Source organism: Rhodoferax sp. GW821-FHT09E07, from assembly GCF_059416145.1.
This window is the reverse complement of sequence record NZ_JBWKOP010000002.1, coordinates 397467-455137: the sequence shown is the minus strand read 5'-3', so window position 1 is coordinate 455137 and position 57671 is coordinate 397467. Positions and strand designations below refer to the sequence as shown.

At 58.7% G+C, this 57671-nt stretch carries 48 protein-coding genes, 1 tRNA gene and 1 riboswitch (2 of these 50 cut by a window edge); of the genes, 29 read left to right on the top strand and 20 right to left on the bottom strand.

All coding sequences use genetic code 11. The annotated features are described in order from the left end of the window. Positions 1-657, bottom strand: partial view of a quinone-dependent dihydroorotate dehydrogenase gene (locus AC07OE_RS05295; RefSeq protein ID WP_495069513.1) — the 5' portion only. It extends 432 nt beyond the left edge of the window; only the first 657 of its 1089 coding nucleotides appear in the window; it begins with the start codon at positions 655-657; its stop codon lies beyond the left edge, outside the window. A gap of 45 nt (positions 658-702) precedes the next feature. On the opposite strand from AC07OE_RS05295, the gene rpiA reads away from it, so the two are divergent. Together rpiA and AC07OE_RS05285 are read left to right on the top strand one after the other, a co-directional pair. Continuing rightward, complete coding sequence (gene rpiA, locus AC07OE_RS05290) at positions 703-1389, top strand: ribose-5-phosphate isomerase RpiA (protein WP_495069512.1); 687 nt, start codon at positions 703-705, stop codon at positions 1387-1389. Between the two features lie 34 nt (positions 1390-1423). Further along, entirely contained in the window at positions 1424-2083 is a 660-nt protein-coding gene (locus AC07OE_RS05285) for a trimeric intracellular cation channel family protein (RefSeq protein ID WP_495069609.1), read from the top strand. Between the two features lie 4 nt (positions 2084-2087). Here the strand turns inward: AC07OE_RS05285 and AC07OE_RS05280 are convergent, their stop codons facing one another. The 3 genes from AC07OE_RS05280 to ribD are packed head-to-tail and all read right to left on the bottom strand — an operon-like array spanning position 2088 to position 6073. Then, the gene (locus AC07OE_RS05280; RefSeq protein ID WP_495069511.1) at positions 2088-2717 is read right to left on the bottom strand and encodes a riboflavin synthase; all 630 of its coding nucleotides are present in this window, start codon (positions 2715-2717) and stop codon (positions 2088-2090) included. 41 nt (positions 2718-2758) lie between these two features. Continuing rightward, positions 2759-4939 carry an O-antigen ligase family protein gene (locus AC07OE_RS05275; RefSeq protein WP_495069510.1) on the bottom strand — a complete coding sequence of 727 codons (2181 nt, stop codon included), beginning with the start codon at positions 4937-4939 and terminating at the stop codon, positions 2759-2761. A 24-nt stretch (positions 4940-4963) separates the two neighbouring features. Further along, a complete protein-coding gene (gene ribD, locus AC07OE_RS05270; RefSeq protein WP_495069509.1) occupies positions 4964-6073 on the bottom strand; it encodes a bifunctional diaminohydroxyphosphoribosylaminopyrimidine deaminase/5-amino-6-(5-phosphoribosylamino)uracil reductase RibD in 1110 nt (369 codons plus the stop codon). Positions 6074-6205: 132 nt separating this feature from the next. Between ribD and pilV the strand changes: the two genes are divergently transcribed. The 6 genes from pilV to AC07OE_RS05240 are packed head-to-tail and all read left to right on the top strand — an operon-like array spanning position 6206 to position 13480. Continuing rightward, a complete protein-coding gene (pilV, locus tag AC07OE_RS05265; RefSeq protein ID WP_495069508.1) occupies positions 6206-6796 on the top strand; it encodes a type IV pilus modification protein PilV in 591 nt (196 codons plus the stop codon). Then, positions 6793-7704 carry a PilW family protein gene (locus tag AC07OE_RS05260; RefSeq protein ID WP_495069507.1) on the top strand — a complete coding sequence of 304 codons (912 nt, stop codon included), beginning with the start codon at positions 6793-6795 and terminating at the stop codon, positions 7702-7704. Before pilV ends, AC07OE_RS05260 begins: the two co-directional genes overlap by 4 nt. Next, entirely contained in the window at positions 7701-8381 is a 681-nt protein-coding gene (locus AC07OE_RS05255) for a pilus assembly PilX family protein (protein WP_495069506.1), read from the top strand. The genes AC07OE_RS05260 and AC07OE_RS05255 overlap by 4 nt, the downstream gene beginning before the upstream one ends. Position 8382: 1 nt before the next feature. Continuing rightward, on the top strand, positions 8383-12474 hold the full coding sequence (locus AC07OE_RS05250; RefSeq protein ID WP_495069505.1) for a pilus assembly protein: 4092 nt from the start codon (positions 8383-8385) through the stop codon (positions 12472-12474). Positions 12475-12505: 31 nt separating this feature from the next. Further along, the gene (locus tag AC07OE_RS05245) at positions 12506-12931 is read left to right on the top strand and encodes a type IV pilin protein (protein ID WP_495069504.1); all 426 of its coding nucleotides are present in this window, start codon (positions 12506-12508) and stop codon (positions 12929-12931) included. Positions 12932-12937: 6 nt separating this feature from the next. Then, entirely contained in the window at positions 12938-13480 is a 543-nt protein-coding gene (locus AC07OE_RS05240) for a GspH/FimT family pseudopilin (RefSeq protein ID WP_495069503.1), read from the top strand. Positions 13481-13493: 13 nt separating this feature from the next. Here the strand turns inward: AC07OE_RS05240 and nrdR are convergent, their stop codons facing one another. The 3 genes from nrdR to AC07OE_RS05225 form a co-directional block, all read right to left on the bottom strand. After that, positions 13494-13943 carry a transcriptional regulator NrdR gene (gene nrdR / locus AC07OE_RS05235; protein WP_310345709.1) on the bottom strand — a complete coding sequence of 150 codons (450 nt, stop codon included), beginning with the start codon at positions 13941-13943 and terminating at the stop codon, positions 13494-13496. A gap of 16 nt (positions 13944-13959) precedes the next feature. Next, positions 13960-15204: a serine hydroxymethyltransferase gene (glyA, locus tag AC07OE_RS05230; RefSeq protein WP_495069502.1), complete on the bottom strand. Its 1245-nt coding sequence runs from the start codon at positions 15202-15204 to the stop codon at positions 13960-13962. A gap of 41 nt (positions 15205-15245) precedes the next feature. After that, a riboswitch (ZMP/ZTP riboswitch) is annotated at positions 15246-15373 on the bottom strand. 18 nt (positions 15374-15391) lie between these two features. After that, positions 15392-16210, bottom strand: a complete 819-nt coding sequence (locus AC07OE_RS05225) for a lytic transglycosylase domain-containing protein (protein WP_495069501.1) — start codon at positions 16208-16210, stop codon at positions 15392-15394. An 880-nt stretch (positions 16211-17090) separates the two neighbouring features. Between AC07OE_RS05225 and AC07OE_RS05220 the strand changes: the two genes are divergently transcribed. Together AC07OE_RS05220 and AC07OE_RS05215 are read left to right on the top strand one after the other, a co-directional pair. Next, positions 17091-19814: a DUF349 domain-containing protein gene (locus AC07OE_RS05220; protein WP_495069500.1), complete on the top strand. Its 2724-nt coding sequence runs from the start codon at positions 17091-17093 to the stop codon at positions 19812-19814. Positions 19815-19872: 58 nt separating this feature from the next. Continuing rightward, positions 19873-21495, top strand: a complete 1623-nt coding sequence (locus tag AC07OE_RS05215) for an HD domain-containing phosphohydrolase (protein ID WP_495069499.1) — start codon at positions 19873-19875, stop codon at positions 21493-21495. Here AC07OE_RS05215 and AC07OE_RS05210 read toward each other — a convergent pair. The 5 genes from AC07OE_RS05210 to AC07OE_RS05190 form a co-directional block, all read right to left on the bottom strand. Further along, positions 21470-22273 carry a UDP-2,3-diacylglucosamine diphosphatase gene (locus AC07OE_RS05210; RefSeq protein WP_495069498.1) on the bottom strand — a complete coding sequence of 268 codons (804 nt, stop codon included), beginning with the start codon at positions 22271-22273 and terminating at the stop codon, positions 21470-21472. The genes AC07OE_RS05215 and AC07OE_RS05210 overlap by 26 nt on opposite strands. 17 nt (positions 22274-22290) lie before the next feature. Continuing rightward, the gene (locus AC07OE_RS05205) at positions 22291-22797 is read right to left on the bottom strand and encodes a peptidylprolyl isomerase (protein WP_495069497.1); all 507 of its coding nucleotides are present in this window, start codon (positions 22795-22797) and stop codon (positions 22291-22293) included. 3 nt (positions 22798-22800) lie between these two features. Next, on the bottom strand, positions 22801-23433 hold the full coding sequence (locus tag AC07OE_RS05200) for a peptidylprolyl isomerase (RefSeq protein WP_495069608.1): 633 nt from the start codon (positions 23431-23433) through the stop codon (positions 22801-22803). A gap of 59 nt (positions 23434-23492) precedes the next feature. Beyond that, positions 23493-24731, bottom strand: coding sequence for a L,D-transpeptidase family protein (locus AC07OE_RS05195; protein WP_495069496.1), 1239 nt, complete (start codon positions 24729-24731; stop codon positions 23493-23495). Between the two features lie 73 nt (positions 24732-24804). Then, positions 24805-25908, bottom strand: coding sequence for a YybH family protein (locus AC07OE_RS05190; RefSeq protein WP_495069495.1), 1104 nt, complete (start codon positions 25906-25908; stop codon positions 24805-24807). 244 nt (positions 25909-26152) lie between these two features. Between AC07OE_RS05190 and cysS the strand changes: the two genes are divergently transcribed. From cysS to AC07OE_RS05160, 6 genes are all read left to right on the top strand, one after another. Beyond that, positions 26153-27532, top strand: a complete 1380-nt coding sequence (gene cysS / locus AC07OE_RS05185; protein ID WP_495069494.1) for a cysteine--tRNA ligase — start codon at positions 26153-26155, stop codon at positions 27530-27532. Next, positions 27532-28182, top strand: a complete 651-nt coding sequence (locus AC07OE_RS05180; protein ID WP_495069493.1) for a DNA-3-methyladenine glycosylase family protein — start codon at positions 27532-27534, stop codon at positions 28180-28182. The genes cysS and AC07OE_RS05180 overlap by 1 nt, the downstream gene beginning before the upstream one ends. Before the next feature lie 13 nt (positions 28183-28195). Further along, a complete protein-coding gene (locus AC07OE_RS05175) occupies positions 28196-29173 on the top strand; it encodes an acetyl-CoA carboxylase carboxyltransferase subunit alpha (protein ID WP_495069492.1) in 978 nt (325 codons plus the stop codon). A 30-nt stretch (positions 29174-29203) separates the two neighbouring features. Beyond that, on the top strand, positions 29204-30169 hold the full coding sequence (gene tilS / locus AC07OE_RS05170; protein ID WP_495069491.1) for a tRNA lysidine(34) synthetase TilS: 966 nt from the start codon (positions 29204-29206) through the stop codon (positions 30167-30169). Positions 30170-30225: 56 nt separating this feature from the next. Continuing rightward, positions 30226-30318: transfer RNA gene (locus AC07OE_RS05165), tRNA-Ser, on the top strand. A gap of 88 nt (positions 30319-30406) precedes the next feature. After that, entirely contained in the window at positions 30407-31216 is an 810-nt protein-coding gene (locus AC07OE_RS05160; protein ID WP_495069490.1) for a mechanosensitive ion channel family protein, read from the top strand. Between the two features lie 6 nt (positions 31217-31222). On the opposite strand, the gene AC07OE_RS05155 is transcribed toward AC07OE_RS05160, so the two are convergent. From AC07OE_RS05155 to AC07OE_RS05135, 5 genes are all read right to left on the bottom strand, one after another. Next, on the bottom strand, positions 31223-31864 hold the full coding sequence (locus tag AC07OE_RS05155) for a glutaredoxin domain-containing protein (RefSeq protein WP_495069489.1): 642 nt from the start codon (positions 31862-31864) through the stop codon (positions 31223-31225). Between the two features lie 31 nt (positions 31865-31895). After that, positions 31896-33953, bottom strand: a complete 2058-nt coding sequence (locus tag AC07OE_RS05150) for a M3 family metallopeptidase (RefSeq protein WP_495069488.1) — start codon at positions 33951-33953, stop codon at positions 31896-31898. A gap of 50 nt (positions 33954-34003) precedes the next feature. Further along, positions 34004-34876, bottom strand: a complete 873-nt coding sequence (folD, locus tag AC07OE_RS05145; protein ID WP_495069487.1) for a bifunctional methylenetetrahydrofolate dehydrogenase/methenyltetrahydrofolate cyclohydrolase FolD — start codon at positions 34874-34876, stop codon at positions 34004-34006. Between the two features lie 71 nt (positions 34877-34947). Next, a complete protein-coding gene (locus tag AC07OE_RS05140; protein WP_094478892.1) occupies positions 34948-35574 on the bottom strand; it encodes a response regulator transcription factor in 627 nt (208 codons plus the stop codon). Positions 35575-35578: 4 nt separating this feature from the next. Continuing rightward, complete coding sequence (locus AC07OE_RS05135) at positions 35579-38125, bottom strand: PAS domain-containing sensor histidine kinase (RefSeq protein WP_495069486.1); 2547 nt, start codon at positions 38123-38125, stop codon at positions 35579-35581. Between the two features lie 168 nt (positions 38126-38293). On the opposite strand from AC07OE_RS05135, the gene aceE reads away from it, so the two are divergent. Genes aceE through lpdA form a run of 4 tightly spaced genes read left to right on the top strand, consistent with a single transcriptional unit; the run spans position 38294 to position 45129 of the window. Then, the gene (gene aceE, locus AC07OE_RS05130; protein WP_495069485.1) at positions 38294-41002 is read left to right on the top strand and encodes a pyruvate dehydrogenase (acetyl-transferring), homodimeric type; all 2709 of its coding nucleotides are present in this window, start codon (positions 38294-38296) and stop codon (positions 41000-41002) included. An 18-nt stretch (positions 41003-41020) separates the two neighbouring features. Further along, positions 41021-42685 carry a dihydrolipoyllysine-residue acetyltransferase gene (gene aceF / locus AC07OE_RS05125; RefSeq protein WP_495069484.1) on the top strand — a complete coding sequence of 555 codons (1665 nt, stop codon included), beginning with the start codon at positions 41021-41023 and terminating at the stop codon, positions 42683-42685. A gap of 7 nt (positions 42686-42692) precedes the next feature. Continuing rightward, positions 42693-43289, top strand: a complete 597-nt coding sequence (locus AC07OE_RS05120) for an MFS transporter (protein WP_495069483.1) — start codon at positions 42693-42695, stop codon at positions 43287-43289. A gap of 4 nt (positions 43290-43293) precedes the next feature. Then, positions 43294-45129, top strand: coding sequence for a dihydrolipoyl dehydrogenase (gene lpdA, locus AC07OE_RS05115; protein WP_495069482.1), 1836 nt, complete (start codon positions 43294-43296; stop codon positions 45127-45129). Positions 45130-45229: 100 nt separating this feature from the next. On the opposite strand, the gene AC07OE_RS05110 is transcribed toward lpdA, so the two are convergent. Then, entirely contained in the window at positions 45230-45889 is a 660-nt protein-coding gene (locus tag AC07OE_RS05110) for a hypothetical protein (RefSeq protein WP_495069481.1), read from the bottom strand. A 253-nt stretch (positions 45890-46142) separates the two neighbouring features. On the opposite strand from AC07OE_RS05110, the gene AC07OE_RS05105 reads away from it, so the two are divergent. The 7 genes from AC07OE_RS05105 to AC07OE_RS05075 all read left to right on the top strand — a co-directional run bounded on the left by AC07OE_RS05105 (position 46143) and on the right by AC07OE_RS05075 (position 52475). After that, positions 46143-46700: an RNA polymerase sigma factor gene (locus AC07OE_RS05105; RefSeq protein ID WP_495069480.1), complete on the top strand. Its 558-nt coding sequence runs from the start codon at positions 46143-46145 to the stop codon at positions 46698-46700. Positions 46701-46722: 22 nt separating this feature from the next. Then, positions 46723-47040, top strand: coding sequence for a hypothetical protein (locus AC07OE_RS05100; RefSeq protein ID WP_495069479.1), 318 nt, complete (start codon positions 46723-46725; stop codon positions 47038-47040). Further along, on the top strand, positions 47037-48272 hold the full coding sequence (locus tag AC07OE_RS05095) for an MFS transporter (protein WP_495069478.1): 1236 nt from the start codon (positions 47037-47039) through the stop codon (positions 48270-48272). The genes AC07OE_RS05100 and AC07OE_RS05095 overlap by 4 nt, the downstream gene beginning before the upstream one ends. Before the next feature lie 99 nt (positions 48273-48371). Continuing rightward, positions 48372-49340: an ABC transporter ATP-binding protein gene (locus AC07OE_RS05090; protein WP_495069477.1), complete on the top strand. Its 969-nt coding sequence runs from the start codon at positions 48372-48374 to the stop codon at positions 49338-49340. Next, positions 49337-50107 (top strand): ABC transporter permease, encoded by a 771-nt coding sequence (locus AC07OE_RS05085; protein WP_495069476.1) that lies wholly within the window; start codon positions 49337-49339, stop codon positions 50105-50107. The genes AC07OE_RS05090 and AC07OE_RS05085 overlap by 4 nt, the downstream gene beginning before the upstream one ends. Before the next feature lie 7 nt (positions 50108-50114). Beyond that, positions 50115-50999: a thioredoxin domain-containing protein gene (locus AC07OE_RS05080; RefSeq protein ID WP_495069475.1), complete on the top strand. Its 885-nt coding sequence runs from the start codon at positions 50115-50117 to the stop codon at positions 50997-50999. A gap of 54 nt (positions 51000-51053) precedes the next feature. Beyond that, on the top strand, positions 51054-52475 hold the full coding sequence (locus tag AC07OE_RS05075; protein WP_495069474.1) for an aspartate kinase: 1422 nt from the start codon (positions 51054-51056) through the stop codon (positions 52473-52475). A 62-nt stretch (positions 52476-52537) separates the two neighbouring features. Here AC07OE_RS05075 and AC07OE_RS05070 read toward each other — a convergent pair whose 3' ends face one another. Next, on the bottom strand, positions 52538-53875 hold the full coding sequence (locus AC07OE_RS05070; RefSeq protein WP_495069473.1) for an MFS transporter: 1338 nt from the start codon (positions 53873-53875) through the stop codon (positions 52538-52540). A 333-nt stretch (positions 53876-54208) separates the two neighbouring features. Here AC07OE_RS05070 and rsmH point away from each other — a divergent pair, with 333 nt between their 5' ends. Together rsmH and AC07OE_RS05060 are read left to right on the top strand one after the other, a co-directional pair. Beyond that, positions 54209-55267, top strand: coding sequence for a 16S rRNA (cytosine(1402)-N(4))-methyltransferase RsmH (gene rsmH, locus AC07OE_RS05065; protein ID WP_495069472.1), 1059 nt, complete (start codon positions 54209-54211; stop codon positions 55265-55267). An 80-nt stretch (positions 55268-55347) separates the two neighbouring features. Further along, positions 55348-56622 carry a glycoside hydrolase family 125 protein gene (locus AC07OE_RS05060; protein ID WP_495069471.1) on the top strand — a complete coding sequence of 425 codons (1275 nt, stop codon included), beginning with the start codon at positions 55348-55350 and terminating at the stop codon, positions 56620-56622. Positions 56623-56704: 82 nt separating this feature from the next. Here the strand turns inward: AC07OE_RS05060 and AC07OE_RS05055 are convergent, their stop codons facing one another. Then, on the bottom strand, positions 56705-57671 hold the 3' portion of the coding sequence (locus AC07OE_RS05055) for a sensor domain-containing diguanylate cyclase (RefSeq protein ID WP_495069470.1). It continues 395 nt past the right edge of the window; the window shows 967 of its 1362 coding nt (coding positions 396-1362); its start codon lies off the right edge, out of view — the gene reads right to left on this strand; the stop codon is at positions 56705-56707.

The window sequence follows — 57671 nt, the reverse complement described above, 5'->3', positions numbered from 1 at the left end:
CTGGCCGTGCTTCTGGGCCAGTTGCTCGCGGCGTTCGGCAATGGCGCCCAGCAGCGCGTCCAGCGCCTCGTCGCTCTGCAGGCTGCGCAGGTTCTTGGTGTTGGGGCTGGAGATGTTGACGGTGATGTAGTCCGCATGCGGGTAGACGCCGTCCAGGCAGATCAGGTAGTCATCGGTCGCTTTTTCAATCGGCGTGGCGGCGTTCTTGCCGATGTTCAGGCCCAGTAGCAGCGACGGGTTTTTGCTCTGGCGCAAGGCGGAGCGTTGCACATTGGCAATGAAGGCATCCAGCCCGCCGTTGTTGAAGCCCAAGCGGTTGATGAGCGCGTTTGCCGCAGGCAGGCGGAACATGCGCGGCTTGGGGTTGCCAGACTGGGCCAGCGGGGTGACGGTGCCCACTTCCACAAAGCCAAAGCCCATGGCGCCCAGGCCGTCGATGCAGCGGGCGTTCTTGTCCAGTCCGGCAGCCATGCCCACGCGGTTGGGAAACTTCAGGCCCGCCAGGGTGACGGGGTCGTCCACGCGGTTGTTGCAATAGGCCAGCTTGAGCGGGTTGCCCTGGGTGGCAGCCAGGCCGGCCATGGTGATGTCGTGGGCGACTTCGGGGTCCAGATTGAACAAAACGCTGCGGGCGAGGGCGTAGGGGACCAGAGACATCGGATAATTCCTGCTTTCAGATTTCAACTCCCTCGATTGTCCCTTATGAGCACACCCGCACTGACCCAAGACGAACTCAAAACCTTGGTGGGCCAGGCTGCGCTGCAGTACGTGGTGCCCGGCGAGATTGTGGGCGTGGGCACCGGCTCCACGGTCAACAAGTTCATCGACGCGCTGGCCACCATCAAGGACCAGATCAAGGGCGCGGTGTCCAGCTCCGTGGCCAGCACCGAGCGCCTGCAGGCCCTGGGCATCACCGTGTTTGACAGCAACGAGGTGGACAAGCTCTCGGTCTACATCGACGGCGCCGACGAAATTGATGGTGCGGGCAACATGGTCAAGGGCGGCGGCGCGGCGCTGACGCGCGAGAAGATCGTGGCGGCCCAGAGCGCCAAGTTCGTTTGCATTGCGGACGAGTCCAAGCTGGTGAAGACGCTGGGCCAGTTCCCACTGCCGGTGGAAGTCATCCCCATGGCCACGCAGCGGGTCATCGCCCAGTTTGCCGCCAAGGGCGGAACGGGCAAGGTGCGCCAGAAGGATGGCAAGCCATTGGTGACCGACAACGGCCAGTGGATTGTGGACGTGACCGGGTTGCAGATCACCGATCCGCTGGCCTTTGAGGCTGAAGTGAGCCAATGGCCCGGCGTGGTGACGGTGGGCGTGTTCGCCTTCCAGCGCGCCCAGGTCTGTCTGTTGGGCACGGCCAGCGGTGTGAAGACGCTGACCTTCTGATTCGTTTCATCTGTAAGGAGGGCAGGGCGTGGCGATGAACCATCTGGCCGAGGTGCTCACGCTCTCCAACACCCACATCGCCATAGAGGCCGCCGCCACGGTGGCCTTTGCCTTGTCCGGCCTCATGGAAGCGGCGCGCAAACGGCTGGACGCCGTGGGCGTGTGCGTGGTGGCCGGGCTCACAGCCTTTGGCGGCGGCACGCTGCGCGATGTACTGCTGGACCGGCGCCCCTTCTTCTGGGTGGAGCATGCCACTTGGCTGTGGGCGCTGCTGGCCCTGTGCGTTGGCGCCATGCTGTTTCTGCGCGTGCAACACTTTGAACCCACCGAGCGCGCCATGCAGTGGCCCGACGCGCTGGGCCTGGGGTTGTTCACCGCTGGCGGCACCCATATCGCACTGGAGATGGGTATGCCCGCCATCGTGGCCGTGCTCATGGGCATGGTGACGGCGGTGTTTGGCGGGGTGATGCGCGATGTGGTGTGCAACGAGATCCCGCGCGCGTTCCGTGACCATCAACCCTACGCTGTGTGTTCGTTTGTCGGGGGCTGGGTGATGGTGGGCTCTCAGGTTATGGGCCTGCCGCTGTGGGGTAGCCTGGTGGCTGCGGCTGGCGTGGCGACGGTGCTGCGCCTGCTGGCCCTGTACCGAGGCTGGAGCCTGCCTGAGTGGCGTTCGGGCGCAGGCGCCGACTGAAAACTCAGGCCTGCGCGGCGGGCGCGGTCATCATGCGCTCCACGTAGCGCGCGATCAGATCAATTTCCAGGTTCACTTTTTTGCCCACGGCCAATGTGTGCAAGGCTGTGTTCTCCACGGTGTGGGGGATCAGGTTGATGCTGACCTCGCAACCACCCGCCACATCGGCAATACGGTTCACGGTCAGGCTCACGCCGTTAATAGTGATGGAGCCCTTGTAGGCCAGGTACTTGCCCAGCGCCACAGGTGCTAGCACACGGAGTTCCCAGCTTTCGCCCACTTGGGCAAAGTGGCTCACGCTGCCGATGCCATCCACATGGCCCGATACCAAATGGCCGCCCAGCCGGTCATGCGCTCGCAGGGCTTTTTCCAGGTTGATGGGGCCCAGGGCGTCCAGCCCGGCAGTCTTGTCCAGCGATTCGGCAGAGATATCGATGGTGAACTGCTGTCGCGCAACGTCGAAAGTGGTGACCGTCATACAGGCGCCATTGAGCGCAATGCTGTCGCCCAAGCCCACATCGTCGAGGTAGCCAGCGGGCGTCTCAATCGTGAGGCGCTTGCCATGGGTTGCAGATTCGCCCAGAGCCTGGACGGCGGAAATGCGGCCTACGCCGGTGATGATGCCTGTGAACATGGGCTGGATTTTCGCAGGATATTTCTCACAGGTTCAACCTATTAAAGGTTAGCCCGGTATTCAGTAGGAATTTTGTTTAAAACGATTTCGCGAACAGGATTCGGTGCAGTAGCAAGTGCTCTGCGATAGCATTCTGTTGCTTTCGGAGCATCATGCAATTCAGTTTTATTATAAATATCACCTAATTTTAGCCAGCCGTCATACGCCTCTTGCGGCCATTTATCTATGCGTAACTCAAGCGCATGTATTGCTAGTGGCCAGTCCTTTGTATGGGCACCAATCCAGTAGGCAGTATATATACTTTCATAATTGAGATATCCATCGGCCATCAATTTTTCAATAATAGCCTTGGCCTGCTCAAATTTCTCGTCATGTATGAGTATTTTGACTTCTAAAAATTGTACGGTATTTGAGGTGGGTTGCAGCTGCTTCGCTCGCTCAAGGAATATTTTGGATTTCGGAATATTTCCCATTTCCAGGTAACCTTGAGCAATGTTGGTTGCGAAAGCAACAACATATGGCCGAGATATAAAAATAGTTTCCCATATCCAAATGGCATCTTTCCAATCCCCCCAACTGGCCATTTCATCTGCAGCAATCGGAGCTAATTTTCTATAGTGAGGATTGATGTCAATACCATCTCGCATTAACTGAAGTATTTCAGTTTTTGCCTCATCCCATTGGGGAGCATTGGGTTGCCCAGACTTGGTGATGGTTAACGCTATTTTTGCGGCTCTAACCAGCTTCATTTCGCACATCATCGCAAGCCCAGATATCGCACAAGTGATTGTTAGAGCAATTACTAGTATCGACATTGGAATCAAAGCATAACTAGGCGAAAAAGCCCATTTTTTATTCCAAATATTTCTTGAGGTCTCATTTCTTCGGATATCGGACGAAAGTAATATTCCGAGGCTAATCGCAAATAGTGCCCCTGTGGATGCAAGTCGCCAGGGGAAACCCGCCATGCTCACAAAGAATAAAACAAAAATGCTGCAAAGTGCAAATGCTCGTATAGGAGCATCCAGCAGCTCTTCCCTTGTTTTACTTATCCATGTTACATGTGCAGCTTTAAGCAAATAAGCTATGAGCCCCGTTAGAAAAAACCATCCGATCAGGCCATACTCTGCTATTAGTTGAAGAACTTCATTGTGAGCATAAAAGTCAGTTTCAACGTTCGAGTCCCCGGTTTGAAAAATAGGAACATACACTTCCCACGCACCCGCCCCAACGCCCGCAATAGGATGGGCTACAATCATTCTTCCTGTCGCATGCCACATCACTGAGCGGATGGAGAATGAGCCTGATGTATATTCTCCTGGTTTTGTGAGTGATACGGCCCTATGGAATGAGTGATCCAGAGCACTTATGCGGCCAAAATCCCCAATTAATTTTTCATTGCCGGTGGGAATGGCAGCAAGCCCTAACGCGGTCAGAATAACCGCCCCCAAAGTGAGCATACCAACACCGAATTTCCAATGCTGAAATTCTAATTGTTTTTGATATCGGGAAAGTATAAAAAATCCGATGGGAATGATTAGAAGAAATCCTACTAATGCTGATCTGGTTCCTGTCATCAAAAGCGCGCAAATATTGAAAGCAATCGATCCCGCCAATGGTATGAGCCACTTACCTTCCTTTTGATTTGCTATCAAATATGTAGAGTAGGGCAAAGCACATATCGAAAACTCGGCAAAAAAATTACGATTTACAAATGTTGATGCTGGAGTCGCGCCTTGTGGAAAATAGCTGAAATCAAACCAAAATTGCAATGCCGTCCAAATTGAAGCGACCGTTACTCCTATATGAATTCCCACTAGCAGCCGCGGCAAGAGTGCTCTTGTAAAAGTAGCCATTCCCAACCAAAGCAGGAGAGAGAAGATTAGCCACCTTGCGGCTTCAACACCAGCCAAGTATGTGTGAGACCAAGTCATGCTTACAAACGCATAGAGCGTAAGTAAAACGGGAAGCATTGCCACAACAGGCCAATTCAAAACGTATCTCTTGTTACGGATTTTCCAAAACAAGGCAATTGCGGCAGTCAATACTCCTATCGATAGGACGCTGGATTTGAATGTGTCCTGCAATACTTCTTCACTTGGAACTCCCAGAGAAGTTGCCAGTGCTATTGCTAATGAGAGAATTAGAACCACCCACGGCATCTCCACTTGATAGAGCTGTATATCTCGCACTTGTATTTCGACCGGCTTCTGTATTTTCACGTGGTTGCTTCAAATTAATAGCTTCTAGAAGTCAAAGTGACCCTTGTTCCTTGCGAGGATTCGAAGGTCATCCCCAATTGCATTTGCGGAAAGAAATTCCAATGGGATAGATTGATTAAGTGATTGCAAAGGATTCAAGCTTGCCATAGGGTGTCCGGGGCCTATCAATTTTGGAGCTAGATATATTAAAAATTCGTCTACCAAGTTGTCTTCGATTAATGCACCATTTAGCTTGGCACCAGCTTCCACATGAACTTCATTGATTTCTTTTGTCGCCAAATCCAAAAGCATAGCGGAGAGATCAACCTGTGCATGTGTTGAGCTAGACATGCTTGGCATGCAAATAACGGTTGCTCCTGCGGATTCCAATTCAGAACGCTTGGCTGGTGCGTCTATGGCGCAGTAGACAATCACTTGGCGCTTGGGTGTAAATAATCTGGCGTGGGGAGATGTCTTCAGTTGGCTATCCACAATTACCAGGTGCGGTTGGCGTAGATTACCATCCAGTCGAACATCTAAAGTGGGATCATCTTTGATGACCGTTCCAATTCCCGTGAGTATGGCGCAAGCTTTTTGGCGCCAATGATGGCCATCTTGGCGCGCCAAGGTGCTTGTAATCCACTTGCTCTCACCGTTGTGTAGTGCGGTTTGACCATCCAAAGAGGCAGCAATTTTTGTTCGAACCCATGGAGTTCTTCTGACCATTCGGCTAAAGAAGCCAATGTTGAGCTCTCTGGATTCGGCTGCACCAAGGCCAACCTGCACTTCAATGCCGGCGGCCTTCAGCTTTGCTATGCCTGTGCCCGCTACCAATGGATTAGGGTCGACAATCGAAGCGAACACTTTGTGAATGCCGTTCTGTATTAGCACATCTGTGCAGGGGCCTGTCCGCCCGTGGTGTGAACACGGTTCCAAAGTTACAAAAGCCGTCGCGCCTTGCAGGTTGTGGCCACGAGCAAGCGCGTTCTGCACAGCGACAACTTCTGCATGTGCACCACCTCGGCGTTGTGTATGCCCTACACCAATGATCTGCCCATTGGGGCTCACTATGACTGCGCCAACAGCCGGGTTTGGCGCACATATCGTGCGAGCTAACGCTGCTTGCTCTAAGCAGACGGCCATGTACTTTTCCAAACTATGCTTTCTTCATTTAGCTGCGAGGATCATCGCTCTGGGTGGTGGCAGTAGAGTGACCGTCTGTAATGCTAGCGGGACCGTTCCTCGTCTGGGCTGTTGCACTGGGCTTTGTGTGGCTATAGTGCTTCCATGCGAAAAAGTTCGACTACTGCACATACGCGTGGATTCTCGCTCATTGAAGTGATGATTTCGATGCTGATTTTGGCATTTGGAATTTTGGCAATGGGCGGCCTGCAGCTTGCCTCATTAAAAGGAAGTCAATCTGCAGCAAGCTTTTCTGCCGCGACAACGCTTGCAAAAGACTATACGGAGATGATGCGCTCGAACACCACTGTTTCAAACAATACGTCCACGGTTGCGGGTGTAAATCCATACTTGTTTGACACCGCTACTGCCTCAACTTTTACTGCTGTACCCACTACAGATTGCAAAACTACGGCGTGCACAGCAAATCAAATTAGTGTTTTGCATGTCGCAGATTGGGCGGGGCGTGTCGTCCAGGCGCTGCCGGCGGGGAGAGCGGTAGTTTGCCGAGATTCCACACCGCGCAACGCGGACGGATCATACAAATGGGCATGTGACAACTTGGGGAATAGTGCCATTATCAAAATGGGTTGGATCGACAAGAGAGATCAGCTTGAGAGAGGTACTGCAACAACCAGCATTACCCCAACTAATCCACAACTGGTGGTTGGTGGTTTAACAGGATTTGCAGAATGAGGAAATTTATTCCCCACCGGCAATTAGGACTCACGTTGGTCGAGTTGATGGTTTCTTTGGTTATTTCTTTATTAATTGTAATCGCGGCATCATCTTTTTATCTAAATTCTGGTCGGTCGAGGAGTACGCAAGAGGCTGCCTCTGTAATTCAAGACAATGCCAGATTTGTAACGGATCTTATTACTCGCAACATACAGCAGGCAGGCTACCAGAACTACATGTGGTCGACCAGTGGCGCCATGTACCGTAGAGAGGTAGCAGCTCCGGCTGATGGTGAACCTGATCTACGTGGCTATAACAATACTGCTGCTGGAAGCAGTTTAGATAATGGAGTGCACAACCGATCTACCAATCGAATCAATAATAGCGATACTTTGGTTATTCGATTTCAAGGTAGTGGCACCCCTTCTGGGGATGGTAGCATGATTGACTGTTTGGGGCGACCCCAGGCTCAACCTACCTCTGCAGGCGATCGAGCATATAGTATATTTGAAGTAAGGCAGGCGGCCGGAAGTTTAGAGCCCGAGCTCAGATGTAAATATTTCAATTCGGCTACCGGTGTTTTTTCCTCAGAAGTTATTGTGAGAGGCGTTGAGACTCTTCAATTAATGTATGGTGTTGATACGAACAATGACAGTTTTGTAGATAGATGGCTGAATGCCTCGGAAGTAGATTCAACTGGGAACGCTATTAACGATTGGGCTCGCGTGAAGGCCGTGCGCGTAGGGCTGGTATTACGCTCTGCAGATCGCGTAACTGTGGCGTCCACGGTTGCAGGCACGACGACATTGACTCCGCTGGGCAGTAATTTTACTCAAAATAATGGAGATACTTTGGTGGTCAATACGGCGGACGGCCGTCTTCGTAAGGTCGTGACGTTTACTGTTAATTTGAGAAATCCGCTATGAACCCAAAAAATAGTCGTCCTTTTATGGGAGATGTTCTGGGACGAACTTTGTTTAAACAGCGGGGCGCTAGTTTGGTCGTGGTCTTGATGATGCTGACGGTGATTCTGGCTATGGGGGTTATTGCTGCGAGACTGTCGATTTTCAGTGAACGAGCTGGCCGGAATGATAGAGACCGTCAATTAGCTTTCCAAAGCGCCGAGGCTGCATTATTGGATGCGGAGATCGATATGATGGGGCCAAACGCAATGGTCGGTAACCGTGTGTGTACATTTGATTCCAAGAAACCCGCAGAGTTTATTGAAGGCTGTGGCACAGGAAATAAAAGCGGTATGTGTTTGAATACTGCAAATGCGGGGTTTGCCTGGAAAACTGTTTTGAGCCAATATTCATCTGAAACAGGAACGGCTAATACTAATAAAACAGCACAGTATGGTCAATTTACCGGACAGACGATAGTTAGCGGAAGTAGCGGGTTGCCCATCCGACCCCCTAGGTACATCATTGAAGCTGTTCGGTATACAGGCACAGGAACCGCCGACGATAATGTTGGATCTTCTAGTGGGCCCGAATACGCCTTCTTGGTAACCGCGATGGGGTTTGGTACCAGATTGGAAACTCAGGTGTTGTTGCAAGCGCTCGTTTATAAGCCAGCCAATAAACCGAATTCGGGGTGCTGAAATGAAAAAAATATTCGCTATCTTTATTCTATTTTCAGGGATTCTACTGTTAGGCGGTTCTACCGCGCAAACATCGCGAACTGTATTAGATCTTCGGACTGGGCCAATTATTAATTCAGGAGATGTTTCTAATTTGGCATTGGTTCTATCCGTTGAATTTCCAACTGTAAAGACTGCATATGCTGGCGGAACATATTCCCCAGCAAAAAAATATTTGGGATATTTTAATTCGAATACGTGCTATACCTATAAAGGACTTTCTGCGGACGGTTATTTTTTACCCAATGGTGCGACTACCGCGCAATATTATTGCAATACCGGTGCTACCGGCGTGGGCAGTGGGTTTAGTGGCAATTTTTTGAATTTTGCTGCAATGTCTTCGATCGATATTTTGCGTTATGCACTCACTGGTGGTGATCGGGTCATTGACGAGGACTCTTCATCGACTCTCCCTGGGGGGGTGACGGTGCCGCGAACAGTGTTGCAACGTGCTTTTTTGCCTGGCCAAGAAACGAACTCCAATGGAAGCTTCTATGGCGCGGGTAATTTCCCCACACGAACGGTCAATGCTGGAACGCCGACAAATTATTTAACTCCATTTGGTAATGCAAACACCATTTTTGTGAAATCTTGCAATGACAAGATTTTTTTTGGTAGAACGAATGAAGGAACATGTAACGCACCCGCGAACAATGCTAACTCTTCTTTGGTTAATACGGATGGAGTTACTGTCACAGGTACCTTTAAAGCCCGTGTACTAGTATGCGATCCTGCGGAGGGACCTGTCCGGACGGATATGTGCCGCCAGTATCCTGATGGCAGCTACAAACCTGTCGGCGAAGTTCAAAAAAATGCCGACAAAGTTCGCTTGGCATCTTTTGGATATTTGTTGGACCAAACGGATGCTCCCAACGAGCGATACGGTGGCGTGCTTCGTGCTCCCATGAAATTCGTGGGTCCAAACCAAAAGAGTGCATCCGGCATTTCGTCGACCAATCCTGCGCCTGAATGGGATAGTCAATCTGGACGTTTTTTCGCGAAACCTTTAAACACAACTTGGGAAAATGGGTTTACAACTACGGGTGTGATTAATTATTTGAATCAATTCGGTCGTACCAGTGGCAATGCCACCTACCCTGCTGGGGTGTACAAAAAATATGATCCTGTGGGTGAGCTTTATTATGAAGCAATTCGCTATTTCCAAAACTTAGGTCCAAGTACTGGTGCGGGGACCGATCCCACTACAGGGATAAATATAGCCACGCTCGACCCCAGCGATGCGCGTTTGAATGGTTATCCGGTCTATACAACATGGGCGGATCCTATGCAGTCATCATGCCAGCGGAATTATGCATTGCTTATTGGCGATAACAATACGCACTATGATGCTCAACTTCCAGGTAGCACTATTGCCAATCAAACCCGTACTGCTATTTCAGCGAATACAATAACGGGAGTAGTTGCATTCAACGCCGACTACTGGACGCAGCGTGTTTCCAGTTTTGAAACCAATGGGACTTTGACTTATACGGCTCCGGTTAGCACCGTTACTCTAACGGCCAATGGAAACTATGCGGCTACGGCGAGTCCCAACACAGGGCAAATTGCGGCAAACACGAATTTGAACACGACAATTACAGGATCGACAAATGCATCCTTTCTCTGGGCAGGCGCTGCATATTTTGCGAATACACAGATGATTCGCTCAGATAAGCCCAAGGCACGCGTCCGAACTTATGTAATAGATGTGAATGAAAATAATTTTTCTGGCGTAGAGGCTGTGAGAACTGGTGCTACTGGGGGGCGCTCATTGGCATTTTATTTGGCTGGGAAGTACGGTGGATTTTCTGATGTTGGTGCTGACGGTAATTATTATTCTGGTGATGGAAATCCTTACAAGACCTATGTCAATGGAACTTTGACTGCCAGTAATAATGAATGGCTGGCTGCTGACGGTTCCACCTCTCCATCTGGTTATTTCTTGGCAAGTGAGCCTGAGCGTTTAATCCTTGCTATACGGCAGATTTTTGCACAGGCCAGCAAACCCTCTGGAAATTTGGCCGGTGGATCTTTGAGTGTGAGCCGATTGAGCAAGGCCAAACAAAGTGGCGCATTCTACCAGGCTCAAATTAATTCATCTGATTGGTCGGGAACTGTTATTCGAACAGAAATTACATATAACACTTCGACCTTGAAATTGGAGTCAAACCCCGTCCCCATATGGGATGCGGCAAATATTTTGACAGGCATTCAGTCGGGAACCACCACACTAGCGCCATTCCCACTACCAGCCAATAGAAATATCGTTAGTTACAGTTCTATCAGTAGAGCCGGTGTTAATTTTGTCTGGTCTGATATCGATGCTGCTGTTCAGGCGGATTTAAAAAAAGATCCGTCTACCGGCATTACTGAAACAACTACAGATGGTCAAGCTCGACTTGACTACATTCGGGGTGTTCGCACGGCAGAGTCTGATGTAAATTTAAATTACAGAGCGCGCAGACTTATTATGGGTGATAGTATTAATTCGGCACCTGTTTTGAAAGGAAAGCCAAGCTCTGACATCGTCGACTCTAGTTATCAAACCTTCTTCTCTACCTATTCAGGAAGAACTCCTACGGTATATATTGGTACAAATGATGGCATGTTGCATGCATTTAGTGCCGCTGAATCTGCTACGGATTCAAGCAATGGTAAAGAGGTTTTTGCATACGTACCGCGCGCTATTTCTTCAAAGCTGAATAAACTGACAGATCCCGGATACGTAAAAGAGGCCTATGTCGATGGCTCTATAACTGTGAATGAAGCCAAAATTTATAAATCAGTCAGTGGTTCCGTCGACTGGGGCACTGCATTGGTTAGTGGAATGGGGGGAGGGGCAAAGGGGGTGTTTGCCTTGGATGTTACAAGCCCATCTACTTTTAACTCCGGCAATGTTTTATGGGAGTTTACTAATTCCGATGACGCTGATATGGGCAATCTTTTGGGTGAGCCAAAAATTGTTAAGTTAGCGGTAAATGGAAATTCCAGCGCCGCGCCGATCTATAAATGGTTTGCGTTGGTTAGCAGTGGCTATAATAATTACAATGGCGGTGGTATCAATGATAAGCAGGCTCTATTTTTACTGGATCTTGGGAAGCCTGCAGGGGATGCCTGGACTCAAGGGGTAAACTACTACAAGATAATTGCTGACAATTCAGCTTTTACTGCAGGAAACAGTGATGCTACGGGTTTGGCAATGCCAGGTGTTGCTACGGGTATTTACGGCAATGCTGTATTTGCTTATGCCGGGGATTTGCAAGGTAATATGTGGCGGTTTGATTTACGGGGTGACTCTTCTACGTGGCAGGGTTCGGCGAAAGCTTCTGTATTTTTTATTGCCAGAAATGCTTCCGGTTCTGCGACGCAACCTATTACAGTCATCCCTTCGGTGTCATTGAATCCGTCTAGTGGTTTTCAAATTGGATTTGGTACGGGCAAGTTCATTGAGCCATCAGATGCGCTCTCAACTTCTGCCGCACAGCAGTCTTTGTATGGTATTTGGGATTCGGATGACGGTAATAAATTTGAGCGCATCGTAACAGGCTCTTCTCCAAATACTATTAATGGATTAATTACGCGAACTCTGGTCGTTACATCCGGGACAACTACTGTGTCGATTTCGGGCGCGTCATTTAGCTATGGGACTGGCGTTGGCCAATATAGAGGATGGGTGGCGGATTTCTCTTCCACTATGGAGCGGGTGGCTGTTGATCCAACGATTGATAGTGGACTTATGGCTGTTAACTCTACCGTACCTGGGGGGGATCCGTGCGACACTACTGGAGGTTCTAACCAGTATCGCTACAATCCCAATACCGGATTTACCTTTGTTACTACAGGATCAAATAATACACAAGGTTATCTTGGTAGTGCCTCTTTGCTGGAGGTCGGAGATACGGCGTGGAGTACAAGGGATTCGTCGGGACGATATGTGGTGACAAAGAAAGTGAATTCCATCAGCCCGGGCGTGGGTGGTGGATTAAATACGCAGGAGAGTACTGTGACCACAAGAGCAGGGCGTATCAGTTGGCGTGAAATCACCGACTTTTAAAGTTCCATAGTTTCTCAATTGGACTTTATATATGCCAAAAATAAGAGGTTTTTCTCTGATCGAATTAATGGTAGCTGTTGCCATTGTTGGACTGCTTGCTTCTGTTGCGTTTCCGTCGTATCAGAGCTACGTTTTGCGGAGTAAGCGTACAGAATGTCGTGCTGGGATTCTGCAGGTTATGCAGCAGCAGGAGCGCTATTACACGGCGCAGAACACATATCTTGCATTTACTAGTTCGGCGACAAATGTCCCTATGAAGCAATTTTCCGGAGACTCTTTATCATCAAGTGCATGCACGCTCTCTGCTGCTGTTTGTTCGGGGTCGGCATTGAATGCTTGCGTTACAGTGACTGGAACTTTTGTGCGAGCAGATCCGGTAGTTGGTAATATCACGCTTCAAAGCGATGGAACCCGTGGTTGTAGTGGAACAGATCAGACAAAATGCTGGACCAACTGAGCCATTATGTACACATACCGTCTAGCGAAGGGTTTTACATTAATTGAATTGGTGGTCACTTTGGCCATTTTGGCATTGTTGACTTCCTTGGCTATTCCATCCTATCGAATTTTCATAATTAATCAACAGCTTAGTAATGCAAGTAGTGAACTGTTGGTTTCGCTGATGCAAGCAAGAGCAGAGGCGTTGCGCCAAGGCTCGAATATGGCGGTTTTTCCTACCGATGGAGTAAGTTGGGCGAGTGGGTGGTACATAACTGCTGTTAATAACAGTTGCACTCCACAAGGCAGTGTTTTTGGAAAAACGCCGAGTATTGGTAATTTTGTGGTGGTGGGAGCAGCCAACACTAATAATGCCTTCGCGCATACCAGTCCTTTTTTTGCATACTCACCCGCCGGTTTTTCATATTCATGCCCTGGCTACGTTGGTGCAATGAACAGTAGTTTGTCTTTTTTAGCTACGGAGGGTGGACGGGAGAGGCGTATCGTTGTGAGCCTTTCAGGGCGCCCCCGCATCTGCGATCCGAGTAGGGAGGCATCTTGCAGCTAATTGAATGAATGGGTTACCGACTCACCTCATCCACCAACGTCTTAAACTCATCAATATCCTCAAAACTCCGATAAACGCTGGCAAAGCGTACATATGCCACTTTGTCGAGCTTCTTGAGTTCGCGCATGACGAGCTCGCCGATGCGGGTGGACTGGACTTCGCGCAGGCCCAGGTTGAGGAGTTTTTCTTCGATGCGCTCGATGGCGCTGTCGATTTGCTCGGTGCTCACGGGCCGTTTGCGCAGGGCCAGGTTCATGGAGGCGAGCAGTTTGGCGCGTTCAAACTCGATGCGGCGACCGTCTTTCTTGACGATGGCCGGGAAGTTGACGTCCGGGCGCTCATAGGTGGTGAAGCGCTTTTCGCACGATCCGCACTGGCGGCGGCGGCGAATGAAGTCCCCGTCCTCAGAAATCCGGGTCTCCACCACCTGGGTTTCCGAATGACTGCAGAACGGGCACTTCATCGAGGGTTGGCCTGACTTACTTGTAGACCGGGAAGCGCGAGGTCAGGGCGTGCACCTTGGCGCGCACGGCGGCGATGTTGGCCTCGTCGCGCGGGTTGTCCAGCACGTCGGCAATCAGGTTGGCCGTGGCGCGGGCTTCCTCGTCCTTGAAGCCGCGGGTGGTCATGGCGGGTGTGCCGACACGGATACCGCTGGTGACCATGGGCTTTTCGGGGTCGTTGGGGATGGCGTTCTTGTTGATCGTCATGTGGGCTGCGCCCAGAACGGCCTCGGCTTCCTTGCCGGTGATGCCCTTGGAACGCAGGTCCACCAACATGACATGGCTGTCGGTGCCGCCGCTGACGATGCGCAGGCCGCGTGCGGTCAGCGTTTCGGCCACGATCTTGGCGTTGCGGGCCACTTGCTGCTGGTAAATCTTGAACTCGGGGCTTAGTGCTTCCTTGAAAGCCACGGCCTTGGCTGCGATCACATGCATCAGCGGGCCGCCTTGCAGGCCGGGGAAGATGGCGCTGTTGATGGCCTTTTCGTGCTCGGCTTTCATCAGGATGATGCCACCACGGGGGCCGCGCAGGCTCTTGTGGGTGGTGGAGGTCACCACGTCGGCGTGGGGCACGGGGTTGGGGTACACACCAGCGGCGATCAGGCCGGCGTAGTGGGCCATGTCGACCATGAAGATGGCACCGACGTTCTTGGCAACCTTGGCGAAGCGTTCAAAGTCGATGGCCAGGGAGTAGGCAGAAGCGCCAGCGATGATCAGCTTGGGTTTGGTTTCATGGGCCTTGCGCTCCATCGCGTCGTAGTCGATCTCTTCCTTGGCGTTGAGGCCGTAAGAGACAACGTTGAACCACTTGCCGCTCATGTTGAGGGCCATGCCGTGGGTCAGGTGGCCGCCTTCGGCGAGGCTCATGCCCATGATGGTGTCGCCGGGCTTCAGGAAGGCGAGGAAGACGGCTTCGTTGGCGGATGCGCCGCAGTGGGGCTGCACGTTGGCGGCTTCGGCGCCGAAGATTTGCTTGATGCGGTCGATGGCCAGTTGCTCGGCAACATCCACATGCTCACAGCCACCGTAGTAGCGGCGGCCGGGGTAGCCTTCGGCGTACTTGTTGGTCAGCTGGCTGCCCTGGGCGGCCATGACGGCCGGGGAGGCATAGTTTTCGCTGGCGATCAGCTCGATGTGGTGTTCCTGGCGGGCGTTCTCGGCCTGGATGGCGGCCCACAGTTCGGGGTCAGCTTGTTCTACGAGGATGTTGCGGTCGTACATGGCAGTCCTAAAAGACAAATGGCCTGTGGGTCAAAAAGACACAGGGCTGCCCAGGCGAACGGCTGAACACAATCCCGAAAAGGGTTGCGGCACGCTTCCCAGTGGTGTCCCACGTCAGCGCCGATGATCCGGAGGGATCAGGCGCCTATCGCCAGTCGCGTGCAGAAAGGAGTTTACCCGAGTCAGCTCAGGAATTGGCGATAGTGGCCACGTTTTCCACGGTGGTGGGCGTTGCCGTTGTGGGGGGCTGCAATTTCACGGGTACGGGCATCGGGGATGCCATCGGCACGGCACGACCGGAGGCTACCAGCTGCAGACGGGCATGCTCTGCCAGCACCTTGGCGCTGTAGCCGCCGTCTTCTTCCATGTTGGCTGCGCCCACATAGAACTTCAGGCCACCCTCCACGGAACCGGCGCGGGCGATGCATTCCTGCAGCACCTTGACACCCACGCGCAGGTTGGACACGGGATCAAATGCGGCCAGCTTGCCCCCAAAGCTTTCGTACTTGTCGCTGTGTACCTTGGTCATGACTTGCATCAGGCCTTGGGCGCCCACATGGCTTTGGGCGAAGGGGTTGAAGCCCGATTCAATGGCCATAACGGCCAGAATCAGTGTCGGGTCCATCTTGGCACGTTGGCCGGTTTCGTAGGCCTCAGCAACCAGGGCGCTCAGTGGTTCCGGGGCAATGCCGTATTTGCGGCTGAGCCAGAAAGCCACTGCCGCTTGCTGCTTAGGCAGCCCTTGCGGGTTGGTAGCCGTTGCGCGGTCCACTGCTTCGGGTTCGGTGGCCATGCCGGTTTCGGCGACGTGGCGGGTCTGCAGCCAGCCCATGAGTTGGACTTCACCAGCTTGGCGGATTTCGGGTTTTGCCGTCAGGGTGATGACGGCAAACATGACGGCCAAACCCAGCAGGGCAAAACCGTTGTGTGTGATTTCGAAGAAACCTTGGGCAATGTCTGTCGCAACGATGCGCAGGCCCTTGGTGAATTGTTGAGTCGCTGTCATAGCTCTTCCTTCTTAGGCGGGGGCCTGGGCCTTGGCGCTGCGATACAGCGGGGCGGCTCGGACACCTCGTTTGGGTTGGTACGCTATCAATATCCTGCGGCGTCGTCTCGACATGTGCAGCGATTTGAATATGCCGGGTTCGGCAGCGGGGCGGGTTATCCCTAGTCAAAACTTGGAATGGGCGGATTCTAGGGGGCTTTTATATACATAGTCAACAATAACAAATCAATTCTTTATATTTATGACGGTTTGAAGAAGGTGTTTCCGGAGGTAAAACGTGCACAACGCGGGCAAATAGAGTTGCGGCCTCAATCCGTCCAATCGGCTCCTCCAAGCCCATTGAAAGATCGATTTGCATCCCGTTCTTGGGGTGACTAGAGTGGGCTGGTCTGCAGTTGCAGACGAATTACCGGCAGTAGCCAGTCCGTGCTGAAGGCACCGTGATAAAGCGGCCCCGGTAACTTCAAAGGAGGCAATCCATTGCTTCTAGTCTGCTTGGGACGCCATACTCCCTCGCAGCAACCCCTGATGGCATGGGCCTGTGGTCAGCCATCGAGCCCGGCACCTGTCTGTGAAGACTGGTGTCGGGCTTTCTTGCTTTTGCGGGAGGCTTTCTGGGGGACTTGCGCGCCTATCTATATAGATAGTGCAAATTCAACCACAATCCTACAGATGTGTTCGTATGTGGTGCTATGTATTTGATAGCGGAATGTCTAATAAATACGGGGGTTAGAGCCAAAATTTCCTTGATGACAGAGATCGGGATAGAGGTAGTGGGCCGCACCGTGGGCCGGGCATATCAAAAACATCGGCCGGTGCTTCATTTCGCGGCGAAAATAACCGGTTGCGCATTTGCATTCAACCTATTCCCGAGCCCACTGTGACGTCGCCCACCTCTGCCAAACACTCTGATATTGCCCACCTCGACAGCCTGACCGGAGGCGCCTTCAGCGCAGCCACATCGGGCGAGCGGGCCTCCCGCATCCGGGAGTGGCTGCTGGGCAACCCCGGGTCCGAGCAGCTCTCGGAAGTCTTCAAGGAGCTCAGTATCAAGGACAAGGGCGCCGCCAAGCTGGTGCGCGAGAAGATAGACGAAGCCCGCCGTTCCAAGGGCCAAGAGGCGCTGGCCGCCGAGTGGGCCGCCCGTGCCCAGGCGCTGATCGACACCGCCAAGCTCAATATTGCCGACGCCCTGGCTTGGCAGCGCGACGCCGCCAAGGCTGGCGCGCCCTTGAGCAAGGAGCCACTGGCCACCTTGAAGACCCAATTGGCCGAGCGCGTGCGCGGCATTGAAGACCTCCAGCACCAGGTTCAAGTGCAGCGTGAAGCCGCCGTGCTGCTGGCCCAGCGCATTGAAGTACTGTCCACCAAGCCCTGGGGTGATGCCCAAGCCGCGCTGGACGCCCTGCGCGCCGATGTGGAGCACTGGCAATCCCAAGCTGCAGCCCTGGTGGCGCATGCCAGCTGGGTCAGCGTGGACCTGAAATTCCCGCCGCTGCTGGACGCGTCGCGCGCGCAGCTGCTGGTGGTGTGGGATGCCTTCCAGGCCGCTCTGAGCCTGACGGTCGCCGCGGCGGCTGACGCCAGCGCGCCGCTGCCACCCGTACCCGTGTGGGCTGATGAGCTGCGCGCCGCACGCGGCGTGCCCGCCGAGGCGCCGCCCAAGCAGTCCAAGCCTAAGGTCGACCCCGAACTGCGCGCCCAGGCCTCCGCTGCCGTGCGTGCCGCACTGACCACGTTGGAGCAGGAAGTGGCCGAAGGCCACGGCAAGGCCAGCGCTGGCGCGGCCAACGCCCTGCGCAACGCGCTCAAGGAATTTGGCAAAGTCATCGACAACAAGCTGGAAAGCCAGGCCCACGCTGCGCTGGCCGCAGCCGGTGAACTGGAAGGCTGGCAGCGCTGGCGCGCCGACCAGATCCGCGAAGAGCTGGTCACCAAGGCCGAAGGCCTGCTCAAGCGCCCCGAAGGCCAGGCCATTGGCGGACGCAAGATGCAGGAAACCCTGCGCGCCCTGCGCGACCAGTGGAAGCAAACCGACCAGGGCGGTGTGCCTAACCACGCGCTGTGGAAGCGTTTTGACGAAGCCTGCAACGAGGCCTACAAGGTGGTCGAAGGCTGGCTGGAGAAGGTCAAGGCCGAATCTGCCGAGCACAAGGCCCAGCGCCTGGCGCTGATTGCCGAGGTCAATGCCTGGGCCGAAGCCAACCGCACCGCGCTGGACGACGACTGGAAGGGCTTCAACCGCATCCTGCACCAGTTCGGTGACCGCTGGCGCGAAGGCGGCCACGTGGGCGAAAAGGTGTTTGCCGAGCTGCAGCCGCTGTGGAAAGCCGCCATTGCCAACGCCGCGGCGCCGCTGGAGGCTCTGCAGGCCCAAAGCCTGACCGCGCGCCACGCCATGATCGAAGAGGCCAAGTTGCTGGGCGATGCACCCGTGCTGCGCATCGACGCGGTCAAGGCCTTGCAGCAGCGCTGGCAGGCGCAGGCCCACGCGGTGCCTATTGACCGCCGCCAGGAACAAAAGCTGTGGGATGCCTTCCGCAAACCCATTGACGACGCCTTCAACCGCAAGACCACCGAACGCCAAAAGGCCGAAACCGCGCTGGGCGCACGTGACCGCGTGGTGCTGGACGCTGCCAAGGCCCTGGAAGCTGCCAATGCCTCTGGCGATGCGCAGGTCATCCGCGCATCTGTTGCTGCGCTGGAGGCCGCGTTGCAAGGCCAAGCCCAAGCGCAGGCCGAGGTCAGCGCCGCCGGTGCTCAAGAGAAAGCAGCCCAGTCTGCCGCCGCTGAGGCTGATGCACAAAATGTGCTTCTAGCCCCCGTGGAGTCTGCGCCAGTAGCTCCTGATTCGATAGCGGATGTAGGTGGAGACCCCGCCGTGGATTCCGGCCAAACAGAAGCGCCCGCGGCTCCTGCTGCACCGGTCAAGCCTGCACCCAAGCCCGTAGTGGCCGTGCGCGGAGATGACCGCCCGGGCATGAAGAAAGAAGCGCCTGCCGCCCCCGGCGGTCGGGGTGGCAAATGGGGTGACCGCAAGGATGCGGGTGCCGGTCGGGGTGGTCGTGATGGCGCGGCCCCATGGGGTGACCGCGGCCCACGCCGTGATGACCGGGGCGATCGTGGAGACCGTGGCCCCGCCGCCCCGCGCCTGGGCGATACCGCGTTCCGTGCCCAGCGCGATGCAATGGAGCATGCCCAACTGGCCCTGAAAAAACTGGCCGCCCAAGCCCACGGCGAAGCGCTGACCCAGCTGCTGACCGCTTGGGAAAAGCGCGATGCCAGCCTGCTGCCCCCCGCCCAGGAGCTGGGCAGCCGCGCTGCAGCCCAAAACCGCCCCGTGTGGGTAAAGGCGGTGGAGGGCGGTGCCAAGCCCCAGGCCGCCCAGTCCTTGCTGCGCTTGGAAATGGCCGCCGAGGTGCCCACGCCCGCCGAGCATCTGGACGCCCGCCGCGGCTTGCAACTGCAGCTGCTGACCCGTCGCAACGACCCGGCCCCCGCCCAAACCTGGGGTCAGGACACGGCTGCGGTGCTGGCCGGTGAGTTCAACGCTGCGGACGCACGCCGTTTGCAGAATGCATTGAAAGTATTACTCAAGCGCTAAGCGGCGTGGAACAATGCTTGTGTCCGGGCCGGAGGGCGTTTTGACCAAGGGGGAAACTGTGGACTCAGTGGACGACCTGCTGCGCAGGCTGGAACAACTCAATGCCATCGGGACGGCCCTGTCCAAAGAGCGCGACATCACGCGCTTGCTGGAGAGCATTCTGGTTGCGGCCAAGACCATCACCCATGCTGACGGCGGTACGCTGTACCGCGTGACCGATGACCAGCAGGCGCTGCGGTTTGAGATCTTGCGCACCGATTCCCTGCACATTGCGATGGGCGGCACCTCGGGCAATCCCATCAACTTTCCCAATCTGCCACTGCACGATGCCGAGGGCAGGCACAACGACTCGCTGGTCGCCGCCTATGCGGCGCTGCACAACCAGACCGTCAATATTGCGGACGCCTACACCGAGGCCAACTTCGACTTCTCCGGTACCCGCCAGTTCGATGAACGCACGGGTTACCGCTCGCAGTCCTTCCTGGCGGTGCCCATGAAGGACCACGAGGGCGATGTGATTGGTGTGCTGCAGCTCATCAACGCCAAGCATCCCGAGACGGGGGCTGTGGTGTCGTTCTCCAGCGCCGACCAGAGCTTGGCCGAATCTCTGGCCTCGCAGGCTGCCATTGCCATCACCAACCGCAACCTGATGACGCAGTTGGAGGCCCTGTTCGAGTCCTTCATCAGCCTTATCAACCTGGCCATTGACGAGAAATCACACTACACCGGGGGCCACTGCCAGCGCGTGCCAGCGCTGACCATGATGCTGGCCGAGGCGGTGAATGCCACGCAGGGCGGACCGCTGGCAGACTTCACGATGGACGACCGCGACCGCTACGAGCTCAAGATTGCAGGGCTGTTGCACGACTGCGGCAAGGTCACCACGCCCGTCCACGTGGTAGACAAAGCCACCAAGCTGCAAACCCTGTTTGACCGCATGCAACTGGTTGACACGCGCTTTGAAGTGCTCAAGCGCGACCTGGAAATTGCAGCGCTGCGCGAACAGCTGGCGCTGCGGGATGCGCGCGACACCCAAGCCGAGGCCGACATCATGGCCGGCGCCCGCGCGGCCATCGAGGCCCTGGACGAAGACCGAGAGTTCTTGCGCAAGGCCAACCAGGGCGGCGAATTTATGAAAGACGCCGACATCGAGCGTGTACGCCAGATTGGCACCAGCACCATGTGGCGCAACACCGATGGCGTGGAGTCCGAATTCCTGACGGCAGAAGAAATCGAGAATCTGACAATCCGTGCCGGTACCCTGACGGCGGGTGAGCGCGACATCATCAACTACCACATCGTCGCCACCATCAAGATGCTGGAGCAGTTGCCCTGGCCCAAGCACCTCAAGAATGTGCCGGAGTATGCCGGCGGCCACCATGAGCGCATGGACGGGAAGGGCTATCCCAAGGGACTGACGCGTGAGCAGATGTCGGTGCAGGCCCGCGTGATGGGCATTGCCGACATTTTTGAAGCGTTGACCGCGCGAGACCGCCCCTACAAACAGGGCATGAAGCTGTCACAGGCCATGGGCATCATGCACAAGTTCCGTGTCGGGGGCCATATCGATCCTGACCTGTTCGACATCTTTGTGCAAGAGCAGGTCTACCTGCGCTACGCCCAGCAGTTCCTGGACCCCTGGCAGATTGACGAGGTCAATCCGCAAGCTTGGGTGAACTGATCTCGGGGCTGTCGGGTGGCAGGCGGTTGACGTGTACGCCCATTTCAGTCTGAGAGTTCAATGACAGGCGCAGAACCTCGGCGCGCGGTGGCAGGGCACCCAAATCCCAGTCACTGAGCACCGTACGGTCATGCACTGCATCCAGCGTGTGAAAGCCGGGTTTGTGGGTGTGGCCATGCAGCAGGTGCGGCGCATTCCAGGCCGCCAACCATTGCAGTGCAGCGGCTGTATCCACATCGGCGTATTCGGTGTCCACGCGTTTTTTGGCTTCGCTCTGGTTGCGCAGGCTGCGGGCAATGTCTTGCCGCGTGGCCAGAGGTTGGCTCAGGAAAGTGCGTTGCCATTCCGGGCTGCGCACCTGGGTGCGGAAGGCCTGGTAGTCGGTGTCGTCTAGGCACAACGCGTCGCCATGGCTAAGTAGCCAGCGCGTAGGACCAAACTGGAGAACCGTAGGGTCAGAGAGCAGGGTGGCGCCGCATGCCTGCATCAGGCTATCACCCATGAGGAAGTCACGGTTGCCGTGCATGAGGTAGATGGGCAGGCGCTGCGCCGTTTGCTGGAGCACGCGGCTGCATTCGGCCTCAAAGCTGCTGCGCTGTGTCAGCACATCGTCGCCCACCCAGACCTCAAACAGGTCACCCAAAATAAAAACCGCATCCGCCGAGGTCTGGCCCAGATACTGGCGCCAGGCCTCGAAGGTCTGCGGTTCACAGGCCTGCAGGTGCAGGTCAGAAATGAAGTCGATGCGCTGCCAGTGGGATGGTGCGTGCAGATCCATCCCATGGCACCTGCGGTTTAAAGGGCAACGGCTTTTTCGATGATGACGTCTTCCTTGGGCACGTCGTCATGAAAGCCCTTGCGGCCTGTTTTCACGGCCTTGATCTTGTCCACCACGTCAGTGCCGGCCACCACTTTGCCAAACACGGCGTAGCCCCAGCCCTGGGTAGAGGGGGCAGTGTGGTTCAGGAAACCATTGTCAGCCACGTTGATGAAGAATTGGGCGGTGGCGGAATGCGGGTCGCCCGTGCGCGCCATGGCCACGGTGTAGACATTGTTCTTCAGTCCGTTGTTAGCTTCGTTCTCAATGGGGGCATCGGTGGATTTCTGGGCCATGCCAGGTTCCATGCCGCCGCCTTGCACCATGAAGCCGGGGATGACGCGGTGGAAGATGGTGTTGTTGTAGTGGCCCTTGTTCACATAGGCCAAGAAGTTGGCGGTGGACTTGGGGGCTTTGTCCGCGTCCAGTTCCAGCGTGATGACGCCGTAGCCTGCGATGTGGAGTTCGACTTGGGGATTGCTCATGGTTTATTTCGCCACTGTGGCGGAGTTGATGATGATGGGGGTTTGGGGAACGTCGCTGCGGAAAGGTCCGCCTGCGCCCGTAGGCGTCGCCTTGATTTTCATGACTACGTCCATGCCGCTGATGACTTTGCCAAACACGGTGTAGCCGAACAACTGGGGCGAGTTCAGCAGTGCTGCGCGGGGGGTGTCTTTGTACACCTGGCCCTGGTATTCAAAACGGGGAACCGGGTCGCCCGGTGGAATCAGCACCGGGTCCAGGAACGCATTGTCCTGCACATTGATGAAGAATTGCGCTGTGGCGGACTGCGGGTCGTTGGTGCGTGCCATGGCCAGCGTGCCCACCACATTGCGCGGGCCGCCTTTGGCCAATGCATCACGGCCTTCATGGACCACGGGCGCGCGGGTAGGACGCTCGTTGTACTTGGTGTCGTAGCCGCCGCCCTGCACCATAAAGTTGGGAATGACGCGGTGAAAAATCGTACCGTTGTAGTGCTTATCCTTGACGTACTGCAAAAAGTTTTCTACGGTCTTGGGAGCCTTGTCGGCGTACAACTCGACCACGAAATCACCGGCGGACGTCTGGAATTTCACGCGTGGAAGTTCGTCGGCACTAGCCATCACGGGCAGGGCCAGCATGGCCAACAGCGCCAGGAGCATGCGGCGTGCCGGTACCTGCACAGAGGTGAACAGTCCCACTACAAGACTCCTTCAAAGAAGATTTTCCAATGGTTGCCTTGGCGTATCCAGTACTGGCGCTTGGTCCAGCCCACGCGCACCCCATCGGCCACTTCGCCGAAAGTCGCCACCATGGTGTCGGCGCTGTCGGTCCAACGCAGGTAGGACACGTCCTTGAGCTGGATGGTGCGCCCTTGCATCTTGTCCATCTCGGAGCGCAGGGTCGGTGTCCATTGCGCCAGCGATTTGCCATTGCTGGAAAAGTCGGAGGTGTAGAACGACAGCACCTGGTTGATATCTCCGGACGTTTTGGCATTGCGCCAGGCGAGCAGGGCGTCTTCAAAAGGTTTGGCTTCGCCGCGCGAGCTGTTGGGTGACACCCATTGCAGCTGGGGGGCAATGACTACCGGGGTGGAGCGTACCTCCACCGTTCGGATGATGTGGTCGAGGTCAGGATTGGCCAGAACCACACAGCCATCGGTGGCCAGCGGCGGGCGTGAGAACTGGTTGGGTGGCGTGCCATGCAGCCAAATGCCGCCACCGGTCTTGCCGCGTTTGGTGTCCAGAATGTTGGGGTAATTGATGGGCAGCGCGCCAGAGCCATAAAACTCTTTGAGCGACTTGCGGTCCAGATTGCTGGTGATGTAGTAGATGCCCAAAGGCGTACGCTGGTCGCCTTCCGTTGTTTTGGATGTACCAGCTTTGCCCACCGAGATGTAGTAATCCGCAATCAGATTCAGACCCGAGGAGGTGTTTTCAAACAGGTACAAGCGCGAGCGCGAGGCGTCCACCGCTATGGCGTGCTTGGTGCGCTGGGAGAGCTGCAGGAATTGGGTCGGCACCATGCCCGCCGTGGGGCGTTCTTTGAGGGCCCGCACGCGGCGCAGCGATTCTTCGCGCAGCTCTCCCAGCGTCCCAGAGGCTTCGCGCGCCATGGCTTCGGGTACATCGCCCACCATGGTCAGCGGGCGGGTGCGCGCGACCAACAGGTCGCCATAGACCAACTGGGCGAGTTGGAAATGGGGAAGGTCTTGCGCAAGGCGTTCGGCTTTGGCCAGCGCCTCCCGGTTTTGGCCCTTGCCGATCAGTGTGTAGACCTCGATCAACCGGGCTTCAGCCACGCCGTCGGAGTCTGGCACCTGCTGCACCACCGGGGCGGGCGCGGCGCTGTGCTTAACCGTGCGTTTGGCGGCAAACGCAAAGTTGCTACCCAGGCATATAGCCAGCAACACTGCTGCGGCACGCAGGGTGGTCTGCAAAGAAAAATACGGGACGTTGCGCAAGATCGGAGGAGTGCAAAGCATGGTGAACACAAACTGCAGTCGCTGTGACTCAGTTGACCACCGACTCCCGCACAATGACCCAGCGCTCACCGGACTTCACCAAATCCAGCGCCTTGCGGCTGGAGACTGCCAGCTCGTTGGCCTTGTAGTCTTGGCGAAACTTGGCAACCGCTTTGTTGCCATTCACGGAAATATTCAGGTTTTCCAGTTTCACACTGATCTTGGATTTGCTGGTGATGCGCTGGCGACGTTCTTCCTCCCAAGCACCACGGCTGGCGTTGCCTGGTGGGTCAAACTCCCTGCCATAAGAAGCCAGGTAGCTTTTGACATCCTTGGAGGCCCAGGCATGGGCCCATGCACGAACCGCTGCCTCAACTTCCTTGTTCCCGTTGCTGGTTGCATGGGCAGGGGGCGTCACGGGAGCAGGAGTGGGTGTTGGTGCGGGCGTGACTGCAGGTGCAACCGGCGTTGCCGCGGGCGTGGCTGCAGGGGGCGGCGTGACAGCCGCCACCGTGGCCGAGGGCGCAGGTGCCGTGGCCAATGTGGGAGGCGGCTTGGCGGGGGCCTGTGCGGGAAGTGTGGGAGGTGGCTTGACCGCAGGTGCGGCGGCAACGGGTGTCGCGTTGGGCTGCGTTGGTAGGGGCGCCGGAGTTGGCAGCGTGGGTGCGGCCGTGGGGCGTTGGCCCTTGGCGACTGGGTTGAACAGCTCTCGAATAAGCGCAAGCTTGGGGGCCACGGCCGTGTTGGAGGCATCCAACTGCAAGGCCTTGCCGTACGCCTGGCTGGCCAATTTGGCATACACATCACCCAGATTTTCATGGGCTGTGGTGTAGCTAGGGTTGGTGCGGATGGCCATTTCCAGCGCTGTGCGCGCCTTGTCGAACTGACTTTGGCCGGCGTACAGCACGGCCAGATTGTTGTAGGGCTCGGGCAGCTCCGGGTAGTCCTCGGTCAGGCGGGTGAACGTGGCGATGGCGTCGCTGGTTTTTCCTGAGTCGCGCTGAATCACACCCTTGAGAAAGCGCATTTGCGGATCGCGCGGCTTGGTCGCCAGGTACTGGTCGGCCTTGGTCAGGGCATCGGCCAGTTTGCCATTGCGCACCAGTTGGGACACGTCTGCATATTCATCAGCATGCGCTACCGACAGCATCATCGAGACAGCAAGGGCTGCTACGCGGAGTGATGAGAATACGAGATAGGGGGCGTGCTTCATATTGCCTTTGGATTTCTGCGCGGGGAATGGCCCTCTGGCCGGGGCTTTATACTGCGTTGCATTGTAGCTGAGGGGTAGCCAGTCTCTCCCCGGCAAATACCCCGGATTCACCCCGCTTGAGCCCTGCAACCTCTCCCGAGTTGCCATGGGCTCGCTGCTTTTGTGTGTTGGTTTTGAGATACCCATGAGTTTGCGCATTTACAACACGCTGTCGCGTGCTTTGGAACCGTTTTCACCGATGGAGCCCGGCCATGTGCGGATGTACGTGTGCGGCATGACGGTTTATGACCTGTGCCACCTGGGGCATGCGCGTTCGATGCTGGCATTTGATGTCGTGCAGCGTTGGCTCAAGGCCAGCGGCTTGCGCGTCACCTACGTGCGCAATGTCACGGATATTGACGACAAGATCATCCGGCGCGCGCTGGAAAACCAGGAAACGATTCGCTCCCTGACCGACCGCATGGTCGATGCCTTGCACCAGGATGCGGATGCGCTGGGGGTTGAGCGGCCCAGCATGGAGCCTCGGGCCACCGAGTTTGTGCCCCAGATGCTGAGCCTGATTGGGGCACTGGAGCGCAAAGGCTTGGCCTATCAAGCCAGCAACGGCGACGTGAACTTTTCAGTGCGTAAGCTGCCGGGATACGGCAAGTTGTCCGGCAAGTCGCTGGACGAGCTGCGCGCGGGCGAGCGTGTGGCGGTGCTCGATGGCAAGGAAGATCCCCTGGACTTTGTGCTGTGGAAGTCCGCCAAGCCGGCCGAACCCGAGGAGGCCAAATGGGCCAGCGCCTATGGCGCAGGCCGCCCAGGCTGGCATATTGAGTGCTCGGCCATGTGCAAAGAAATGTTGGGGGAGTCGTTTGACATCCATGGCGGCGGGGCTGATCTTCAGTTTCCCCACCATGAGAATGAGATCGCCCAGAGTGAGGGCGCATTTGGCAAGCCGCTGGCCCAGGTCTGGATGCACAACGGCTTTGTAACCCGTGATAACGAGAAGATGTCCAAGAGCTTGGGCAACTTCTTCACCATCCGCGAAATCTTGGCCCAGTTTGACCCTGAAACCACACGGTTTTTCATCATTCGTGCGCACTATCGTAGCGCGCTGAATTACAGCGATGCGCATCTGGCGGATGCCCATAATGCCCTGCGCCGGCTTTACACCGCGTTGGATTTGGTGGCGCCCCAGGTGCCTGCGATCGTGGACTGGACGGAGCCGTTTGCCGCCCGCTTCAAGGCTGCGATGGACGAAGACTTTGGCACGCCTGAGGCCGTGGCCGTATTGTTTGACTTGGCCGGCGAAGTCAATCGCAGCAAGTCGCCAGCGTTGGCCGGACAGTTGAAGGCCCTGGGCGCGTGCCTGGGCCTGTTGCAAGCGGAGCCCAAAGCGTTTTTGCAGGCGGGGGCGACTTTGGACGATACCGCTATCCAGGCATTGATCGCCCAACGCGCTGCTGCCAAGGCTGCCAAGGACTTTGCTTTGGCGGACAGCATTCGCAAGGATTTGCTGGCAAAAGGCATTGTGTTGAAAGATGCGGCCACTGGCACTAGCTGGGAATCTGCGCAGTAATGGCTACGTCTATCAAGGCCGCTGAAGCGGTAGCTACTCCCTATTTTTGGGAAGAGGCCTGCAAACACCTGATGAAAAAAGACCGGGTGATGAAGCGCCTGATTCCCCAGTTTGGCGATGCGTGCCTGCAAACCCGGGGCGACGCCTTTGTTACTCTGGCACGCAGCATCGTGGGCCAGCAAATTTCGGTCAAGTCCGCCCAGACGGTGTGGGACCGTTTTGTGCTGCTGCCACGCAAGATGACACCCGCCAATGTGCTCAAACTCAAGGTGGACGATATGCGTGCCGCGGGCCTCAGCGTGCGCAAGGTGGAATACCTGGTGGACTTGGCGCTGCACTTTGACAACGGTGCCCTGCACGTCAAAGACTGGGACGGCATGGGTGATGAGGAAATCATCGCGGAGTTGGTGGCCATTCGAGGTATTGGTCGCTGGACGGCCGAGATGTTTCTGATCTTTCACCTGATGCGGCCCAATGTGCTACCGCTGGACGATGATGGCCTGATCCAGGGCATCAGCCAGAACTATTTTTCAGGCGATGCGGTGAGCCGCAGCGATGCGCGTGAAGTAGCGGCCGCCTGGGCACCGTACTGCAGTGTCGCAACTTGGTATATTTGGCGGTCTCTCGACCCCCTACCGGTCGCGTACTAGAAGGAGAATCGCGTTGGCTAAAAAGACATTTCTCGACTTTGAACAGCCCATTGCCGAGCTCGAAGGCAAGATTGAAGAACTGCGCTACGTGCAAAACGAGTCGGCGGTGGACATTTCCGCCGAAATCGACCAACTGAGCAAGAAGAGCCAGCAGCTCACCAAAGATATCTACAGTGATTTGACCCCTTGGCAAATCACCAAGATCGCGCGCCACGCCGAGCGTCCCTACACACTGGACTATGTGGGTGAGATCTTCACCCACTTCGTGGAACTGCACGGTGACCGCCACTTTGCCGATGACCTGAGCATCGTGGGTGGCCTGGCCCGCTTCAACGGTACGCCTTGCATGGTAATCGGCCAGCAAAAGGGCCGTGACACCAAGGAACGTGGCCTGCGCAACTTCGGCATGAGCAAGCCCGAGGGCTACCGCAAGGCACTGCGTCTCATGAAGCTGGCCGAAAAGTTCAAGTTGCCCGTGTTCACCTTTGTGGACACACCCGGCGCCTACCCCGGTATCGACGCAGAAGAGCGGGGCCAGTCCGAGGCCATTGGTCGCAACATCTTCGAGATGGCCCAACTGGAAGTGCCCATCATCACCACGATCATTGGTGAAGGTGGTTCCGGTGGTGCGCTGGCCATTTCCGTGGCCGACCAAGTCATCATGCTGCAGTATGCGGTGTACTCGGTCATTAGCCCTGAAGGCTGCGCCTCCATCCTGTGGAAGACCTCTGACAAGGCGCAGGACGCCGCTGACGCGCTGGGCATCACCGCCCACCGCCTCAAGGCCCTGGGCTTGGTGGACAAGATTGTCAACGAACCCGTCGGTGGCGCACACCGCGACACCAAGCAGGCAGCGGCTTTTCTCAAGCGCGCGCTGGGCGATGCGTACCGCCAGATCAGCGATCTCAAAGTCAAAGAGCTGCTGGACCGTCGCTACGAACGCCTGCAAAGCTACGGCCGCTTCACCGACACCAAGGCAACCGGCAAATAAGCCGGGTGCACCGGCGACCCGCCGCACGCCATGACCCAGTCACTGGATGCGGCCCTGCGGGCTTTTGAGCCCGCTTTGCCTTTGGGAGTAGCGTTCAGCGGTGGCGCTGACTCCACCGCCCTGCTGATCGCCTGTGCTGCGCGCTGGCCGGGGCAGGTGGTCGCCCTTCATGTGAACCACGGCTTGCAGGCCGCTGCTGCCGACTTTGAAGCCCATTGCGTTGCACTCTGCGTCCAGCTTGGCGTCCCGTTGCGGGTGCAGAAGGTAAACGCCGGACATGCGCCCGGTCAAAGCCCTGAAGATGCTGCGCGCATTGCCCGTTACAAAGCTTTGAGTGCTCTAGCCCTCGTCGATACTACGGAGATAGCTATTAAATCCATAGCGTTGGCGCAGCACGCAGATGACCAGGCAGAGACTGTGTTGCTGGCGCTGAGCCGTGGCGCGGGCTTGCGTGGCTTGAGCGCCATGCCTGCGCAGTGGCAGCGTGACGGGTTGGCGTTTTACCGGCCCTTGCTGCAGGTGGCGGCGTCAGACATTCGGGCTTGGCTGGCTGAGCGGGGGGCGGATTTTGTAGAAGATCCAACCAATGCCGATCAGCGTTTCACCCGCAACCGTATTCGCGCCCAGCTGCTGCCTGCGCTGGAGGCCGTGTTTCCGCAGTTCCGAGATACGCTGGCCCGCAGTGCGGCCCATGCTGCACAGGCCCAGCAAATACTGGACGAGATCGCGACGACCGACTTGAGGGCCGTATGCGGTGTAGACGACGGTCTGCCTGTTGTGAAGGCATTGCAATCTCTCGGCGAGGCACGCCAGGCGAATGCCCTGCGCCACTGGCTGGCCCGGACCCATGGAGTGATTCCGAGCGCAGCGCAGCTGGCCGAGCTGCAGCGGCAGATTGCGGCCTGCACCACGCGCGGCCACCGCATCCATATCAAGGTGGCACAGGGTTTTGTGGAACGAAGAGGGGCCGTTCTAGCGTGGGTGCCCGGCTTTTAGACCGCAGTTTGGGGAAAATCGGGCCAGAGTCGTGCGATAATCCTGCCTGACCTTTAGGAGACGTGACCGAGTGGCCGAAGGTGCTCCCCTGCTAAGGGAGTATGGGGTGTAGAGCCTCATCGAGGGTTCGAATCCCTCCGTCTCCGCCAAAGTTGAAAAAACCCGATCTGAGATCGGGTTTTTTTTCGCCCAAAGTTATGATCATTTGTACGGTCTTATTTCTGGGAGGGCAGGGCCATGAATACGGAAGTCATCTGGACATTTCTGACCACACAGGGCGCAGACTTTGGTCTCAAGTTGCTTGGCGCCTTGGTTGCCTGGATTGTGGGTCGATGGTTGATTGCGCTGGCGCTGCGCTTGTTGGGGGCGGCCCTGCAGCGTGGAGGCAAGGTGGACCAGACGCTGGCGAACTACCTCAATTCCATTTTGTCCGTGATTCTGAACGTGGTTCTGATCTTGGCGATTCTGGATATTTTTGGGGTGCAAACCACGTCGTTCGCGGCCCTGTTGGCCGGTGCGGGTCTGGCCATCGGTACCGCTTGGGGCGGCCTGCTGACGCATTTCGCCGCAGGCGTGTTTATGCAAGTGCTGCGTCCGTACAAGGTTGGGGATTTTGTGACCGCGGGTGGCGTGACCGGTACAGTGAAGGAATTGGGGTTGTTCGGTACCACCCTGATTACCCCTGACAACGTGGTCACCATCGTAGGCAACAACACGGTATTTTCTGGCTCGATCCAGAACTTCAGCACCTTGCCGTACCGCCGTGTGGACTGTCTGGCCAAGGTTGCGAACGGGGTGGACGTGTTGGATGCAATTGCACGGCTGCGCAGGGCAGTCGCTGCCGTTCCGAATGTTGCCACCGCGCCGGCACCTGATATTGAAATTCTGCAGTTCACACCGGAAGGCCCGTTGCTGTGCGTGCGGCCCTACACCCATACCGACCATTACTGGCAGGTCTACTTTGACACCCACAAGGCCGTGGTTAGCACCTTCGGCGCAGCCGGCTACCCCGTGCCTGAAACACCGGTAGCGCACCGCACCCTGTAGCGGTGTTTAGAACGTGATGCCTGCAGGGTTGGAGGGTGCAGGGGCAGAGGGCGCCGCCGGCGTGGCCGCTGGCTCAGTAGCCTTTGGCGCTTCCTTGGCGGGGGCTGCAGGTTTTTGCAGAGCGACCAATGGGGTTGCTGCAGCAAACTTGTAGTTGCTGGGCAACAGTGATGTCTTGGGGTAGCCTGCGGCGTCCAGATACTGCGACCATTCAGCGTCCGAAAAGCCTTTCAAGCGCTGTCCACCGATGGTGCCAAATGGCAGAGAATTTTCACCCGCGAGGCGTGTGAGCGCGTCCAGATCTTCCTGGGTAGTTACTGAGCGCTCGGTGTAGGGCACGCCACGGCTTTTGAGCAGGCTGCGTGCGGAGTCACAGGGGCCACACTGGGCCGACGCATACAGGGTGACCGGGTATTTGGACACCACTTGGCGCAATTCGTAGGGCAGGTTGGACGCCGCAGCATCAGCCGCAGCGCCGCCCACACCAGTGGACGCAATCTTGCCCTTGTCGGCGGCCGGCGGTTTGTCCGAAAAGGTAATTTTTCCGTCAGGACCTACGATTTTGTAGACCGTTTGTGCCTGTGCCGCGAAGGCCACGAAAACCAGGGCCGAAGCGCCCAACCAAGCCTGAATGTTGCGGTGTGTCATGGGTCCAATCCTACGCGTGTATCAGTGGAGTTCAGTGGGCCGTCATGCCTTGGTGCCGCAGAAGGGCATCTAGCGAAGGCTCGCGCCCGCGGAAGGCCTTGAAGGATTCCATGGCCGGGCGGCTACCGCCAGCCTCCAAAATAGCCATGCGGTATTGTCTTCCGGTTTCCGGGTTGGGCAAACCTTGCGCATCGGCGCTTTCTTCAAAGGCGGCATAGGCATCGGCGCTCAGAACCTCCGCCCACTTGTAGCTGTAGTAGCCTGCCGCGTAGCCGCCTGCAAATATATGACTGAACGTGTGGGCCGCGCGGCTCCACGCAGGTGCTTGCAGTACGGCCACTTCCTGGCGTACCTGCTCCAGCAGCGGCATGAAATCATCTGCGGGGTTGTGCTCAGTGTGCAGCAGCATGTCGAAGAGGGCGAATTCAATCTGGCGCAGGGTCTGCATGCCACTTTGGAAGTTCTTGGCAGCCAGCATCTTGTCAAACAGGGCGCGCGGCAGGGCGGCCCCAGTTTCCACATGCGATGTCATGTGCTGCAACACATTCCATTCCCAGCAGAAGTTTTCCATGAATTGGCTGGGGAGCTCTACGGCATCCCATTCGACGCCGCTGATACCTGAAACATCGCGTTCGTTCACCTGGGTCAGCATGTGGTGCAGGCCATGGCCGAACTCGTGAAACAAGGTAGTCACATCGTCGTGGGACAGCAGGGCGGGTTGTTTGACGCCGTTGACTTCCACGCCCTCGGCAAAGTTGCAGACCAGGTGGGCCACCGGGGTTTGCAACTGGCCGCTGTCTGGGCGCAGCCAGCGGGTTCGCACATCGTCCATCCAGGCACCACCACGTTTGCCGCTGCGGGCCGTAGGGTCCAGGTAGAACTGGCCGACCAGTTGCAGGCCTTGGGCGTCGCGGCGCTCAATGCGGTAGAACTTGACGCCCGCATTCCAGACAGGAGCATTGTCTTCGCGGATTTCCACGTCGAACAGGGTTTCCACAATCTTGAACAAGCCAGCCAGTACCTTGGGGGCCGTGAAGTACTGTTTGACTTCCTGCTCGCTGAAAGCGTAGCGTGCCTCCTTGAGTTTTTCGGAGATATAGGGCCAATCCCATGCCTGGGGATCGTTCAGACTCAGATGGTCTTTGGCAAAGGTGCGCAGGTCGGCAATGTCCTGCTCGGCATACGGGCGGGCCTTGCGGGCCAGGTCGCGCAGGAACGTGACCACGGTAGCGGGCGAGTCCGCCATTTTCGGCACCACAGACAGTGCGCCAAAGTTGGCGTAGCCCAGCAGTTGCGCCTCTTCCTGCCGCAGCGCCAGGATGTCACGGATCACGGCCGTGTTGTCAAACTTGTGGAACTCTGGAGCCGCCTCGGTGGAGGCACGTGTCACGTACGCGCGGTAAAGGACAGCACGCAGCGCGCCGCTCTTTGCGAACTGCATGACGGGAAGGTAGCAGGGCATCTTCAGCGTAAGCTTGTAGCCCTCTTTGCCCTCCGCCTGGGCGGCCGCGCGAGCGGCTTGCACCACGTCGGATGGCACACCTTCCATTTCGACCTCCGTGGCGTAATAGGCGAAGGCATCAGTGGCATCCAGCGTGTTTTCGCTGAACTTCTGCCCCAGTTCAGCTTGCTTCTCCTGGATAGCGGCAAAGCGTTCGCGCTGCTCGCCCTGCAGCTCCGCACCGCCCAGCACAAAGTTGCGCACCGCGTTTTTGTGAGCCTGCAGCTGTTCCGTGTTGAGGGTCTTGGGGTCAATCGCCTTGTACTTGGCGTACAGACGCTCGTCCGCTCCCAGGCGCGTCCAGAACTCGGTAACCTTGGGCAATGCGGCGTTGTAGGCAGCACGCAACTCAGGGGTGTCTGCCACGCTATTGAGGTGGCTGACAGCACCCCATGCCATGCCCAACTTCTCGGTGGCCACATCCAGTTCCCGGGCAATGGCATGCCATTCGGCGGGGAAGTCGTGTGCAGTCACCTTCGCCAGCGCTTGCTCGGCCTGGGCCAGCAGGCTATCCACGGCCGGCTCCACATGCTCGGGCCGGATTTGGTCAAACAGGGGGAGGCCGGTAGCGTTTAGCAAAGGGTTCATGGTGGTGTGGGCAGGCGTATAGATATTGGGCAAATAAGGGCGGATGGAGCCTATGCAAGTCCGCGCTGGGCGGCGTCGCGCTCCGCTGCTTCCAGCGTGTTGACCAGCAGCATGGTGATAGTCATGGGGCCCACGCCACCGGGCACCGGGGTGATGTGGCTGGCCACCTGGCTCACGCCAGCAAAGTCCACGTCGCCACAGAGCTTGCCCGCGTCATCGCGGTTCATGCCCACGTCGATGACCACGGCGCCTGGCTTGACCATGTCGGCGGTGAGCACATTGCGCTTGCCCACGGCCGCCACGATCACGTCAGCTTGCAGGGTCATGGCTTTGAGGTCCGCCGTGCCGCTGTGGCAAATGGTGACGGTGGCATTCTGTTGCAGCAACATCATCGCCATGGGTTTGCCCACGATGTTGGAGCGACCGATGACTACGGCATGCTTGCCTTTGAGGTTGTAGCCAATCGAATCCAGCATCTTCATGCAGCCATAGGGTGTGCAGGGCCAAAAGCCGGGTTGACCGACCATGAGGGCGCCGGCACTGGCGACGTGGAAGCCGTCCACATCCTTGGCCGGAGAAATAGCTTCTATGACCTTGTGCGCGTCAATGTGCGCAGGCAGGGGTAGTTGCACCAGGATGCCGTGGATGCTGGGATCATTGTTGAGTGCATCCACGCGGGCTAGCAGTTCGGCCTCTGTCATGCTGGCTTCGTATTTCTCCAGCACCGAGTGCAGGCCGGCATCGGTGCAGGCCTTGACCTTGTTGCGCACATAGACCTGGCTGGCCTGGTTGTCGCCCACCAGCACCACGGCCAGGCCGGGCGTCAGGCCGCGCGCCTTCAGGGCGGCGGTGCGTTTGGCAACGTCGCCACGGAGTTGGGTCGCCAGGGCGTTGCCATCGATGGTCTGTGCGGAAGCTGTCATGGTCGTTTCTTCAAGTAAAAACGCCCGCAGCGGAGGCAGAGCGGGCGCAGGGTGCTATAAAAAGTGGAGCGTCAGGTTTTGGGTGCGTTCTGGCCCAAGGCAATCTTGAGCAGATCGGCCACGGTGTTGGCGCTGAGTTTTTCCATGATGTTGGCGCGGTGCGCCTCCACCGTCTTGATGCTGATGCCCAGGTCGTCGGCGATCTGCTTGTTCAGGCGGCCGGCCACGATGCGTTCCAGAACTTGGCTTTCGCGCAGCGTGAGCTTGGAGAGCAGGGCGTCGCGGCTGACAGCGAGCTGGTAGTCAGCAAAGGTGTCCTTGGCGTGTTCCAGCATGCGCTCCACCAGACTGACCAACTGGTCTTCTTTGAAGGGCTTCTGGATGAAATCCATGGCACCCTTTTTCATGCTGTCCACCGCCATGGGCACGTCGCCATGGCCCGTGATGAAGACGATGGGCAGGGGGGACTTGGCTTCGATCAGACGGCTTTGCAGTTCCAGGCCGGTCATGCCGCCCATGCGGATGTCTACGATCAGGCAGGCCACTTCGCGTGCATCGTATCGGCTCAAAAAGGACTCGGCGGAATCAAAACAGCGAACCCGGTATCCCTTGCCCTCCAGCAGCCACTGCAGAGAGTCGCGCACTGCTTCGTCGTCATCGACTACGTAAACCGTTCCTTTTTTGGGGATCAAGCTCATTCAGTTATCCGAGGTTGGGTTGGGGCGCAGGCGGCTCTTTGTAGGTCAGAGCGCCGATCTCGGTCAGAGGTACCCAGAAAGAGAAGCGGCACCCCGACACTTCCGTGCCATTGTAGATGTTCTCTGCAGTCATCCGCCCCAGGTGCGACTCGACGATGGAGCGGCACAAACTGAGGCCAATTCCCATGCCATCTGCCTTGGTGGAATAGAACGCTTCGTACAGGCGTGCCATGACTTCGGGTGCCAAGCCCTTGCCCGTGTCTTGCACAGAAAACTCGATCACGGGCTTGTTGTCGATATGGCGCGGCAGCACCCGCAGCTCGACGATCCGGTCCGCAGTCTGGCGCAACGCCATATCAATGGATTCGGCCGCGTTGCGCAGCAGGTTCACCAGCACTTGCTCAATCAGAATGGGGTCGACCAACACCATCGGCAGCCGCGCCGCCACATAGTGGTTGAGCCGAACATTGAAGCGGCGCAGCTCGATTTCGGCCAATTCCACCGCCTCGGAAACCATGGTGGACACCTCGGACATGGTGCGGTTGGGCTCACTGCGTTTCACGAACGAGCGTATGCGCTGGATGATCTGGCCGGCACGCTGGGCCTGTTTGGCCGTTTTTTCCAGCGCCACCAGCAGGTCTTCTTCCGAAATCTGCTTGTCCTTGATGCGGGAGACCATGCCGTTGCAGTAGTTGTTGATGGCGGTCAGCGGCTGGTTCAACTCGTGGGCCACGCTGGAGGCCATTTCACCCATGGTGATCAGGCGGCTGGAGGTTTGAGCCCGCTCTGCCTGCGTGGCCGCTTGCTCCTCGGCCAAGCGGCGGGTGGTGATGTCGGTGGCAATCACCATCTGGGCCAGGCGGCCGTCCACCCAGCTCAGGTAGCGCGTACGCACCTCCAGCCATTTGCCCAGGGCGGTGATGAAGATTTCGGCACTTTCTGTGTCGCTGTCGGGCAGGGCCGTAGTGGGCAGGCCGGCAAATGAATCCACACTGTCTGAGGCTTCGTCATTGGGCGGGTTGTGTGGCATGCCAGCCTCGGCCACCAACTGCAGATGGCCGCCAGCCTGCACGCCGAACCACTGGCGGTACAGCTTGTTGGCAAACAGCAGTTCATCACTGCCCAGCGGGGCCACTGAAATGGAAGCGTCCAGCGCCTCCAGCACCGTGGTGAAGCGCTGGTGCGAGGCTGACAACTGCTCACGCACACGGTTGGGCTCCGTGATGTCGGTCATGGAGGTGACCCAGCCAGTTTGCGTGCCCATGGCGTCAATCAGCGGTGACACGTAGAGGCGGGCATCAAACAGCGTGTTGTCGCGCCGCTTCACCCGCACCTGGATACCACCGGGTGCGGTGTTGCTGTGCATCTCTTCCTCCAGGCGCGAGGCCATGTGCTCACGGTCGCCGTCCGGCCAATACGGGAAGGGGGCGGTGCGGCCCACCAGATCGGACTCGGTCCAACCCGTCATCTGGCAAAAGGCGGCATTTACATACGTAATGCGGCCCTGCAGGTCCATGGCGCGCATGCCGGTGAGCATGGAGTTTTCCATGGCGCGGCGGAAATTGGTTTCCGACATGAGTGCCTGTTGGGCCTGCAGGCGCCGGCGGGTGTGGCGCCAGTTGGCAATCAGCATCCAGGCCGTCATCACGCTCAAGGCGCTGACCAGCCAGAATAGGCCACTGCCAATCACCCCCAGCGACGCTCTGTAGGCCTGCGCCCGGATGACCAAGCCCGCTCCCACGGGGGACACAGGCATGGAGTATTCGTTGGCCGGGTTGGACCACGGTAGGAAGCGCCCAACCAGCTTGCGCGCGGGCATGCTGCTGCCTGCCAGCAGTGCACCGTTGGCATCTTGCAGGGACACGGCGTAACGGGCCGACACCTCGGAAGGTACGCCGTAACGGTAGAGCCCATCAACCGAGTACTCCGTGAGCAGAACCCCGCCAAAGCGGCCCCGGTCGCTCAACGGTATGTACATTTGCAGCAGCGGCTCTTCTTCTTTGCCTAGGGGATGCTGAACGTAGACTGGCTGGTTGACCTCCCGCGTGAGCGAGAAACCGCTGTCGCGGTGTCCCCGGGCCAGCACATCCCCCGAGGTTTGCAATGGGCCGCTGGCGATGACCCCCATGCCCTGACTGGCGCGGGTGCGGCGCTTGTCATCGATCCAGGCCATGCCCTGCACTTCGGGGTATTGGTCCATCATGGTGGCGGCACGCAGGCGAAAGTCGTCAGCGTCCAGCTCCCGGCCCGATACCTCGCGCGCAATGCGCATGATTTGTTCTTGCCGCTCCAGCAGGCGCAGGCGCAGACGCTGCTGGGTGTATTCCACATCGCGCTGCACGGCTTCTTGTTCCCGGTCCATTTCCTCCAGCCGCAGATAGCCCAGGGCCGCGACGATGGCGGCAAAAAACAACATCACGGCCGCCAACGGGGCCAGCATGGCCACCCGGTCCTGGCGGTGCGGCGTTAGCCGCTGCCACCAGCGGCGCGCACCACCCACCGTGGGCAGCGCGAGGGGTTTCGGAAGAGAAATCACTTTGTAAAAAGGCATTGCCCAAGTGTAGGGGACGGCTCGCAGCACGGCAGAGGCGCGGGTACATGCAGTTTCATAAAAGTTCATTATATGAAATGACTGCGCATGATTTGAAATACACAAATAATTGTGAGAAACTAGGGCTACCGCACTAAATTACGCCAAAGTACCAAGAAGGAGACATCGATGGCTGCAGTTCCCCAAAACCCTTTGGGCACGTCCGACGTGGACGGTCAGGAAACCCGTGAATGGATGGACGCGCTGAGTGCGGTCATCGAAGCCGAGGGCCCCGAGCGCGCTCACTTTTTACTGGAACAGCTGCTGGAGCATGCGCGCCAAAAGAGCATCGACATGCCTTTCTCGGCCACCACGGGCTATGTAAATACGATTGAAGCCAACGAGGAAGAGCGTTCCCCCGGCAACCTTGAAATTGAAGAACGCCTGCGCGCCTACATGCGCTGGAACGCCATGGCCATGGTGGTCAAGGCCAACCGCCACCACCCCGTGGATGGCGGTGACTTGGGTGGCCACATCGGCTCGTTTGCCTCGCTGGCCAGCCTGTTTGGCGCCGGCTTCAACCATTTTTGGCACGCGGAGAGCGAAAACCACGGTGGCGACTGCCTGTATATACAGGGTCACGTCTCCCCCGGCGTCTATGCACGCGCCTACCTGGAAGGCCGGCTGACCGAAGAGCAACTGCTGAACTTCCGCCAGGAAGTGGACGGCAAGGGTCTGTCCAGCTACCCGCACCCCAAGCTGATGCCCGAGTTCTGGCAGTTCCCCACGGTGTCCATGGGCCTGGGCCCGTTGATGGCCATCTACCAGGCCCGCTTTTTGAAGTACCTGCACGCCCGTGGCATTGCCAACACCGAAAACCGCAAGGTCTGGGTGTTCTGCGGCGACGGTGAAATGGACGAAGTCGAATCGCTGGGCGCTATCGGTCTGGCCGCACGCGAAGGCCTGGACAACCTGGTGTTCGTCATCAACTGCAACCTGCAACGCCTGGACGGCCCCGTGCGCGGCAACGGCAAGATCGTGCAAGAGCTCGAAGGCGAATTCCGTGGCGCGGGCTGGAACGTGATCAAGCTGCTGTGGGGCTCTGGCTGGGACGCGCTGCTGGCGCGCGACAAGGAAGGCGCCCTGAAGAAAATCATGATGGAGACGCTGGACGGCGACTACCAGGCCATGAAGGCCAACGACGGCGCCTACGTGCGCAAGCATTTCTTCGGCAAGGATCCGCGCACCCTGGAAATGGTGTCCAAGATGTCCGACGAAGAGATCTTCGACCTGCGCCGTGGTGGCCACGACTCCAAGAAGGTGTACGCCGCCTTCCACAAGGCCGTGAACCACAAGGGCCAGCCCACCGTGCTGCTGATCAAGACGGTAAAGGGCTTTGGCATGGGCAAGGCCGGTGAGGGCAAGAACAATGTGCACCAGACCAAGAAGCTGACCGACGAGGACATCAAGGCCTTCCGCGACCGCTTCAACATTCCGGTGCCCGACAGCGATCTGCCCAACATCCCGTTCTACAAGCCTGCGGACGACACCCCGGAAATGAAGTACTTGCACGAGCGCCGCAAGGCCTTGGGTGGCTACTTGCCTCACCGTCGCACCAAGGCGGACGAGAGCTTCACGGTACCTTCGTTGGACGTGTTCAAGTCCGTGATGGAGCCTACGGCCGAAGGCCGCGAAATCTCCACCACCCAAGCCTATGTACGTTTCCTGACCCAGTTGCTGCGCGACCAGGCGCTGGGCCCGCGCGTGGTACCGATTTTGGTGGACGAAGCCCGTACCTTTGGTATGGAAGGCCTGTTCCGCCAAGTGGGTATCTACAACCCCGCTGGCCAGCAGTACACCCCGGTCGACAAAGACCAGGTCATGTACTACAAGGAAGACACCAAGGGCCAGATCCTGCAAGAGGGCATCAACGAAGCCGGCGGCATGAGCAGCTGGATTGCAGCGGCCACCAGCTACAGCACCAGCAACCGCATCATGGTGCCGTTCTATGTGTATTACTCGATGTTCGGCTTCCAGCGCATCGGCGATCTGGCCTGGGCGGCGGGCGACATGCAGGCACGCGGCTTCCTGTTGGGCGGCACATCGGGCCGCACCACGCTGAACGGCGAAGGCCTGCAGCACGAAGACGGTCACAGCCACATCATGGCCGGCACCATTCCCAACTGCGTGAGCTATGACCCCACCTTCGCACATGAAGTGGGCGTCATCCTGCACCACGGTTTGAAGCGCATGGTGGAGAAGCAGGATAACGTTTTCTACTACCTGACGCTCCTGAACGAAAACTACGCCATGCCTGGTCTGAAGGCCGGCACCGAAGAGCAGATCATCAAGGGCATGTACCTGTGCAAGGAAGGCCCCGCGCTGACCAAGAAGGCACCCCGTGTGCAACTGCTGGGCTCGGGCACCATCTTGCGCGAAAGCATTGCGGCACAAGAGCTGTTGGAGAAAGACTGGGGCGTGGGCGCCGATGTCTGGAGCTGCCCAAGCTTCAACGAACTGACCCGAGACGGCCAGGACGCCGACCGCTGGAACCTGCTGCACCCGCTGGAAACACCGCGTGTGTCGTTTGTGGAACAGCAACTCGCCAAGTCCACCGGCCCCGTGGTCGCGTCGACCGACTACATGAAGGCCTATGCCGAGCAGATCCGCCCCTTTGTGCCCAAGGGCCGTACCTACAAGGTGCTGGGCACCGACGGCTTTGGCCGCTCCGACTTCCGCAGCAAGCTGCGGGAGCACTTCGAGGTGAACCGCCACTACATCGTGGTCGCCGCCCTGAAGGCGCTGAGCGAAGAGGGCAGCGTGCCCGTGGCCAAGGTGGCAGAGGCCATCAAGAAGTACGGCATCAACGCCGACAAAGTGAACCCCCTGTACGCCTAAGCACCGGAGACAAACAACATGGCAATCGTAGAAGTACAAGTCCCGGACATTGGCGATCTCGACGAGGTGGCGGTGATCGAGTTGATGGTCAAGGTGGGCGACACGGTCAAGGCCGAGCAAAGCCTGATCACGGTGGAGAGCGACAAGGCCTCCATGGAAATACCCTCCAGCAGCGCCGGTGTGGTCAAGGAGATCAAGGTCAAGCTGGGCGACAAGGTCAAGCAGGGCTCCGTCGTGTTGGTGCTGGAAGCTGAAGGTGGCGCTGCTGCCCCGGCTGCAGAGCCAAAAGCGGCTCCAGCCTCCGCCGCTGCTGTGCCAGCAGCTCCTGTTTCTGTAGCGCCCGCTGCCGCCCCTGCGGCCTCCGGCCCCGTGGAAGTGCGCGTGCCTGACATTGGCGATTTCAAGGACGTGGCCGTCATTGAACTGCTGGTGAAGGTGGGTGACACCGTGAAGGTGGAGCAAAGCCTGATCACCGTGGAGAGCGACAAGGCCTCCATGGAAATTCCGTCCAGCACCGCCGGTGTGGTCAAGGAAATCAAGGTCAAGCTCGGTGACACCGTGAACATCGGGGATCTGGTGGTGATTCTGGAGGGCGCCGTGGGTGCCGCCAGCGCGGCCCCTGCAGCCGCACCGACTGCTCCCGCCCCGGCAGCGGCGCCCGCCGCCACGCCGGTGGCGGCGGCGGCTGTTGCAGCACCTGCCGCCTCAATTGCCTTACCCGCGCACGCCCCTGGTGGTGCTACGCTGGGCTTGCCCCATGCCTCGCCCTCGGTGCGCAAGTTTGCGCGTGAGCTGGGTGTGCCGCTGGGTGAAGTCAAGGGCTCCGGCCCCAAGGGCCGCATCACCGAGGCCGACGTGCAGGGCTTCACCCGTTCGGTAATGAGCGGTGCGGTGCAAACGCTGGCTGCGGCTGCACAGGCCAAGGCTTCTGGCAGCAATGATGGCGCGGGCTTGGGCCTGATTCCGTGGCCCAAGGTGGACTTTGCGAAGTTCGGCCCGATCGAGCGCAAGGAGATGTCGCGTATCAAGAAGATCAGCGGCGCCAACCTGTTGCGCAACGCGATCATGATCCCCGCCGTCACCAACCACGACGACGCCGACATCACCGACCTGGAAGCCTTCCGCGTCTCCACCAACAAGGAAAACGAGAAGAGCGGCATCAAGGTCACCATGTTGGCTTTCCTGATCAAGGCCTGCGTGGCCGCGCTCAAGAAGTTCCCCGAGTTCAACAGCTCGCTGGATGGCGATGCGCTGGTCTACAAGCAGTACTACCACATCGGCTTTGCAGCGGACACGCCCAATGGCCTGGTGGTGCCCGTGATCAAAGATGCCGACAAGAAGGGCATCTTCCAGATCAGCACCGAGATGGGCGAACTGGCCAAGAAGGCGCGCGATGGCAAGCTGAGCCCGGCAGACATGTCCGGTGCCACCTTCACCATCTCCAGCCTGGGTGGCATTGGCGGGCGTTACTTCACGCCCATCATCAATGCTCCTGAGGTCGCCATCCTCGGCGTGTGCCGTTCTACCATCGAACCCGTTTGGGATGGCAAGGCCTTCCAGCCGCGCTTGATGCTGCCGCTGTCGCTGACGTGGGACCACCGCGTGATCGATGGCGCTGCGGCTGCACGCTTCAACGTGTACCTGGGCCAGATTCTGGGCGACTTCCGCCGAGTCCTGCTGTAAGGCTGGCATGACGACCATCGTTGTTGTCAAAAAGGCCGGGCAGGTGGCAATTGCCGCCGACACCCTGGTCACCTTTGGCGACACCCGCCTGAACCACCGGTTCGAGGCCAACAGCAAGCTCTTCAAGGTGGAGGGCGCTGGTGGCATCAGCTACGTGGGGCTGGCGGGTACGGTGGCGCATTTTCCGGTGCTGCGCAAGGCGATGGCGGCACTGCCTGCCGACAAGCTGCGCCTGAACAGCAAAGACCAGGTGTTTGACACCTTCACCCTGCTGCACCCGGTGCTCAAGGACACGTTTTTCCTGCAAACCAAGGAAGACGACAACGACCCGTACGAGTCCAGCCAGTTCAGCGTGGTGATCGCCAACGCAACCGGCATCTATGGCCTCTACAGCTACCGGGAGGTCTTTGAGTTCAAGGAGTTCTGGGGCATCGGCAGCGGCCGCAGCTTTGCACTGGGCGCCATGCATGCCGCGTGGGACAGCCCCAAGACCGCGCGCGAGCTGGCGGTGACCGGCGTGCAGGCCGGCTGCGAATTTGACAAAAACTCGGCCGGCCCGGTTGAGGTGTTCACGATCAAACTGAAGAAACAAAAAAGCGAGTAAAGCTATGGCAATCGTAGAAATCAAGGTTCCGGACATTGGCGACTTCGACGAAGTGGCCGTCATCGAGCTGCTGGTCAAGGTGGGCGACACTATCAAGCCCGAGCAAAGCCTGATCACCGTAGAGTCGGACAAAGCGTCCATGGAAATCCCGTCCAGCGCGGGCGGCGTGGTGAAGGAGCTCAAGGTCGCCCTGGGCGACAAGGTGAAGCAGGGCTCCGTGGTCGTGCTGCTTGACGCTGCTGGTGCGGCGGCATCTGAGGAGAAATCGGCTGTAGCCACCGCCGCTACTGCGCCAGCAGCTCCTGTTTCTGTAGCGCCAGCTAAGCCAGCGCCTACAGCCTCCAGCTTTGGCGGCAGCGCCGATCTGGAATGCGATGTGGTGGTAATCGGCGGCGGCCCCGGCGGTTACTCCGCCGCCTTCCGTGCGGCCGATCTGGGCCTCAAGGTCATCGTGGTCGAGCGTTACGCCACCTTGGGCGGCGTGTGCCTGAACGTGGGTTGTATCCCCTCCAAGGCCTTGCTGCACGTGGCAGCGGTCATGGACGAAGTTAGCCACATGGCGGACTTGGGTGTGGACTTCGGCGCTCCCGTGGTCAACATCGACAAGCTGCGTGGCCACAAAGAAAAGGTTATCGGCAAGTTGACCGGCGGCTTGGCTGCCATGGCCAAGATGCGCAAGGTCACCACCGTACGCGGCTATGGCAACTTCGTCGGCGCCAACCACCTCGAAGTGGAAGAGACCAGCGGCACAGCCCAAGAGAAGACCGGCAGCAAGAAGGTTATCGCCTTCAAGCGCGCCATCATTGCTGCCGGCTCGCAAGCGGTGCGCCTGCCTTTCATGCCCAATGACCCCCGCGTGGTGGATTCCACTGGCGCCCTGGCGCTCAAGGAAGTGCCCAAGCGTATGTTGATTTTGGGCGGCGGCATCATCGGCCTGGAAATGGGCACCGTCTACAGCACACTGGGCGCCCGCCTGGACGTGGTGGAAATGATGGACGGCCTGATGCAGGGCGCCGACCGCGACCTGGTCAAGATCTGGCAAAAGATGAATGCCAAGCGCTTCGACAACATCATGCTCAAGACCAAGACCGTGTCTGCACGCGCCTTGCCCGAGGGCATCGAGGTGACCTTCGCGCCAGCGGAAGAGGGCGGTACCGCCCCCGCACCGCAGGTGTACGACCTGGTGTTGCAGGCTGTGGGCCGCACGCCCAACGGCAAGAAGATCAGCGCCGAGAAGGCTGGTGTGGCCGTGACCGATCGTGGCTTCATCAACGTCGACATCCAGATGCGCACCAACGTGCCGCACATCTTCGCCATTGGCGACATCGTGGGCCAGCCCATGTTGGCGCACAAGGCGGTGCATGAGGCCCACGTGGCGGCCGAAGTGATTGCCGGTGAACTGCAAGGCAACAAGGAACTGGCCGCCGCCGCGTTCAACGCACGAGTCATCCCCAGTGTGGCCTACACAGACCCCGAAGTGGCATGGGTCGGCCTCACCGAAGACCAGGCCAAGGCGCAAGGCATCAAGGTCAAGAAGGGCCTGTTCCCCTGGACCGCGTCCGGCCGCGCGATTGCCAATGGCCGCGACGAAGGTGTTACCAAACTGCTGTTTGATGACTCCCCCGAAGCACACGGCCACGGCAAGATCCTGGGCGGCGGCATGGTCGGCACCCACGCGGGCGACATGATTGGCGAGATCGCTTTGGCGATCGAGATGGGCGCAGACGCAGTGGACATCGGCAAGACCATCCACCCGCACCCCACGCTGGGCGAAAGCATCGGCATGGCTGCCGAGATTGCCCATGGCAGCTGCACGGATGTGCCGCCGCAGCGCAAGTAGACCTTTTCTATCTCAGTTTTTTGGCAAAGCCTGAGCCCCAACCGGCTTGGGCTTGCGTTGGGGTGTTGGGTAGCGTCCAGCAGTCATTCAGGATGTGCGCTCACCGCACATGGGCGTCCTTTCGACGGGCTGCAAATTTTTCGGCCCAAATACCTCGTTTGTGCTTTCTGGCCTCAATTTCAGCTGCACTGACGGCGTTCATGAATTCGCTGTATCGCGCGTCCGAAACAAATCGCTTTGCGTCCGGTTCAATGGGCGGCCAATCGGGCGAAATTGATCGTGACATTTGATCGATCTCCACTGCATCCCGCATGAAAGCTCCGGGAAGAATTCCGCTGGAGATCAGGTCTAAGTTCAGGACTTCTTTATCATCGATGACCCAGACATAGACGAGGCGAGATTGCTTTCCCTTTGCGGTCAGACCTGGCTTGTCAGACAACGGAACAAGCATCGCCGACGGGTGCTTGGCCAACCATCTGTCAACAAACGCATCAATTTTCTGTGTTGAGTAGAGTAAGTAGGGAGAGGCATTCCCCACACACGAATAGTCGTTTGCGTCTCCCTTTCTATTGCCAATCAGTTGTTTGAAGTGGAATCCCTCAATCGGTATTGCGTCCGCCGCTGAGGAAGCGACACAGATAGACAGGAAACTCACAAAAATTGCGATTCGAAAGAACTGTGAGAAGTGTCCAAATCTGATCATTGAGGTAGCTCCCGAGACGGAATGCAATGTAGCGGCATGGCGGCGGAGATTGTGCATGGGTCCTGCACGGACGTGTCGCCAGCAAAAAAGTAAATTGGGTTGCTCATCGGGTGCTAATAAATCAGTAGTTGGCCACGTAGATTCCGTAAGGGCTGCGTGGCTTTTTCTTGACGTCAGTATTGCGATGCTGCACACAGTGACAACGGGGCGTGAAAAATCTTTAAGAAAAATTCTAAGTCGGCACAATATTTTCATTTTTGAAACGTCTTCAGAAACATGGATTTGCTGATGCCCTCGTTGCCCTTTGTGAATGACTGACCAGATCCGCGACATCGCTGCTGTTGTGCTGCGCGAGCGCTCCCGGCTGGGAAATTTCATTCGGCAGCGTGTGCGCGACCCCACGGATGCCGAAGACATCCTGCAGGACGTATTCCATGAATTCGTGGAGGCCTACCGACTTCCCGAGCCCATTGAACAGGTGGGGGCGTGGCTGTTCCAGGTGGCGCGCCATCGCATCATTGACCGCTTCCGCAAAAAGGGTGAGCAGTCGCTGAGTGATGCGGCGGATGACCCGGACGATGAGGTCAGCGAGGCGTACCGGTTGGACCTCGCCTTGCCGTCGCCGGACGCGGGGCCAGAGGCTCTGTACGCCCGCTCGGTATTGCTGCAAAGCTTGCAGCAGGCCGTGGACGAGCTGCCGGACAACCAGCGGGACGTCTTCGTGGCGCACGAGATTGAGGGCCGGAGCTTCAAGGACATGGCTGCCGTCAGTGGAGTCGCGGTGAACACCTTGTTGGCACGCAAGCGCTACGCAGTTCTGGCTTTGCGCGCACGTTTGCAATCCGTGTACGACGAATTTGAAACTTGATGACATTGGAAGGAGAAATACCATGAGATCAAAATTTGGCTTTTGGCGCTACGTGGCATGGCCTGTGTGGGCTCTGCTGGCCGCGGCCGCGATGGGTGTGGCGGTGATGCTGTTGTGGAACGCGGTAGCCCCCGCTTTGTTTGTCGATGCCCGGCAGATTGACTACCTGCATGCGCTGGGCCTGTTGGTGCTGTGCCGCATCCTCTTTGGTGGCTTTCGCGGTCACGGCGGCTGGCATGGGCGCAAGCGCTGGAACAAATGGCAATCCATGACGCCCGAGGAGCGCGAGCAGTTCCACCAACGTGGACCATGGGGCAGAACTTCGGGCGACAAGCCATGAGCACCGACGCTGCCATCCCGGCCGATACCAAGGCCCCGCCCTTGAAGTTTTCGGCGTACCAAAAAACCGTCGTCGCTATTCTGGCGTTTCTGCAGTTCGCCGTGATTCTGGATTTCATGCTCATGGCGCCGCTGGGCGCCGTGATCATGCCGACGCTGGGCATCAGCCCCAGCCAGTTTGGGCTGGTGGTGTCTGCCTATGCCTTCAGCGCGGGTGCGGTGGGGCTGCTGACCGCAGGGTTTGCGGACCGTTATGACCGCAAGAAATTGCTATTGTTTTTCTATGCCGGTTTCATCCTCGGCACGCTGTGGTGTGGCCTGGCGCAAAGCTTTGAAACCCTGCTGATGGCGCGTATCGTTACCGGCCTGTTTGGCGGCGTCATCGGCTCGGTGGTGCTGGCCATCGCGACGGACTTGTTCCCGCCGCAGATGCGGGGCCGCGTCATGGGGGTGGTGCAAACCGCCTTTGCTGCCAGTCAGGTGTTGGGCATCCCCGTGGGACTGTACCTGTCGAACCAATGGAGCTGGCACATGCCATTCCTGGCCATGGCAGCGCTGGGCGTACTGGGCGGCGTGGCCGTGGCCTGGTTGATGCGGCCCGTGGCCGACCACCTCAAGTTGCCGCAGGAACACAGTCCATGGATGCACCTGTTTCACACCCTGACGGAGCCCAGCTACCTGCTCGCCTTTGCGACGACCGCGCTGGTGGCTACGGGCGGCTTCATGCTGATGCCCTTCAGCAGTGCGTTTGCCGTGAACAACCTGGGCATCAGCCTGGACCATCTGCCCACGGTTTACCTGATCACCGGCCTGTGCACCATTGTGTTCGGGCCCTTGATTGGCAGGGCAGCAGACGCGTTTGGCCAGTTTCGCGTGTTCATGTTCGGCACGGCGGTCACCATCGTCATGGTGCTGGTCTACACGCATCTGGGCCCGGTATCGCTGGCCATGGTGGTCGTGGTCAATACTGTCATGTTCGTGGGCATCTTCTCGCGGATGATTCCGTTTCGGGCACTCGTCGCCTCGGTGCCCATCGTCTCGCAGCGCGGGTCGTTCAATGCGATCAGTGGTTCACTGCAGCAGCTCTCTGGCGGTATTGCTTCTGTCATTGCCGGGCACATTGTGAGCCTCGGGCCCGATGGCAAGCTGCAGCACTTTGATGTGGCCGGCTACGTGGTGCTGGGGGCCTCGGTGGCCGCCGCCCTGTTGCTGTGGCGGTTGCAGCGCAAGTGAGGTGTACCAGTCTTGGAAGGCCTTTGCGCAGCGCAGCCATGGAGATAGCGTGACAATAGGCGCCCCGGTTCCAGACAACCCTTTCAGCCATTGCCACGCATGCCCGTCACTTCCACCTTCGATTCCGCCGCGGACGCCATCGTCCGCGTGCACGGCCTGAGCAAAACCTATGCGGGCGGATTCCAGGCCCTCAAAAACATCAACCTGGACATCCGTCGCGGCGAAATTTTTGCGCTTCTGGGGCCAAACGGGGCCGGCAAAACCACGCTGATCAGCGTGATCTGCGGCATGAGCACTGCCACCGAAGGCACGGTGACTGCCGATGGCCACGACACCGCGCGCGACTACCGTGCTGCGCGCTCCATCATCGGCCTGGTGCCCCAGGAGTTGCACACCGATTCGTTTGAAACCGTGTGGGCCACGGTGAGCTTCAGCCGCGGGCTGTTTGGCAAGCCGCCCAATCCGGCGTTCATTGAAAAAATCCTCAAAGACCTGTCGCTGTGGGACAAGAAGGACAACAAGATTCTGCAGCTCTCCGGTGGCATGAAGCGCCGCGTGCTGATTGCCAAGGCCTTGTCGCACGAGCCGAAGATTCTGTTCCTTGACGAGCCCAGCGCGGGTGTGGACGTGGAGTTGCGCCATGACATGTGGCGCCTGGTGCGCCAGCTGCGAGATGCCGGCACCACCATCATCCTGACCACCCATTACATCGAAGAAGCCGAAGACATGGCTGACCGCATCGGCGTGATCCGCAAGGGCGAACTGATTGTGGTGGAAGACAAGGATGTGCTGATGCGCAAGCTGGGCAAGAAGCAGCTCATGCTTACCCTACAGCACCCCATGGAACGCGTGCCAGAGGCATTGGCACCCTGGTCCCTCACCCTGGCGCAGAATGGCCAACAGCTGATCTACAGTTTTGACACCCAGCAGGAAGACACCGGCATTGCCGCGTTGCTGCGCGCCCTGGGGGAGCAGGGCATTGATTTCAAGGACCTGCATTCCAGCGAAAGCTCGCTGGAAGACATTTTCGTCAGCCTGGTTCACGACACGAAAGCACCACAAGCATGAACGGCCTCAACCTGCACGGCGTGCGCGCCATCTACCGTTTTGAGATGCACCGTGCGTTTCGCACCTGGATGCAAAGCCTGATTGCGCCCGTGCTTTCCACCGCGCTGTACTTTATCGTCTTCGGCTCGGCCATTGGCTCGCGCATGGGCGACATTGGCGGTGTGGGCTATGGCGCCTACATCATTCCAGGGTTGCTGATGCTGTCGCTGCTGTCCGAGAGTATTTCCAACGCATCCTTTGGCATCTACATGCCCAAATGGTCTGGCACCATTTATGAGTTGCTGAGCGCGCCGGTCAGCTGGGTTGAGGTGCTGCTGGGTTATGTGGGCGCTGCGGTGAGCAAGTCCCTCATGGTGGGTACGCTCATCCTCGTGACAGCGCGTTTTTTCGTGCCGTACGAAGTTGCGCACCCCGTGTGGATGGCGGGTTTTCTCATCCTGACCGCCACCACCTTCTGCCTGTTTGGTTTCATCATCGGGCTGTGGGCCGACAGCTTTCAAAAGCTGCAGGTCATCCCGCTGTTGGTGATCACCCCGCTGACGTTCCTGGGTGGCGCGTTCTACAGTATCAGCATGCTGCCGCCGCTGTGGCAGAGCGTCTCATTGTTCAACCCGGTGGTCTACCTGATCAGTGGCCTGCGCTGGGCGTTCTATGGCCATGCTGATGTCCAGATTGGCATGAGCGTGGGGATGACGTTCGCGTTCATGCTGGCCTGCCTTGCCGTGGTGTGGTGGGTGTTCAAGACTGGACACCGTATTCGCAAATGAGCTCCCGATGAAACATCTGCTTGTCTTCCTAGGCACCCTCGCAAGTCTGTGCGCTGGCTCCGTCCGCGCCGATGCCGACAGCGCTGCGGCCGCGTACTATGAGCACCGCGAACGGCTGCACTATGACAACACCGCGCGCAGCACCAGCGTCGCACGAGCCGACACGCTGGTGAAGGGCGTCTACCGTCTGGAAGACCGTGCCACTGGTCGCTTCATCGCGCTGATCACCGAGCGCGGCGACCTGAAGGGGGATTCCGAGGGGTGGGTCCGGGTGGGGCCCGAAGGCCCCGAGCCGCTGACCACAGCCGAGCTTGCGCAGCTGCGTGCCGAGGTGATGCGCAACATCGCCTGGGATCAGCTGGTCGAGGACCGGTATGGCCGCGGCGGTGGCCGTCGACTTATTTTGTTATCCGCCGTCAACTGCCCTTTCTGCGAAAACATGGAGGCCAATCTGGCGCGCATGGCCGCTTCGCTGGACACCACCTTTTATGTCTTGCCTGCTTCGCTAACGCCGCTGTCCACCGAGGGTGCTGGCTTGCGCACTTGGCAGCAGGCCGCGGCGCTGCGCTGTGCGAAGGACCCCGGCGCGGCCTGGCGGCGTTTCTGGACGCACCGCACCATACCGAACAGCGCAGGCTGTGCCATAGACGCGGAGGCCGCGCAGCGCAGTTCCCGCAACTTTGGCACGGTACTGGCCAGCATTGGCACCAGGGTAAGCGGCACGCCTGCGGTGATCCGCGAGGACGGCACCCGGCTCACCGTGCCGCCTGACATGGACTTGGCCTACGCCACCGCGATCTATGGTCCCGCGGGGTTGCCGGCAGGATTGCCTGCGCCCGGCACGCCGCCTGTGTGGCTCGTGGGACCCCGCAAGGGCGCTGCCGCAAACTAGTGGAAAATACTGGGTTTTCCGGCTTTCCAACCTTTTGCTCCCCCGAGCTAGTCCATGTCTGACGTAACTTCTTCCAAGATCTCTGTCGAGAAAATCGGCGGCACCTCCATGACCGCCTTTGGCGATGTGCTGCGCCACATCATGTTGCACGACCCCAAGCGCATTTACGGTCGCATTTACGTGGTGTCGGCCTACTCGGGCGTGACCAACCAGCTGCTGGAGCACAAGAAGACCGGCGAGCGCGGCATTTACGCACTGTTTGCCGAAGGCAAGGGCTACCAGGACGCGCTGACGGGCCTGGCTGCCAGCCTGAAAAAGCTTAACGCCGGCTATGCCGATCTGGGCCTGCCACTGGCCGTGGCCGACGCCTTTATTGACCAGCGCATTGCACAGGCCCGCGAGTACCTGGGGGCCATGCAGCATGTGTTGGCCAGCGGTTACCTGAGCCGCCATGACGTGCTGTTGGCTGCGCGCGAGGTGTTGGCCTCCATCGGCGAATCCCACAGCGCGTTCAACTCGGTGGAAATTCTCAAGGCCAACGGCGTCAAGGCCGTTCTCATGGACCTGGCTGGTTTTGACGACAACGAGGCCTGGACCATTGACGAGCGCATCGCACAAAGCTTCAAGGACCTGGACCTGGTCAACAGCGTGATCGTGGCCACGGGTTACACCAAGGGCACGGAAGGCATCATGCGCGAGTTCGACCGCGGCTACTCTGAAGTCACCTTCAGCAAGATTGCCGTGGAAGTGCGTCCCGCCGAGGCCGTGATTCACAAGGAGTTCCACCTGTCTTCCGCCGACCCCAACCTCGTGGGGTTGGAAAACGCCATTGTGGTGGGCGCCACGAACTACGACGTGGCCGACCAGCTGGCCGATGTGGGCATGGAAGCCATCCACCCCAAGGCATCCAAGCCCATGGAGTTGGCCGGCATCCCGATCCGCCTGAAAAACACCTTCGAGCCCGACCACCCGGGCACGCTGATCACCAAGGACTTTGTGGGCGAGCGCGCCCGCGTGGAAATCGTGACCGGTACGGACAAGGTCACGCTCATCGAAATCCACGACCCCATGATGGTCGGCACCGTGGGCTTTGATGCCGGGCTGATGACCGTGTTCTGCAAGCACGACATCAGCTACATCCTCAAGGCCACCAACGCCAACTCCATCGCCCACCTGGTGTGGGACAACCAGGTGACGGCCGAACTGGTGGCCGAGCTGGAGGCGCTGTACCAGGTGGTTACCGTCAAGCCCAGCGCCATCGTCTGCACCATTGGCTCCAACATCGGCATTCCCGGTGTACTGGCCAAGGCCGCGCAGGCGCTGGCCGATGCAGAGGTCAACGTGAACTGTGTCTCGCAAACCCTGCGCCAGGTGAACATGCAGTTTGTGATTGAGCGCGAAGATTACAAGACTGCGGTCAAGGCGCTCAACATGGCCCTGTGTGTCAACTCTGGCACGCCAGTGCCACGCGTCTGAGTTTGGCAAACACCAAGCAAAAAGGCCCGCGATGCGGGCCTTTTTTTTCGTCGGTGTGGCGCTTAGCGGGCTAGTGCGCTGTCACTCATGTCCAGGTCGCGGGTTTCACGCGAGAGGTACAGCGCCAGCATGGTGATGACACCGTTGGCCGCCATGTACAGACCCACGCCCCACAGGCCGTAGCTCTTGTTGAGCTCCATGGCCACCAGGGTGGGGATGGAGGCCCCCACGATGGACGACAGGTTGTACGCCAGCGAGGCACCCGAGTAGCGCACTTCCGTGGGGAACAGCTCGGGCAGCAGCGCGGCCATGGGGCCAAAGGTCATACCCATCACGGCCATGCCAATCACGATGAAGGCCGCCACCGACAGCACGGTGCCCTGGTTCAGAAAAGTGGGCATCAACAAGCCCAGCACCACGATGCCGGTGGTGACCCACAGCAGCCAGGTGCGACGCCCCAGCTTGTCGGCCCATACGCCACCCAGCGTGGTGAAGATGCCGAACACCACCGCACCGATCAACAGCAGGCCGGTGAAGGTGTTAGGCGGAATGCCCAGCCCCGTGGCGTGGCCCGCGGCCGAGAGGGCAACCGGGCTCTTGGAATAGACCTGCACAAAGGCTGTCATCAGGTAGAACAGCACATAGGTGGTGGACATGCAGAAAATGCCGCGCACCAAGGCGCCTGGGTGCTGCTTGAACACGGCGCTCACCGGTGCCTGCAGCTTGCGGCCTTCGCGCTCCACCTTCTGGAAGGCAGCGCTTTCGTGCAGGTTCAAGCGCACGTACAGCCCCACGGCCACCAGCACGATGGACATGAGGAAGGGAATGCGCCAGGCCCAGGCCACCAGGGCCTCGCTGCCCAGCTGTGAGCTCACCAGAAAGAACACGCCGTTGGCCACAAACAGACCGATGGGCGCGCCCAATTGGGGAAAACTGCCGAACAGGCCGCGTTTGCCCTTGGGTGCGTTTTCAGTGGCGACCAACGCTGCGCCACCCCATTCGCCGCCCAGGCCGATACCCTGGCCAATGCGGCAGACGCACAGCAGCACCGGCGCCCACAGGCCAATGCTGTCGTAGGTGGGTAACAAGCCGATGGCTACGGTCGATACGCCCATGGTCAGCAGCGAGGCCACCAACGTGGTCTTGCGGCCAATCCGGTCGCCAAAGTGGCCAAACAGTGCCGAGCCAATGGGGCGTGCCAGAAAGGCCAGTGCCAGGGTCGACAAGGAGAGCAGGGTGGCAGCCGACGGGTCGCCCTTGGGGAAGAATTGGCTGTTGAACACCAGCACCGCAGCAGCGGCGTAGATGTAGTAATCGTAAAACTCGATCGCGGTGCCCACCAGGGACGCGATAGCTACTTTGCCGGGCGAGTTGCCCTGCGCAGCAGGTGATGCAGACATGGAAAACCTTTCAGAACATGCTTCTAGACGTATGCCTGCTGACCTCGGTGTGAGGGCAGTGCACGGTGGCAGAAATTGGTGGGTAGTTTTCTGCCCGCCAGGCTGGGGGTAAACCAGTCGGCATGCCAGGCTGAACAGAGCCGTTGTAAGGCCCTGCTCACGATTCATACCTAAACCCGGGGAGCCGCGGATTATGCCCGCTGGCGGGCCGTCGCGTGAAGATGGGCGAATTCGGGTTGCTAAGGTTGCTACGAATTTCGTAGCTAATTGTGAAGATTCCACGGGGGCTAGCCGAGGTTTTATACGAGGAGTCGCGTGGCCGCATAATGGCCAATGACCGACGCTTCCCCACCCCACAAGCGCCGCGTGCGTTACGCGGGCACCCACCCCCGCCAGTTTGAAGAGAAATACAAAGAGCTGGACCCTGTGCGCCATGCGGCCGAGGTGGACAAGGTCATGCAGCGCGGGCAAACGCCTGCGGGCATGCACCGCTCCATTTGCGTGGACGAAATCCTCACCATCCTGAAACCTGTGCCGGGCGAAATCGGACTGGACTTGACCCTGGGCTTTGGCGGCCACACGCTGGCCATGCTGCCGCTGGTGCAGCCGGGCGGACGCATGTTTGGCATGGATGTGGACCCCATTGAATTGCCCCGCACCACAGCGCGGTTGCGCGCCCTGGGCTTTGGCGAAGACGCGCTCAGCGTGCACCGCGCCAACTTCAGCGAACTGGCCACCTTGCTGCCGCAGGCGGGCGGGGGCTTTGACTTTGTGCTGGCCGACCTGGGCGTGTCGTCCATGCAGATTGACAACCCGGCACGGGGCTTCAGTTTCCGGGCCAATGGCCCGCTGGATTTGCGCCTGGACCCCAGCAACGGCCAGTCTGCCAGCGAGCTGCTGCTGTGCGTGACCCGGCATCGGCGACGCGACCTGCTGACCGACAACGCCGACGAGCCCTTCGCCATTCCCTTGGCCGCGGCCCTGCAAGGCCAGTACCTGGAAACCACCGTGCAACTGGCCGAACTGGTGCGCGCCACCATGGAGCTGGCCTACAAGCGCAGCATGCCGGCCGAAGAACGCTTGGTGGAAACCAAGAAGGTGCTACAGCGTACCTTCCAGGCATTGCGCATTGAGGTAAATGACGAATTTGGCGTGCTGGACACCATGCTGCTGAACCTGCCCGCTTGCCTGAAGCCCGGTGGTCGCGTGGCCATCCTCAGCTTTCATTCGGGAGAAGACCGGCGCGTGAAAAAATGCTTTCAAACCGGGGAACGCAACGGCACGTTCAGTAGCGTGGCAGCCGACCCCATCCGCGCGTCGTACGACGAACAGCGCAGCAACCCGCGCTCGTCATCCGCCAAGTTGCGCTGGGCCGTGCGGGCGCTGCACTAAGCGCTGCGGCCGCAGTGGATTGGTAACCCGGCAGTAACTTGCCGGGGTGCAACGGTGGTCGCCCGTGCTATGGTTTAGCCATGCACTTACCCCAGCTCACTGACCGCATCGAGCAGGCAGCCCGCCAGTTGCCCGCCGATTCCGCGCTGCAGGCCCAATTCAAAACCTGCGCCCTCAACACCATTGAAACCACGACCGAGCGTTTGGACGATGGCACGACCTTTGTGTTCACCGGAGACATTCCTGCGCTGTGGTTGCGCGACTCGTCCGCCCAGGTGCGGCACTACCTGCTGTTGGCCGCGGATGTTCCCGAGGTGCAGGATTTGGTGGCTGGCCTGATCCGCCGCCAGATGGATTGCATCCTGCTCGACCCCTACGCCAATGCCTTCAACAAGGGCCCCACGGGCGGTGGCCACCCCGGTGATCTGACCGACGCGCACCCCATGGTGTGGGAGCGCAAGTACGAGATCGATTCTCTGTGCTATCCGCTGGACCTGGCCTGGCAGTTCTGGAAGCGCAGCGGCGTGACCACCGTGTTTGACGACACCTGGCGCCGCGCGGTGCGTACGGTCGCCGCCTTGTTCCGCACCGAGCAGCGGCACTTTGAGGATTCGCCGTACCGCTTTCAGCGCCCCCATGCCGTGCAAACGGACACTTTGCGCAACCAGGGCATGGGTATGCCTGTGAACTACACGGGCATGACTTGGTCAGGTTTCAGGCCCAGCGATGACGCCTGCGAATTCGGCTACCTCATTCCGGCCAATATGTATGCCGTGGTGGCGCTGCGCCGCACAGCAGAAATTTTGCGCACGGTGTGCAAGGACACGGCGTTGGCCACCGAGCTGGAAACCCTGGCAGAAGAGATCGACCACGGCATTCAGCTCTATGGCACGGTGCTGCACCCGGTGCACGGCAAGATCTACGCGTACGAAACCGATGGCTTTGGCAACCATCACCTGATGGATGATGCCAATGTGCCCAGCTTGCTGTCGATTTCCTACCTGGGCTACGCGCCGGCCGATGACCCGGTGGTCCAGAACACGCGCCGCTTTGTGCTCAGCCGCGACAACCCCTATTTCCAGCAGGGCAGCCGGGCCCAGGGCGTTGGCAGCCCGCACACGCCGCCGGGCTATGTCTGGCCCATTGGCATCGCCATGCAGGGGCTGACCACCTCCGACCACCAGGAACGCCTGGCGCTGATCGCCATGCTGCGCGATTGCGATGCTGGCACAGGGCTGATGCATGAGAGCTTCCACCCCGACCGGCCCGAGGAATTCACCCGGCCCTGGTTTGCCTGGGCGAACACCTTGTTTGCCGAATTGCTGATTGAAACCTACGGCTTGGGTCTGCGCTAGTTCACAGTTGGGTTTTGAATTTGCTACTGATTCAGGAGCGGGCTGCGCAGACTCTACGGGGGCTGTGCGGCTTTTTTTTCTTCTAGTCGGTGCAGACCATGTTGCGTCCACCGTGCTTGGCGCGGTAGAGCAGGGCGTCGGCCGCTTCCAGCATGTGTTCAAAGCTGGCAGCCTGGGTACCGCTGCACAGGCCCACGCTGATGGTGATGCGCAGGTCCGGGTGCACCTCATGCCAGGGGTAGGCTTCCACGCGATGGCGCAGTGCCTCGCAGACCTCACGGGCGTGGAACAGGTCGGCTTCGGGAAAAGCCACCACAAATTCTTCACCGCCGTAGCGCGCCACCAGGTCGGAGCTGCGCGTGCTTTGCTGCAGGATTTCGCCCAGGCGGCGCAGCACCTCGTCACCCGTGGCATGGGCGAAGCGGTCGTTGACACTCTTGAAGTGGTCGATGTCGCACAGCATCACGCTGAAGGGCCGCTGGTAGCGCTGCGCGCTGGCAAAGAACTGGGCGCACTGCGCATCAAAATGCCGGCGGTTGTGCAGGCCCGTCAGCGCGTCGCGCAGGCTTAGCTCGCGCATCTGCGCGGCCATGGCCTCGATCTGCGCGTGCGACTTCTGCAGGTCTTCGTACTGCCGCGCAATCTCGTCGCTCATGCGGTTGAAGGTCTGTGCCAGCACGCCGACCTCATTGTGAGATTCCACAGGCACCTGCTGGCGCAGCGCGCCCTGGCCCATGGCCTGCACCGCCGTGGTCAGGTTGCGCAGGGAGCGGCTCAGCCGGTTGCCCAGGAACAGCCCCAGCAGCAGCGTGAGCGCCAGTCCCATGGTGGTGCCCAGCACCAGCGATTCACGCATGGCAGAAAGGTAGCCCAGGTCCAGGTCGGAGTAGTTAGGCTCGCCCTGGGGTGAGGAATAGGCCACCACCCTGCCGTCCAGCAGGATGGGGAACATGCGGGCGCGGTCCTCATCGTGGATCAGGTCGCCCAGTTTGTAGGGCGCCAGCGTGAACAGCGAGCGGTAGTCCGCACCAAACAGGTAAAAGCGAAAC

Coding starts and splice junctions, on each gene's coding strand:
- rpiA (WP_495069512.1), top strand. CDS start 703: ATGAGCACACCCGCACTGACCCAAGACGAACTCAAAACCTTGGTGGGC.
- AC07OE_RS05285 (WP_495069609.1), top strand. CDS start 1,424: ATGAACCATCTGGCCGAGGTGCTCACGCTCTCCAACACCCACATCGCC.
- AC07OE_RS05280 (WP_495069511.1), bottom strand. CDS start 2,717: ATGTTCACAGGCATCATCACCGGCGTAGGCCGCATTTCCGCCGTCCAG.
- pilV (WP_495069508.1), top strand. CDS start 6,206: ATGCGAAAAAGTTCGACTACTGCACATACGCGTGGATTCTCGCTCATT.
- AC07OE_RS05260 (WP_495069507.1), top strand. CDS start 6,793: ATGAGGAAATTTATTCCCCACCGGCAATTAGGACTCACGTTGGTCGAG.
- AC07OE_RS05255 (WP_495069506.1), top strand. CDS start 7,701: ATGAACCCAAAAAATAGTCGTCCTTTTATGGGAGATGTTCTGGGACGA.
- AC07OE_RS05250 (WP_495069505.1), top strand. CDS start 8,383: ATGAAAAAAATATTCGCTATCTTTATTCTATTTTCAGGGATTCTACTG.
- AC07OE_RS05245 (WP_495069504.1), top strand. CDS start 12,506: ATGCCAAAAATAAGAGGTTTTTCTCTGATCGAATTAATGGTAGCTGTT.
- AC07OE_RS05240 (WP_495069503.1), top strand. CDS start 12,938: ATGTACACATACCGTCTAGCGAAGGGTTTTACATTAATTGAATTGGTG.
- nrdR (WP_310345709.1), bottom strand. CDS start 13,943: ATGAAGTGCCCGTTCTGCAGTCATTCGGAAACCCAGGTGGTGGAGACC.
- glyA (WP_495069502.1), bottom strand. CDS start 15,204: ATGTACGACCGCAACATCCTCGTAGAACAAGCTGACCCCGAACTGTGG.
- AC07OE_RS05225 (WP_495069501.1), bottom strand. CDS start 16,210: ATGACAGCGACTCAACAATTCACCAAGGGCCTGCGCATCGTTGCGACA.
- AC07OE_RS05210 (WP_495069498.1), bottom strand. CDS start 22,273: ATGGATCTGCACGCACCATCCCACTGGCAGCGCATCGACTTCATTTCT.
- AC07OE_RS05205 (WP_495069497.1), bottom strand. CDS start 22,797: ATGAGCAATCCCCAAGTCGAACTCCACATCGCAGGCTACGGCGTCATC.
- AC07OE_RS05200 (WP_495069608.1), bottom strand. CDS start 23,433: ATGCTGGCCCTGCCCGTGATGGCTAGTGCCGACGAACTTCCACGCGTG.
- AC07OE_RS05190 (WP_495069495.1), bottom strand. CDS start 25,908: ATGATGCTGTCGGTAGCGCATGCTGATGAATATGCAGACGTGTCCCAA.
- cysS (WP_495069494.1), top strand. CDS start 26,153: ATGAGTTTGCGCATTTACAACACGCTGTCGCGTGCTTTGGAACCGTTT.
- AC07OE_RS05180 (WP_495069493.1), top strand. CDS start 27,532: ATGGCTACGTCTATCAAGGCCGCTGAAGCGGTAGCTACTCCCTATTTT.
- tilS (WP_495069491.1), top strand. CDS start 29,204: ATGACCCAGTCACTGGATGCGGCCCTGCGGGCTTTTGAGCCCGCTTTG.
- AC07OE_RS05160 (WP_495069490.1), top strand. CDS start 30,407: ATGAATACGGAAGTCATCTGGACATTTCTGACCACACAGGGCGCAGAC.
- AC07OE_RS05155 (WP_495069489.1), bottom strand. CDS start 31,864: ATGACACACCGCAACATTCAGGCTTGGTTGGGCGCTTCGGCCCTGGTT.
- AC07OE_RS05150 (WP_495069488.1), bottom strand. CDS start 33,953: ATGAACCCTTTGCTAAACGCTACCGGCCTCCCCCTGTTTGACCAAATC.
- folD (WP_495069487.1), bottom strand. CDS start 34,876: ATGACAGCTTCCGCACAGACCATCGATGGCAACGCCCTGGCGACCCAA.
- AC07OE_RS05140 (WP_094478892.1), bottom strand. CDS start 35,574: ATGAGCTTGATCCCCAAAAAAGGAACGGTTTACGTAGTCGATGACGAC.
- AC07OE_RS05135 (WP_495069486.1), bottom strand. CDS start 38,125: ATGCCTTTTTACAAAGTGATTTCTCTTCCGAAACCCCTCGCGCTGCCC.
- aceE (WP_495069485.1), top strand. CDS start 38,294: ATGGCTGCAGTTCCCCAAAACCCTTTGGGCACGTCCGACGTGGACGGT.
- aceF (WP_495069484.1), top strand. CDS start 41,021: ATGGCAATCGTAGAAGTACAAGTCCCGGACATTGGCGATCTCGACGAG.
- AC07OE_RS05120 (WP_495069483.1), top strand. CDS start 42,693: ATGACGACCATCGTTGTTGTCAAAAAGGCCGGGCAGGTGGCAATTGCC.
- lpdA (WP_495069482.1), top strand. CDS start 43,294: ATGGCAATCGTAGAAATCAAGGTTCCGGACATTGGCGACTTCGACGAA.
- AC07OE_RS05110 (WP_495069481.1), bottom strand. CDS start 45,889: ATGCACAATCTCCGCCGCCATGCCGCTACATTGCATTCCGTCTCGGGA.
- AC07OE_RS05105 (WP_495069480.1), top strand. CDS start 46,143: ATGACTGACCAGATCCGCGACATCGCTGCTGTTGTGCTGCGCGAGCGC.
- AC07OE_RS05100 (WP_495069479.1), top strand. CDS start 46,723: ATGAGATCAAAATTTGGCTTTTGGCGCTACGTGGCATGGCCTGTGTGG.
- AC07OE_RS05095 (WP_495069478.1), top strand. CDS start 47,037: ATGAGCACCGACGCTGCCATCCCGGCCGATACCAAGGCCCCGCCCTTG.
- AC07OE_RS05090 (WP_495069477.1), top strand. CDS start 48,372: ATGCCCGTCACTTCCACCTTCGATTCCGCCGCGGACGCCATCGTCCGC.
- AC07OE_RS05085 (WP_495069476.1), top strand. CDS start 49,337: ATGAACGGCCTCAACCTGCACGGCGTGCGCGCCATCTACCGTTTTGAG.
- AC07OE_RS05080 (WP_495069475.1), top strand. CDS start 50,115: ATGAAACATCTGCTTGTCTTCCTAGGCACCCTCGCAAGTCTGTGCGCT.
- AC07OE_RS05075 (WP_495069474.1), top strand. CDS start 51,054: ATGTCTGACGTAACTTCTTCCAAGATCTCTGTCGAGAAAATCGGCGGC.
- AC07OE_RS05070 (WP_495069473.1), bottom strand. CDS start 53,875: ATGTCTGCATCACCTGCTGCGCAGGGCAACTCGCCCGGCAAAGTAGCT.
- rsmH (WP_495069472.1), top strand. CDS start 54,209: ATGACCGACGCTTCCCCACCCCACAAGCGCCGCGTGCGTTACGCGGGC.
- AC07OE_RS05060 (WP_495069471.1), top strand. CDS start 55,348: ATGCACTTACCCCAGCTCACTGACCGCATCGAGCAGGCAGCCCGCCAG.